This window comes from Robertkochia flava, assembly GCF_020166515.1.
GTDB classification, from domain to species: domain Bacteria; phylum Bacteroidota; class Bacteroidia; order Flavobacteriales; family Flavobacteriaceae; genus Robertkochia; species Robertkochia flava.
Map to the genome: position 1 here is coordinate 57,672 of NZ_JAINZT010000001.1, position 57,671 is coordinate 115,342.

The window sequence follows — 57,671 nt, forward strand, 5'->3', positions numbered from 1 at the left end:
CCGGCAACATGGCCATCGGGAGGTAAAGTTCGGCCTGCATCAGTTTATCGGCTTCGGCCTCCGTTTCCACTTCCTCCAGTTTCATACGAAGAAGTGTCCCCTTATGAAGCGAAGACTGTTCAATAAAAAAAGGAACCAGGTTATTGCCCATGGCAATAAACACTGATTCCAGATCTTTGTAGAGTTCGGGTTCGTCTGTATCCAGCTTGGCTAAGACTTCCCCTTTAAAGCTGTATTTTCTAACGATTTTACCGAGATAGAAGCAATCTTCTTTTCTCATAAAACAGATTATGCTTCAGCTTCTTTGGTCTCTTCACCACCTTCTGCAGCTGGTTCTTCAGCTTCAGCAGTAGTTTCCTCGGCAGCAGTTTCAGCAGCATGCAGTTCGGCCTCAGCCTCAGCAGCAGCAGCTTTACGCTTCTCATTCACTTCCTTCTCTGCTTCAAGAGCTTTTGCTTTAGCTTCTTCTTCAGCTTTAGCAAGATCCTCTTTCTTAGAAGACACCTTAGCGTCCTTCTCTTCTAACCAGGCTTCAAATTTCTTGATGGCCTCATCTTCAGAAAGAGCTCCTTTATCAACACCTTTAAGCAGGTGATGCTTCAGCATAGCTCCTTTGTAAGAAAGAATTCTTTTAGCAGTTTCAGTAGGCTGAGCCCCGTTTCTTAACCACTTTACAGATCCATCTACATCAAGGTCGATCTGTGCAGGGTTAGCAGTAGGATTGTAAGTTCCCAGTTTTTCAAGGAATTTACCATCTCTTTTTGAACGGCTGTCAGCCGCGACGATCCAGTAAAAAGGCTTCCCTTTTCTACCGTGTCTTTGTAATCTGATTCTAACAGGCATAATTACATTAATTAGTTGGGGTTCACGACCCCTATTATTAATTTTTTGAGGGTGCAAATATAAACTAAAATCTTATTATTCTTATACTTTACAGCATTAAAAACAAGGTAGAGCGATTTATTCTCAGTTATGAGTTTGAGTTGGAGTTGGAGTTGGAGTTTTTAATTCACAGAACAGAAAAACTATATCCTCCGAATCTCCATTTAAGAAATTACTACGTCAGACCTAACCCCCCCCGCCTTTGATGCATCCGTCTCCCTGTCTCCCCATCTTCCTCTCTCCCCGTCTCCCTGCTTCCCTACCTCCCTAAAACATTTTAACAAGAAAATCCCTTAACAACTCTTAACACTTTCCGTTAAACTAATGATAAACCCTCTTAAATATTTGATAATAAGGTAATTATGTGTTAAGTTATAGTTGCGTTACTGAAAAACAGTAACCTTGAATTTGAACCAATTAAAAGCAGAATACCAATGAAGTTTAGCAAAATGATGTCAGACCGTTTAAATGTTCTGCTCGAAAAAGCGTACGACGCCGAAAAAGGATATTTAAACGCAATGCAACGAATAGATCAACCTGAAATAAAAATGTTTTTTAAGCGAACCGCCCAGCAGCGAGGCGATTTTGCCAGAGACCTGAGAAGAGAGATTCTGAGCTATGGAGAAATCCCCGAAGACAGTGGAACTCTTAAAGCAGACACCCACAGATTCTGGACGAATTTAAAAGCGTTGCTATCTGAAAATAAGGTAGAGGTCGTTCTTGAAGAATGCCTGAGAGGAGAGAAAGAGATTATCAAGGAATACAATGAGATCCTCGAAGAACAACGCACCCTGCCGCCAAGTACGGTAGAGTTGCTTAAAAAGCATAAGGATGCAATTCAAAACTCCATCAACAAAGTGAAACTGTACGATGAGATGGCATCCTGATCCTAAATAGATAACCTCGAGAGCCCGGGAAATATCCCGGGTTTTTTTATGTTTTTTCGTAACTTCCTTCCGCTATGAAAAGACCCTTACTGGCCTTTGACGAAAAAGGCATTTTTTGTGAACCGGCCGGGGTATATCTCGACCCCTGGAGGCCCGTCGACAAGGCGCTGATCACTCATGGCCATTCCGATCATGCCCGATGGGGTCACCGCCAATACATCACCCATCATCACAATAAGCCCATTATCACCTCCCGCCTGGGAACTATTTCTGCCAAAGGTATTTCCTGGGGAGAGCCCCTGCTGGTGAACAATGTGAAATTCAGTTTTCACCCTGCGGGTCATATCCCGGGATCATCTCAGATCCGGGTAGAACACAAGGGCGAAGTATGGGTTTTTACCGGCGACTATAAACTGGAAGATGACGGGATCTCCCAGCCCTTTGAACCTATAAGATGTCATGGGTTTATCACAGAATGCACTTTCGGGATCCCGGCCTTTAACTGGCGTCCCCAGGAAGAGGTATTTCACGACATTAACACCTGGTGGCGGGAAAATAAGGAAGAAGGAAATACTTCTGTCTTATTTGCCTATTCCCTGGGAAAAGCCCAGCGCCTGTTAAAACACCTCGATCAGAGCATAGGAAAGGTTTATACCCACGGGGCCATCGAAAATATGACCTCGGTATTAAGAACCTTCATGGAACTGCCTCCCACCATACCCATAAACAAAGACACTCCGAAAGCGGAAATCCGGGGCAACCTCATCCTGGCACCGCCAAGTGCCCATGGAAGTGTCTGGTTGCGCAAATTCGCTCCTTTTGTTACGGCTTCTGCAAGCGGATGGATGGCATTTCGAGGGGCGCGAAGAAGAAGGGCAGTAGACCGGGGTTTTGTACTGTCTGATCACGCCGACTGGAGCGGCTTACTGAAGGCGGTTAAGGCTACAGAATGTGAAACGGTGGTCACCACCCATGGGTATACGGAGATCTTCTCCAGGTACCTGAGGGAAGAGTTGGGGTACAACGCTTATACGCAGCATACGGAATTCGAAGGAGACCAGGAGGAGAATGCTTCTGCTGAAGATAAAGAAACGGCCTGATGAGAGACTTTGCGCAACTCATAAAAAATCTAGACAGCACCAACAGTACCAACAGGAAGGTAGCCCTGTTAAGTACATATTTCCGGGAAGCGGAAGACCCTGATAAGCTCTGGACCATTGCGCTCTTGTCTCACCGCAGGCCAAAACGCCCGGTAAACACTACCCGGTTGCGGGAATGGGCTTCTGCCATCGCTTCGATACCCCTTTGGCTTTTCGAGGAATCATACCATATTGTCGGGGACCTGGCCGAGACCATTGCCCTGGTGATCCCACAGGAGAAGAGCTCCAATAAGAAGTCGTTGCATCAGCGCATGCAGGACCTGGTGGCCCTGAGAGGAAAACCGGAACGAGAGCAACGCAGCTACCTGGAAACCGCATGGCTGGAATTCGACCATTACGAACGATTCGCCTTCACCAAATTACTTACCGGAGGTTTCCGGATCGGGATCAGTCAGAAACTAATGACCCGTGCCCTGGCCAAAGCCACCGGGCAGGAAGAAGATGTACTCGCTTATCAGCTTATGGGGGGCTGGACTCCGGCAACCACTACTTTTGAAAAACTCATTTATTCCGGACAGGAGGCCGCCGAAAAAAGCAAACCTTACCCGTTTTACCTGGCCTACCCCCTGGAAGATCCCCCGGAGGAGCTTGGCGATCCAAAAGCCTGGTTTGCCGAGTACAAATGGGATGGGATCCGGGCCCAGCTCGTTTGCAGAGACCAACAGGTGTTCGTCTGGAGTCGGGGTGAAGAACTGGTTACCGATAAATTTCCAGAACTGGAACAACTGGCAGCAAGTATCCCGGATGGGACGGTCATCGACGGAGAACTTCTGGTGAGGAAAGGAAAGGAGATCGGCAGTTTTAACGACCTACAGAAGCGTCTGGGTCGTAAAACGGTGAGCAAAAAATTACTGACTGAAAATCCTGTTTTCATTAAGGCCTATGACCTCCTGGAGTGGAAAGGTCAGGATATCCGGGACAGATCCATGGAAGAACGGAGATCCCAACTGGAACACCTCTTCCCGCTTCACCATCAGGATTCGGAACGTCTCGAACTATCTCCGCTCTTACCTTTTAAAACCTGGAAAGAAGTCTCCGAATACAGGGCACATGCCCGGGAAGAACAAAGCGAAGGACTGATGCTGAAAAGGCGAAGCGCCCCTTATGGGGTGGGCCGTAAAAAAGGGGACTGGTGGAAATGGAAGGTAGACCCGCTGACCATCGATGCAGTTCTCACCTACGCCATGCGCGGTCACGGAAGACGCACCAATCTCTTTACCGACTATACCTTTGCCCTTTGGCATGAAGGGGAACTAACCACCTTTGCCAAGGCCTATTCCGGCCTGAGCGATGCTGAATTCAGGGAAGTGGATCGGTTTGTAAAGAAAAACACCACCGACAGGTTCGGCCCGGTACGCCAGGTAAAACCCGAACTGGTTTTTGAGATCGCCTTTGAAGGCATTGCTCCAAGCAGCAGACATAAGAGCGGGGTGGCTGTCCGTTTTCCGCGGATGCTGCGCTGGAGAAAGGATAAAAAACCTGAAGAGGCCAACACCCTTGACGACCTGAAAGCATTTTTATGAACACAGGAGAGATCATAGCTGCGTCGGGCCTTTGGTTTGAAAGAAGGGGATGGAAACCCTTTCCGTTTCAAAAACAAACCTGGGAGGCTTTCCTAAAAGGTAAAAACGGCCTTCTCAATGCCCCTACGGGCAGCGGAAAGACCTATGCTTTATGGGTGCCCATAGCCATGTCTTTGAAACACGACCTGGAAACACCGGGCACTGAGAAAGGCGGGGTTAAAGCCATCTGGATCACTCCCCTGCGTGCCCTCTCCCTGGAGATCGCCCAGGCTGCCAAAGCCTTTGCCGACCACCTCGACATTGGCCTGGAGGTTGGAATAAGAACGGGAGACACCAGCCAGAAGGAGCGGGCTGCTCAGCGAAAAAAAATGCCCGACCTGCTCATCACCACTCCGGAAAGCCTGCATTTACTTCTCGCTTCAAAGAATCACGCCAAATATTTCAAAAATTGCAGGGCTATCGTAGCCGACGAATGGCATGAGTTAATGGGCAGTAAAAGAGGGGTGCAAACCGAACTCGCAATCTCAAGATTAAAGACACTTTGTCCGCAGATGCGCATATGGGGCATTTCTGCCACCATTGGCAACCTCGAGCAGGCAAGAGCAGTGCTCCTGGGGCCCGATTCCGGCCATCTGAAAAACTCGGTCCTGATCATGGCAAGGCTGAACAAACGTATCCAGGTAAAATCTGTCCTTCCCGAAAAAATGGAAAAGTTCCCCTGGCGCGGCCACCTGGGGATTCACCTGCTGGACGAGGTCATTCCCATTCTCAGGGAAAGCAGATCGACCCTGCTCTTTACCAACACCCGGTCGCAGTGTGAGATCTGGTTCCAGGCCATTCTTTCCAAATACCCTGAATTTGCCGGGGAGATCGCCATGCACCATGGCAGTATCGACAAAAAAACCAGGTTATGGGTAGAAAATGCCATCCGGAATGACAGCCTCAAAGCTGTGGTCTGTACCTCAAGCCTTGACCTGGGTGTGGATTTCGCCCCTGTAGAGACCATCATCCAGATCGGAGGACCTAAGGGAGTGGCGCGCTTTCTGCAACGTGCCGGGCGAAGCGGACACCAGCCGGGAAAAGAAAGTAAGATCTGGTTTCTGCCCACCCATGCTATGGAGCTTATTGAGGCCTCTGCCCTGAAAAAAGCCGTAAAGGAAAAAGCCGTGGAAGACCGCATCCCCTACCTGCTCTGTTACGATGTACTGATACAATACCTGACCTCCCTTGCCGTCTCTGATGGGTTTTATCCGGAAACCCTCTATCCCGAAATCACATCGACCTTTTGTTTCCAGGGACTCACCCCTGAAGCATGGCAGTGGGTACTGAACTTTATTACTATGGGCAGTCAGACGCTCCGGGAATACGATGAATACCGGAAGGTGGAGATCATGGATGATGGGTTGTTCAAGGTAAACAGCAGGGGTGTAGCCATGCGCCACAGACTTTCCATTGGTACCATTGTAAGTGATGCCATGCTTACGGTAAAATACCTCAAAGGGGGCTATCTCGGACACATTGAAGAGTGGTTCATCTCCAAACTTCAACCGGGGGATACATTTACTTTCGCAGGAAGAAACCTCGAACTTTTCCGGATCAAACAGATGCAGGTACTGGTTAAACGCTCTAAAAAGAAAACGGCCAAGGTACCCAGCTGGATGGGAGGACGGATGAGCTTTTCCTCCCAGATGAGCGCCTTGCTAAGGGAAGAGCTTTACGGGATTAATGCACCGGAACAGCCTTCACTTTCAGAAGAACTAAAGGCGCTGCACCCGGTATTTGAGCGTCAGCGAAAGGAATCGGTAGTGCCCGGCCCACAGGAATTCCTGATCGAAACCTTTAAGACCAGGGAGGGCTATCACACCATTTTTTATCCGTTCGAAGGTCGCTTTGTACATGAGGCTATGGCCAGCCTGCTTGCCTACCGTATCAGCCTGCTTCACCCCATAAGTTTTTCGCTTGCTTTTAATGACTATGGATTCGAATTGCTGTCTGACCAGGCCATGGATATAGAGCAAGTACTTGACAACAACCTTTTCAGCACCTCCTATGTGCATGAAGACCTGCAAAAAAGCCTGAATTCCACAGAAATGGCAAGACGAAAATTCAGGGATATTGCGGTGATCTCCGGGTTGGTGTTCCAGGGCTACCCCGACAAACAACTTAAAAGCAAACACCTGCAGAGTAGTTCCCAGTTGTTCTTTAATGTGTTTCGGGATTTCGAACCAGACAACCTGTTATACCTGCAGGCCTTCAGGGAAACCTTCGAACACTCCCTGGAAGAGGGAAGGCTCATACAGGCCCTGGAACGCATCGGCAAACAGGAAATCGTGTGGCGAAATTGCGAAAGACCTACCCCTTTCTCCTTTCCTATCATTACCGACAGGCTTCGGGAAAAACTCTCTTCAGAAAAGCTCGCCGACAGGATCCGAAAAATGAAACTACAACTTGAAAAATAAGAAGGCTTCCGGGGAATTGTCTAATTTTAACTCCTTTTCGATCCCTCTTTTCCCGAAAAGAAACCACATAATACCAAAGCGAGCAGATCATAGAAATGCACATCAGGGAAATTAACATACATGGCCAGGAATTCCAGCTCCACCCTTATGGGGCAGCGTATTGGAAGGAACGTTCCACACTGCTTATTGCCGATGTGCATTTGGGTAAAGCCACCCATTTCCGAAAGAACGGGATGGCCGTCCCCGAAGAGACCATGTTTGAACCCTATAAAAAACTGGAAGCGGTGTGCGAACGCTTTAAACCGGAAACCCTCTGTTTCCTCGGGGACCTTTTTCACAGCTATATCAACAACGAATGGTTACTTTTTGAGACATGGGTCCGGAATGCAACTCCTGAACTGATACTGGTAACCGGGAACCACGATATCATTCCGGAGCACAAGCTGGAAGCTGTTGGAGTGAGCATCAAAGACGAATGGTGTATCGGTTCCTTTCTGCTCACCCATGAACCCTGTGAGAAAACTGCTTATTTTAACATTTGCGGCCATATCCATCCCGGTATCCGACTGAAGGGCCCTGGCAGGCAAACCCTGAAACTCCCCTGCTTCTTCCAGAAAGAAAAACAACTGATCCTGCCCGCATTCGGGGAATTCACCGGGAAATACATTATGAGCCCGGATAAGACCGATAGGGTTTTTGCGGTAACCCCGGAGGAAGTGGTGTTGGTTAGTGGTGAGTAGTTAGTAGTTAGGCGGGCCTGCCTGCCATACCGCCAGGTAGGCAGGAGTCGGGAATGGGTGATCCCGCAAGCGGGATCGATTATGAATTATGAATGGTTAATTATGGATGATCGTCTTTGCGAGCTCCGCCATAGCGGAGCGTGGCGATCTCCCGGTAGCAGGAACGAGTTGCAGGGACGAGGGACGGGTTTTATAAAGTCGTCTTCGCGAGCGAGCCCGATACTTCGGGAGAGCGTGGCGATCTCCCTGATTTGACCTAGATTTCCAAAAGAACTATAAGTCCTTCAAAGACATCTCCCCCCTACTCCCGACTCACCACTCACCATTCACTAAACCAATCTTCGTACCTTCGTAACCTTGTAACCTCGTAACTCCCGTATGGCCGGAATCTATATCCATATCCCTTTTTGCAGGCAGGCATGTCACTACTGCGACTTTCATTTCTCCACTTCGATGAAACACAAGGAGGAGATGATCGCCGCTTTGCTCACGGAACTGGAATTGCGAAAGGAAGAGCTCGGGGGAGAAACGGTAGAAACGATCTACTTTGGAGGCGGCACACCCAGCAGACTTCAGCCGAAAGAACTGCATCGACTGATCACGGGAGTTTACGAGCATTTCCCGGTAGCTGAAAGCATAGAGCTCACCATCGAAGTAAACCCGGATGACCTGGTAGAGACAGATACTGAAAATTTGTTACAGGAATACAAGAACATCGGTGTTAACCGACTCAGCATTGGTATACAGTCATTTCGGGAGGAGGACCTCAGGCTTATGAACCGGGCCCATAACGCCAAAGAAGCATTAAAATGCCTGAAAGTGGCTACAAAACATTTCGACAACATCTCCATAGATCTGATCTATGGCATTCCCGGGCTCAGCGATGCCGCCTGGAAAGAAAACATTGAAACCGCCCTTTCCTTCAATATACCCCATATTTCGAGTTACGCCCTAACGGTTGAGCCCAAAACTGCCCTGGAACATTTTATCAAAAAAGGAGTGATCGAAGACCCGAGCGATGAGCAAGCTGCCGCACAATTTGCACTGCTGACCGCAGCTTTAAAGGATCATGGGTTTGTTCATTACGAACTTTCCAACTTTGGCAAACCGGGGTACTTCAGTCTCAATAACTCCGCCTACTGGCAGGGCAAAAAATACCTTGGGATCGGTCCCTCTGCCCATAGTTACGATGGGGTTACCCGATCCTGGAATATCGCCAGCAACCCAAAATACATCAAAAGCCTGGCCTCGAGGCAGCTGCCTTTAGAACGTGAAACCCTGACCTCAAAAGACCGGTATAACGAATATCTGATGACCGGATTGCGCACCATATGGGGCGTTTCTCTGGATCGTATCTCCCGTGACTTTGGCCCGTCTTTTATGGATTACCTCCTGGAACAAAGTACTGCCCACAGGCGGGACGGGTTCCTGATCATTACCGATGAGGATGGCGAACAGATCCTGAAGACCACCCCGAAGGGAAAGTTCCTGGCCGACGGCCTGGCATCTGACCTTTTTCTTATAAATTTACAGGAACCTTAATACACCATCCCTTGAAAATCCAGATCGAACATCCAAAAGGAACCTTCAGAGCCGACCTATCAAAGCCTGTAGATATTTCGCTTTCTTTAATAAACGGCCCTGATAATGTAAATGCATGGTATGTTCCCCCACCTTCAATAATTCCCGTAAAGGATGGGGATTTTACCGGAAGCGTTGCCGAGGGAGCTTCCACCAACTTTAATAACATTTTTTTTAATCCTCACGCCCACGGTACCCATACCGAATGTGTAGGTCATATCAGCAAGGAATTCCGCTCTGTAAACCGGGAGCTGAAAACCTTTTTTTTCCTGGCCCGCCTGGTAACTGTGGCTCCTGAAACGAAAGGAGACGACCGGGTGATCACCATGGAAATGCTGTCATCTGCTTTAAACGAGGATATCCCGGAGGCCCTTGTGATCCGAACCCTCCCCAATGACCATTCCAAACGCTCCCGACAATATTCGCATTCCAATCCGCCCTACCTGGAAGAAAAGGCTGCGAAATGGATAGCCGAAAAAGGCATTGAGCACCTTCTTGTGGATTTACCTTCTGTGGATAAGGAAAAGGACGATGGGAAACTATTGGCTCACAAGGCCTTTTGGAACTATCCCGACGATCCACGACCGGGAACCACCATCACCGAATTCATTTTCGTACCCGATGCAACTGAAGACGGACTATACCTGTTAAACCTTCAGATCGCATCGTTCGAGAATGATGCAGCACCCTCAAAACCGGTACTTTACAAGTTAGCGTTCGAGTGACGAGCCTGCCTGTCGGCAGACAGGTTTGAATTGGCAAAAGGTACGGAGTTACGCGGGTACGAAGGTACGAAGGGCTGAATTTTGGGACTTGGGATATGGAATTTCAGAACAATGCTGCTCCTTCGGTCCTTTACATACTACTTTGCTCCATAGCCCCTTAACATCTCCGCTTTTTTTCGTAGGTTTATAGGTAAGATCTTTATCTGTTTTTAACTCCTATGAATGATCTGGCAGAAATACTTATAGGCTTTTTACTCGGCGGGCTGGGTATGTACTGGATGTTCACCATCTGGCGTTCCAGAAAATCCCGGGAGATCACCCATTCCCAATCTGTGGTGCTGCTGGAAAAAATTCGCCATGTCTGCAAACTGGTTACGGTGGAAGGTGAATTTGCCGAAATCTATCAATACGAAAACGTTAAAGAGTTGTTTTTACGCCTGGTGAGCAGTAAGAAAAAAGCCTTGCTGGTGATCAATGCCCGGGTACAGGTGGGATTCGATCTGAAAAAGATCAAATTGGCAGCCGACGAGCATTCCAAAAAGATCATCATGAAGGAGTTCCCACAGCCCGAAGTTTTAAGTATAGAGCCCGACGTTAAGTATTACGATATCAAGGAAGGATTGTTTAACTGGTTTAAAACAGACGATCTTTCGGCAGTACACCAGGAAGCCCGGCAGCACATCCTGAGCAAGGTTCCGGAAAGCGGACTTCTGGAAAGTGCCAAAAAAGAAGCGATGGACGCCGTTTTGATGATAGAAAGCATGGTACAGGCCATCGGCTGGAAACTCGACTACAGCGCCCTGGAGATCGAAAGTTCAACAGAAGACCTGAAACTCTCCGGGAGGAAAAGCAAAAAACAGTCTGTAGAATCCTGATATGTACATCGATCAACTCCGGGAATACTGCATTGAGAAAAAAGGGGTCACAGAATCCTTCCCTTTTGACAAACACACCCTGGTCTTTAAGGTCATGGGCAAGATGTTTGCCCTTATCCCCCTGGAAAAATGGGAAGCCGGATACCCCAGTATTAACCTGAAATGTGATCCGGAACGCAGCGCTTTGCTACGGGAAGAATACGCAGGTATTACCCCTGGATTCCATATGGATAAGCTGCACTGGAATACCGTTCGTGCAGATATGGATGTTCCTCCACAACTCCTCCTGGAATTGGTGGACCACTCCTATGAACGGATTGTTGCCGGACTCACCAAAAAGTTACGCGCAGAACTGGACGCCCTAGATAAGAAATGAATTCCAGAGGGGATCAGGCTGTAGAACTGTTGCCCCCGGTCTCGAATACCTCCCTTCATTTTTTTCTTACGCTCCCCGGGCAAACTCCCGTGTAAAAGTTAAAATTATTGCCGCTTCCAAAAATATTTACGGTTTTTAGACCACTAAGGTAGTTGTTTACCAACCCTTTAGACCTTCCCCCTGACCGCATTCGGAGACCGTTTGAATTTAGAATTAAAGGCAATCCACCTCACCAGTTCCCGTTTGTTTTCCCCCGGTAGTTTCCCCCACCCTGTAAACTTTAAGCATCAGGCTGAATGCGATTTGAAATTGCCTGCCTTAATAAAAACATATGGTGAGATGAAAAGAATCCTGTGCATACTTATCCTGTTGACAACAGTTTGTTCCTGCGAAGATGCGTCTTTCGAGTACAGCGCCAACCGCTTAAGGCTTTCAGATCAAAGGCCCCCCAGAACCAACCCGGACATCCCGCCGGCTATCAAACCGGAAATTAACCGGGTTGGGGAAGCTGAAATTAAACTTAGTCCCTTTGAAGCAGAAATGGCCCTGCTGGACAGCCTCTTCTATACCCGGGCTTACAATCAAAAAGACACTGCCCTGGCCCGCAAAATGATCCATGAAGATTTTGAGTTGTACCACGATCGCATCGGGGCCCTCACCGACAAGGACAGCCTTCAGGCCTCGGAGGTTATGATCAGAAGATTTTTTGATATTGGCAAAAAGTATAAAAGGACGCTCAAGCCCGGAACGCTCAGATCTTTTCCCATGTATAACGGCAAGTCGCTTTACGGGGCTTTACAAAACGGGGTCAACCAATACCACAACGTAAAAACCGGCGACCTGGAAGGCACCGGGCATTTTATCCATCTTTGGATCAAAGAGGGCGATCAGTGGAAATTGAAGAGGGTTATCAGTTACGACCATAAAGCGATCGTTGAGTAAATCGCCTGCTTCATCATAAACCTAAGGGTTATCATTACTGACTTAAACTCAGACCTGGCCTGTGGCTATGCTACCTCCCTCCAAACTAGATTTATGTAGGTTAATTCTTATGGTATTCCGAAATAAAGTGCTTATATTAAAGCTCTGAATGCCAATAAAAAACAACCTGACATGACGCTTTTCAGCAAACTGAGAACCTCCCCCCAGTTCGCTACCGAAATCGTGACACATCCTTTTCTCTCTTCGGAAAAAACACCTGTTCATCCCTTTAAAACCCCGGAATACATCCTTTCAAATACTATTCGGGCAGACTACTTTAACATAAGTTTTGATCGTGTTCGGCTTATAAGTCCAGGATAGGTCAGAGCCGGAACCCAATTCACCAAAACAACTAACCTTCATATAAATAACCTTCTTTCACAAATGAACCATACCAACATGAAAACGCTTATCAAATGCATCGCATTCGCCGGCATTATCCTGTTATCATGCTATGCCTGCAAAGAAAACACCTCCGGGAATACTATGGCCGAGTTGGATCTTCCGGAAACCTCGGAACTCGAACGCACGGCCGATTCCCTTTTTCAAACCGCAATAGACAGCTCTATGCTGGCCGGTGGCGAAGTCCTTGTTTACAAAGACGGGGATACCTTGTTAAGGAAAACCTATGGAAAGGCCAGTATCGAACTCGATGTTCCTATGCCAAAAAATGCGGTTTACGAGATCGCTTCAGTCACCAAGCAGTTCACCGCGGCAGCAATCTTAAAATTGGCCGAGGAAGGAAAGCTCTCCCTGGACGACCCCATGACCAAGTATATCGATTTTGATACTCAAGGCTATGATGTGCGCATTCATCACCTATTAAACCACACTTCAGGGATCTTCCAGGTGAAAATGTTACCGGATTTTTGGAATATCGTCCAGCGCCCGTTTACCCAGGATTCGATCATTGCAATGATCGAAAAGCAAGGCATGATGTTTCCGTCCGGAGAGGCCCAATTTTACAACGATTCAGCCTATCAGATCTTAGGTCTTATCATCGAAAAGATCAGTGGAAAATCGTACGAAGACTATCTCGATGATACCTTCTTCACTCCCCTTGGCATGGATAACACCAACTATTGTTCAAACGATCGTATTGAACCCAATAAAGTCTATGGTTACGACTACAAAGACAGCAAACTCATCAAGCATATGAGAGTCGACCATTCCTGGCCCTATTCCGCCGGTTCTCTTTGCAGTACTGCAGAAGACCTGCTTTTATGGATGAAGGCCCTGCACAACGGAAAAGTATTTTCACCAGCCATGTATCAAAAAATGATCAGCCCTAAAGAAATCCAGGGCTGGAGACAACTAAGATATGCATATGGACTCCATGTATCAAAGGACGGAGGCATCTCCCTTATTGGTCATGGTGGAGGAATTCCCGGATATTCTACTGAAGCATACTTTTTTCCCGACCACCAGCTCTATGTTATTGTCCTTCTCAATAGCATTGGAGCAGATGAACTCAATTTGATATATAAGAAGCTTGCCTTTTCAGCTCTTGATCCTTCAGTTGTTGAAGAACCAAGACACAAGCCTCTCTCAAAAAAATTTGAAGGCATGTATACGGGTAGCCTGGACGCAGGCCCAAAAAAAATACAGTTAAAATCAATTGATGAAGGTCTTAGACTAACCTACCCTAAAAATGACTTCACCATTTCACTTACTGATTATCGCGGGAATGATACGTGGGAGAATACGGAATGGCGAGAAAGGGTCAGGTTTCGTGGTGACACCCTGGAGATCGATTATGGAGCGGGTAATTATATCCTTATCAAGGACAAAACAGCTAACGAAGAATCAAAAACCAAGTAAAAATGAATGTACTTAAATATGGTACTCTTGCGGTCTCGATCCTAGCTCTTATTTCCGGCTGCAAGGAAAGTGAAACTACTAAAAAACTGGCCCAACTCGATCCACCGGAAACCTCAAAACTCGAACGCACGGCCGATTCCCTCTTTCAAACTGCCATTGACAGCTCTTTGCTGGCCGGGGGAGAAGTATTGGTATACAAGGCCGGCGACACCCTCTTACGAAAGACCTATGGAAAAGCCAGTATCGAACTTGGTGTACCCATGCCGGAAAATGCCATGTACGAGATCGCTTCTGTCACCAAACAATTCACCGCGGCAGCCATCTTAAAATTAGTGGAAGAAGGGAAGTTATCCCTCTATGATCCCATGACTGATTATATCGACTTTGATACCCAAGGCTATGATGTACGCATTCATCATCTGCTAAATCATACCTCAGGAATCTTTCAACAAAAATTATTGCCTGATTTCTGGAATATCGTACAACGCCCGTTCAGCAAGGATTCCATTCTTACCATGACTGAAGCTGCAGGCATGATGTTTCCTCCCGGGGAGGCTCAATTCTACAATGATTCGGCTTATTTCATATTGGGTATGATCATCGAAAAGTTAAGCGGTCAATCGTATGAAGATTACCTCGATGATACCTTCTTCTCACCTTTGGGAATGCACAACACGAATTATTGTTCGAACGATCGCATAGAACCCAATAAGGCTTATGGTTATGATTATAAAGACGGCAAACTTCAAAAGCATGAGTTGTTAGATCATTCATGGCCTTATGCTGCCGGTTCGCTCTGCAGTACTGCGGAAGACCTGCTGATCTGGATGGAAGCACTTCATAATGGAAAAGTACTTTCAAAAGCAGCTTATGAAATCATGATTACTCCCACCATGCTTCACGGTTGGAGAAATATCCAATACAATGCAGGACTGGATTTGACTGAAGTAAATGGCTACCAAACTATCGGACATCTTGGAGGGATACCAGGGTACAGTAGCAGTGTGCGGTACTTGCCAACCGAAGATCTTTATATCATCATACTGCTTAATACGCGTGGTAGTCTACATACCGGAGAATTGGTTACACAATTGCAGGGATCTGTACTCCCTACCGCTAAACACCTAAGCGTTGACCTCGACGTAAACCCTAAAGATCTTAATGGCACCTATTGCAACGCTCATGAGAACGGACCTGAATGCATAAAAATAACAGTCTCTGAGAATGGCCTTGTTTACGAAACTGCAGGCGGAAAAAACGAAGACTTCAGTATGTTTTTGGGGGAAAATACCTGGAAGCATGAAGACAAACCCTTTCTTATTCAGATCCACCATGACAGTTTAGCTTTGGATTATATCTCCCATAATTATTTATTGATAAAAGATCAGCATAAGCATCAAACAAATTCGAAATAAAATGAGGTGCTATAGCATATCCATTTTAGCTCTTTTTCTTGTCTTTTTAGTTTCTTCCTGTAAGGAAAAATCTCCCTCCCAAGAGGTGGGCAAACTCCCGTGTAAAAGTTAAAATTATTGCCGCTTCCAAAAATATTTACGATTTTTAGACCACTAAGGTAGTTGTTTACCAACCCTTTAGACCTTCCCCCTGACCGCATTCGGAGACCGTTTGAATTTAGAATTAAAGGCAATCCACCTCACCGGTTCCCGTTTGTTTTCCCCCGGTAGTTTCCCCCACCCTGTAAACTTTAAGCATCAGGCTGAATGCGATTTGAAATTGCCTGCCTTAATAAAAACATATGGTGAGATGAAAAGAATCCTGTGCATACTTATCCTGTTGACAACAGTTTGTTCCTGCGAAGATGCGTCTTCCGAGTACAGCGCCAACCGCTTAAGGCTTTCCGGTCAAAGGCCTCCCAGAACCAACCCGGACATCCCGCCGGCTATCAAACCGGAGATTAAACGGGTTGGAGAAGCTGAAATTAAACTTAGTCCCTTTGAAGCAGAAATGGCCCTGCTGGACAGCCTCTTCTATACCCGGGCTTACAATCAAAAAGACACTGCCCTGGCACGGAAAATGATCCACCAGGATTTTGAATTCTACCATGATCGTACCGGAATACTTGATGACCGGAATTCAAGAGCTGCCTCAGAAATGATGATCCAAAGATTTCAAACCATAGGAGATCACTATAGACGAAAACTCAAACCCGGGACCCTTCAGTCATTTCCGCTTTACGACGGAAAAAAACTCTACGGAGCCCTGCAGCGAGGCATCAATCAATATCACCAGGCCGAAAGTGGAGACCTCGAAGGTAATGGGAAATTCATTCACCTTTGGGTCAAGGAAGGTGAGGACTGGAAATTAAAAAGGGTGATCAGCTACGACCATGAGGCGATTTCTCAATAAGATTTCAGAATGCCCAGGCTCAAAATTATGACCTCAGATGCTGTAATTACCCTGATAAGCCTTCGGGGTTATCCCAGTGAGCTCCCTGAATTTACGATTAAAATTAGAAAGCGTCCTGAAGCCACAGGCATAGGCCACATCGGCAACCGACAGCTCCTTTCGGGTAATGAGGAGTTCACAGGCGTGTTCGATACGCACAGCGATGAGATACTCAAAAAAGGTCTTATTGGTCCTTGTTTTAAAGTACCTGCAAAAGGCGTTCGGGGTCATATGCACCATCCCGGCAATATCATTAAGGGCGATAGGGTCCCTGAAATTCCGGATCACCTGGTCAAACACCACCTGTAAGCGTTCCCCATCGGCATCAGAAATACCTTTGTTATACCGAAACCGGCTCAGGGCCTCCCCTTCGACCTCAGCAAGACTATTCATGATCTGTAGTACGGTAAGGAACTGCCGGAACTGACCCAGCTCCGGAAGCGCCAGAAAGGCATTTGAAAGGCTGTGCTGATCTGCCCTTAATACCACGCCCAGGTCACTTTTAGCAAAAAACGGCCGAAGCCCCACTACTTCCTTTTTCCTGAAGAAATCAGGCCCGAAAGCCTCTTCGGTAAGGAAAAATGAGATCATATGCGACTCCTCCTGCCCTCTGGGCTCTGAACGAAACAGGTGAGGCATCTCTCCTCCAATAACGAACAAATCGCCGGGGCGATAGCTGAATACATTATCGTTCACAAGCAACTTTCCATACCCTTCCACCAGGTAACTCACCTGTATCTCCTGATGCTGATGCAGCTTATCATAAAAGATCCGTTCCCGGTCTACCTGGATCACCAGGTTTTCATTCGCAGGTTTCGGAATTTTAAATGGAAATACTTTCACGCTTAAAAACCCTTATATTATACCAATTATTGGCTAAATTAATTTAAACAGGGTAATATACAGTCAAAATAAGCTAAAATGATAGCACTGTATCCTTAAGACACCGTCTAACTTTGTAATACCAAAAACACTATCATTATGAATTTTCAATGGAAGGGGGTCATGCCCGCTGTTACCACCAAATTTACGCCCGACGACCAACTGGATATGGACCTGTTCGCAGTAAATATCAAAGCGCAACTCGAGGCCGGAGTTCACGGCATCATTCTGGGCGGCACCCTTGGGGAGGCCAGTACATTAACCCCGCAGGAAAAAGATGCACTATTAAAAGAAACCATAGCGCTTTGCAACAACCGGGTTCCGGTGATCATCAATATTGCTGAGCAAAGTACGGCCGGAGCCATAGAAAGTGCACAAAAAGCAGAAAAGCTGGGTGCTTCGGGCCTTATGATGCTCCCGCCGATGCGCTACAAGGCCACTTCCAGGGAAACCATGGTTTATTTCAAAGCGGTTGCGCAGAGCACCTCCCTTCCCATCATGGTTTATAACAACCCGGTAGATTACCAGATCGAAGTGACCCTGGATATGTTCGAGGAGCTTCTCAAACACGAAAATATCCAGGCGGTAAAGGAATCGACCCGGGACATCTCCAATATCACACGTATCAAAAACCGCTTCGGAGACCGCCTTAAGATCCTTTCCGGGGTCGATACCCTGGCCCTGGAGAGCATGCTCATGGGAGCCGAAGGATGGGTTGCGGGACTGGTCTGTGCCTTCCCGGCAGAAACGGTTGCCATCTACGAGCTGGTACAGGAAGGTCGTATAGCAGAGGCTATTGAGATCTACCGGTGGTTCCTTCCTCTGCTGGAACTTGATATTAACCCGCAACTGGTGCAAAACATCAAGATGGCGGAAAAAGCCACCGGAATCGGAAGCGAATTTGTTCGTCCACCCCGTCTTCCCCTGGAGGGCGAAGAACGGAAAAGAGTTGAAAACATAATAAGGGAAGGATTAAAAAACCGACCTGACCTAACCCGGTACCATCTAAATACAGCTGCCTTATGATGCATGGAAAGAACCTGATTAACGGACAATGGACCGCGGAAAGCAAAACAGTTTTTAAGACCTTTAATCCCGGTATGAATAGTGCCAATGAGTGGATCTTTTATGAAGCAAGCCCGGAAGAGATTGACCAGGCAGTGAATGCGGCAACCCATGCATTTGCTACCTACAAAAATTTTTCAGGTTCAAAAAAAGCCGCTTTTCTGGAGGCTATCTCCGAAGAACTGGAATTCCTGAGAAAAGAGATCGTACATGCCTACTGCCTGGAGACCGGACTTCCTGAAGGCAGGGCAAACGGAGAGTTGGGCAGAACCATCAACCAGCTGCTCATGTTTGCCACCCTGGTAAAGGAGGGATCCTGGGTAGAGGCCAGTATCGACACAGCGCAACCGGAACGAACCCCGGTTCCCAAACCGGATATCCGAAAGATGCTCTTGCCTATCGGGCCTGTGGCCGTTTTCGGAGCGAGCAATTTCCCACTTGCTTTTTCCACTGCGGGGGGCGATACTGCGAGTGCCCTGGCAGCCGGCTGTCCGGTGATCGTTAAGAGTCATCCGCTGCACGCCGGTACCGGCGAATTGGTAGCTACAGCCATAAAAAAAGCCATGGATAAGCTCCATGTTCCAAGGGGAGTCTTTGCCAACCTCAACAGCCGGGATAAAACAGTAGGAGAGCACCTGGTCGGGCACCCCGGCATCAGGGCTGTTGGGTTTACAGGGAGTTTCGCCGGAGGAACCGCCCTTGCACAGCTGGCACAACAACGCCCGGAGCCTATTCCGGTTTTTGCGGAAATGGGTAGTGTAAACCCGGTGATCCTGCTGCCTTCTGCACTTCGGGAAAATGCCGAATACTGGGCCGGGCAACTCGCCGGTTCCATTAATCTGGGAGCGGGTCAGTTCTGCACGAATCCGGGGGTAATCATCGCCACTGAAGGTCCTGAACTGGATGCCTTTTGTGATCATCTCTCTAAAGCGGCTGCGCAACAACCTGCGCAATGCATGCTGCATCCCGATATTTTTGAACGGTTTCGGGTGGGCTACCAGCGCTTGCTTTCGAAACCCACGGTAGAAATGGCCGCCGGCAATGATACCACCGTAACGGCCAATCATGGAAATCTTATTCTCGCCTCCGTGCAGGCAAAGGATCTCCTGGCTGATGAAGAACTTATGGAAGAAGTTTTCGGGCCCTTCTCCATTTTGGTAAGATGCGCTGACGAGAACGAAAAAAACCAGGTCATTAGCAACATGAAGGGACAGCTTACCATTAGTATATTAGGCAACGAGAAGGAGCTGTCTGAACATAAAGACCTCATCGACCAGGCCAGGGAACGCACGGGCAGAGTCATCATCAACGGGGTACCTACAGGCGTCGAAGTATGTCCCAGTATGCAACACGGAGGACCCTATCCCAGCACTACAGACAGTCGCTTTACCTCTGTTGGTACCGGAGCCATAAGAAGATGGGTTCGCCCGGTAGCCTTCCAGAGTTTCCCTGAGGCCCTGTTACCCGGTGAAATTCAAAACAGCAATCCTTTCGGGATCTTCAGAACCGTTAATGGAACGATCACCAACAAAAGTATTTCCTCATGAAAGTTTACCTGAACGCTATACTTATACTAACTGTCTTAAGCATTTTATCCTGCGGGCCGGAAAAGCAGCCCTCTTCTTCGGGGCAGCTTAAAGCTGTAATTCAACAGGTGGATTCTTTTAAACCCTTTGACCGGGGACGTTATCCCCTCGGGTTGCATACCGACTCCGTTTTTCGTGCAGAAGCCGAATTTGCGGAGAAAAAACTGGAGGAACTTGCCGGTCTGGAACGGAGCACTCTTTCTGAGACTGAAAAAATATCTCTTGATCTGCTGAAATTTGTTTTGCAGGACCAATCGGATTATTACAGGCAAAACATGCACTGGAACCCCATCACCTCTGACGGGGGATTCCACCTGAATCTGAATTACCGCATACGTCCGTTGACGAACATAAAGGAAGCACAGGCTTACCTGGAGATGCTTGGCGCTATTCCCGAATTCACCCGCCAGCATATTTCACTGTTGAGGAAGAGCCTGGAGTCTGGCACTTCCCAGCCCAGGATCATCTTTAAGAATTATGCATCCACTTACAATCAGCATATTGTGGAGGATGTTGATTCCAGTTTATTTTTTGGTCCGTTAAGCAAACTCCCTGAGATCATCCCGGACTTAAAGAGGGACTCTATGGCAATTGCCGGACGTCAACTGATTCGCGACAGCGTGATTCCTTCCTTCCTGAAGATCAGGGAATTTTTTGAAGGGGAATACATCCCGAATACCAGGGAAGCCATCGGGGTTTCCACCACCCCGGAGGGGGCAGAATTCTACCAGAACCGAATCAACTATTACACCACTACCGACAGCTATACGGCAAAGGATATACATGAAAAAGGACTGAAGGAGGTTGCGCGTATAAGGAAGGAGATGCTGGCCATTTTAGAGGAAACAGGCTTCCGCGGCTCCCTTGACGAATTCATGGATTACCTGCGAAAGGAACCTCAATTTTACGCTACCTCAGGGGAGGAGCTTCTAAAACAGGCCCGGGACATTGCCAAACGCATTGATGCCCAGCTGCCGGCATTTTTCAAAACCCTGCCCCGCCGGCCTTACGGAGTTAAAAAGGTTCCCGATGCCCTTGCCCCCATTTACACCGGGGGAAGGTATAGTCCGCCGGGGGCACCCACACAGCCCGGATACTATCTCGTGAACACTTATAAACTGGACAGTCGGCCTTTATACGTATTGCCCTCATTAACCGCTCACGAAGCCGTTCCGGGTCACCATTTACAAGGCGCGCTGAACAACGAATTAGGCGACAGCATTCCCGGATTCAGGAAAAATCTTTACCTGTCTGCCTACGGCGAAGGCTGGGCACTCTACACCGAAACCCTGGCAGGAGAGATGGGCATTTACACCACGCCATATGAACGTTTTGGAAAACTCACCTATGAGATGTGGCGGGCCTGCAGACTCGTTGTGGATACCGGCATCCATGCTTTTGGATGGACGCGGGAAGAAGTGGTGGAATATATGGCGAAGAACACTGCCCTTTCCATCCACGAGATCAACACCGAAACCGACCGATATATTGCATGGCCGGGTCAGGCCATCTCCTACAAGATCGGAGAATTAAAGATCAGGGAACTTCGGGCCCTGGCAGAAAAAGAACTGGGCAAAGATTTTGACATCCGGGAATTCCATGAGGTGATCCTGGAACAGGGCACCGTTACCCTTCCCATCCTTGAAGAACGCATTAACGCATATATAACCAAAAACAAGGCAGATCGAGCTGCCATTTAAAGGTGATCACAAAAAAGAAATTCTTTTGTATAGATGCCCATACCTGCGGGAATCCGGTAAGGGTGGTAGCTTCAGGAGCCCCTGTTCTGCACGGGGATACCATGAGTGAAAAGCGACAACATTTTATTAGAGAATACGACTGGATTCGAAAAGGATTAATGTATGAACCCCGGGGCCATGACCAAATGAGCGGGAGCATCATCTACCCGCCCATCGATCCTGAAAATGATTTCAGCATTCTCTTTATTGAAACCAGCGGTTGTTTGCCTATGTGCGGTCACGGTACTATCGGGACCATTACGGTGGCTATTGAAGAGGGGCTGGTCACCCCTAAAACCCCCGGAAAGATCAGGATGGAGGCTCCTGCCGGTCTTGTGGAGATCGAGTACGGCTTCAACAATGGAAAGGTGGAGTGGGTGGCATTAAAGAATGTCCCCTCTTTTCTTGCAGCAAGTAACCTCAGGGTTACCTCTGATGAACTGGGTGAAATAGCTTTCGATGTGGCTTATGGAGGTAATTACTACGCCATTATCGACCCCCAGGAAAATTTCACAGGCATCGAACATTATTCGGCCTCGCAACTCGTGCGCTACAGCCAGGAGATCCGCGCGCTGATCAATGAAAAATACGCGGATCAATTTGTACACCCACAAAACCCGACCATTAACAAGGTCTCCCATATCTTGTGGACAGGAAAAACCATCTCGCCTGAGGCTACCGCAAGAAATGCCGTTTTTTACGGAGACAAGGCCATAGATCGTTCTCCCTGCGGCACAGGCACCTCTGCACGAATGGCGCAATGGTTTGCAAAGGATCTTCTCAAAAAAGGCAATATCTTTATACACGAAAGTTTTATAGGTTCTCTTTTTGAGGGGCAGATCGAAGGAACCGCAAAAGTGGGATCTTTTGACGCGATCACCCCGGTTATCAAAGGGTGGGCCAGAGTTTATGGTTACAATCATTTAATATTAGACCCCGAAGACCCTTATGTAGAAGGGTTCCAGGTAATTTAACTTATGGGAAAAAAGGTTATTGTTATTGGAGGTGGAATCGTAGGCCTTAGTACTGCCTATTACCTTCTGAAGGACGGTCATGAGGTTACCGTTATCGATAAAGGAAATATAGACCAGGGGGCATCCTTTGTGAATGCCGGTTACCTCACCCCCAGCCATGTAATTCCCCTGGCTGCTCCGGGCGTAATGGCCAAAGGTCTGAAATGGATGTTTAACAGCTCCAGTCCACTCTACATGAAACCCCGTCTGGATCCGGATTTCTTGAAATGGGCCTGGTACTTTCATCGCTCCAGCACTCCTGAAAAGGTCAACAGGGCCATCCCGGTGATCAAGGATATCAATCTCCTGAGCAAGGAGTTGTACACCGACATCCACGAAAGTGGTATCCTGGGAGATTTCCAGCTGGACAAACGCGGCCTGCTCATGCTTTATAAAACGGAACAGGCGGCTGCGCATGAAATTGAAGTGGCAGAAATTGCCCGTAAAGAAGGCCTGGAGGTAGCCGTTTTAAACAAAGCGGAACTGCAAGACATCGAGCCCGGAGTAGACCCGTCGGTACTGGGGGCCGTGCATTTTGAATGCGATGCCCACACCACTCCCGGGGAGTTCATGAAAAAGCTGCTGACCTATCTACAGGAAAATGGGGTGACTATAAGATCCAACACCACCGCAGACCGGGTACATTATAAAAATAACAGGGTAGAAGGCATACAATGCGGGGAAGAGATCATCAAAGGGGATTTCTTTGTGGTGAGTTCCGGAGCCTGGAGTGCAGGAATTGCCCGCGAACTCAATATTAACCTCCCGCTGCAGGCCGGAAAAGGATATCGCATCAATGTAGCGCGCCATACAGGTATCAACTATCCCGCAGTACTCTGTGAAGGCAAGGTGGCGGTGACCCCCATGCGGGGCTTCACCCGGTTTGCGGGTACCATGGAATTTTCAGGGATCAACCATCACATCCGAAAAGAACGGGTGGAAGCCATTGCAAACAGAGCGGAAGAATATTACAGTAACCTGAAGATCGAAGCGGACGAAAAATCGCAGGCTGCCTGTGGACTTAGACCGGTAACCCCGGACGGACTTCCCTATATCGGGCTTGCCGGCAACTTTAACAACCTGGCGGTAGCCACGGGTCATGCCATGATGGGATGGAGCCTCGGGCCGGCTACCGGAAAATTGATCTCTGAGATCGTAGAAGGGAAGAAACCAAGCCTGGATCTGTCGCCCTTTCGGCCGGACAGGAAATTTTAACACCCCTGGGAGGGCATGTCTTAATATTCCGTATCTTTAAGAGTATATCCCGACATCTTCCTCCCGGGTACAACCTATTTAACTTTTCCACTTTATTCTTTGGAACCCCATCTTATTGCGGATTCCCTGCTGTTTTACTAACCAAAACCACAGCAAAATGAAGCGTTTTATTTCTGCGCCGGGAATTCTGATGATGTTACTCGCATGGATCCCGGGCATCCTGACTGCCCAGATGGACAACCAACCCTACATTACCGTTACCACCATGCATTGGGATTTAAGTGACGAAAACAATACCTACGACACCTGGAAGGCTGCAGAAAAAGAATTCCGGGAAAAGGTGATCAACAAGAACGATTTTATCAAAGCCACAGCAGTATACACCCACCTGTATACTTCCGACAGCAGGGAGCTGGTTTTTGTGCAGATGTACGACAACTGGGGAGATATTGAAAAGGCCCAGGATCGAAACAACGAGCTTATCCGGGAAGCCTGGCCCGATGAGGCCGACCGGGATGCCTTTTTCAACCATCTTGACTCCCATTATTCCGCCTGGCACTCAGACGAGATCTACCGGATGCTCCCGGGAGCAAAATACCTGCCACAAGCGGCAGATAAGGATATGATACTCTATGTGCGCATCAACTACATGGATTATCCCGAAAACGGAAGTGAAAAAGAGTTTATGGAGGGGTACACCTGGTTCATCGAAAACATGGTGAACAAGAATGAGTTTGCAAAAGCATACTACCCCCACATTCACGCCTGGGGCTCGGATCGACGGGAAATGGTAGACGCCTGGTTGTATGACTCCATGGAAGATGTAGACAAAGCTGCAATCCGTATGGAGGAGCTCTGGAAGGAAGGCTTACCCGATGAAGCCGAAAGAAAGGCAATGGGCGAAAAAATGGGCAAGTACTTCCTGGGGCATCACAAGGACCTGCTATACACCTATGTACACGACCTCTCTAAACGTGTGACCAACTAAACTTTATGCGTTTAACACCCCATAAAAGACCGGAACTTCCGGTCTTTTTCACTTTTTTAACATGCTGTTTCAATATTTTTTTTATAATAAAAGAGATTAACTTTAAAACTATTCTATGTTAAAAACCGTGGTAAAAGAAGGGGAAAGCATTGAAAGAGCCCTTAAAAGATTTAAGAGAAAATACAAAAAAACCAAAGTTCTTCAGCAACTCAGGGATCGTAAACAATACACCAAGCCTTCTGCAGAGAGAAGACAAACCCGACAAAAAGCTGCTTACCGGGCCGAATACCTGAGAAACCTGGAGGAATAGCATATAAGCATCAACCCACCTGATGACACGCAATAATTCTTTAGTTTTACGCTAAAGTATTAGCGCATGCATCAACCTGAAACATATTACCGGAAGCGGTTAACTAACTTCCGGGAAAAACATAAAGCAGTCAGGGGGAAACTGGCCTGGGTCAGTGTGCTCAGGCTGCTTGTTTTTTTGACCGCCTGTATCCTTTTATACATTTACCACGATACCTCCCGACAGATCACACTTATTTGCATACCCGGGCTCCTGCTTTTTCTCATCCTGGTTAACTATTCTGTCCGAATGAAATACCTCCGCAACACATTCCGCGAACTGATCCGGATCAATCAAACCGAGATCGACGTTCTGAAGGGTTCTCCAAAAGACCTCGACAAAGGTGAAGATCTGAAAGACCGCACACATGCGTTCAGCCACGATATCGACCTTTTCGGGGAAGGGTCTTTTTTTCAATACTGCAACCGCACCGTTACCTCCATGGGCAGAAGGTATTTTGCCGCAGAGTTATCCGGAAATGATATAGAGAGGATCGGTGAAAAACAAGAGGCTACAGCAGAACTGTCGGCTCTTCCGGATTGGCGGCAGGAATTTATGGCCAACGCAGCACTTATCGCCACAGAAACCCCGGAAGAAGAGATCCTGAAGTGGATCAGAAATTTTCAACCCACCCTTCCACATCGTCTGAAATGGCTCCCGCTGGCATGGACCCTCTGCAGTCTGGCTATTACAACCCTTGCAGTTGCAGGAGTGATCAGTACAGGCATTTTTATTTACTGGTTCGTCTCCGGGTTGATCCTAAGCGGGATCTTTCTTTCCAGGATAAGCAGGTTAAGTATCTTTATCAGTAAATCCCAGGACACTTTTAAGCAATACCAGAAACTCATAGCATTTATCGAATCTCGGGATTTTAAGTCGAATTATCTCAGAGAACAAAAACAAAAAGGCGCTGAAGGGGAGGTTACAGCCTCTGTCAGCCTGAAAAAACTGGCCCGAATGATAGACGCCCTGGATCAGCGCAATAACCTGCTGGTGGCCGTTCTTATCAATCCTTTGGGACTTGCCGATCTTTATAACGGACTGAGAATAGAAAAATGGGTAATGGAACACCGGGAAGAAGTTCCAAAATGGTTCGAAATGATCGCCTTTTTTGATGCTGCCATTACAAAAGCCAATTTTCACTTCAACCATCCTGCATATTGTTTCCCGGAGATCAATTCCGGTTCAGACTCCGGCGTTATCCAGGCAGAAGATCTCGGCCATCCCCTCATTCCAGAGGAAAAACTGGTGCGAAATACAGTGCATATGGGGCCACATGAATTTATGGTGGTTACCGGAGCAAATATGGCAGGCAAGAGCACCTTCCTGAGAACAGCCGCATTGTTTATCGTAATGAGTAATTCCGGGTTTCCGGTATGTGCGGGAAAAGCCATTTACAGGCCGATAAGACTTATTACCAGCATGCGTACGGCAGATTCCCTGAATGAAGAATCATCCTATTTTTACGCTGAACTGAAACGGCTTCGTTTTATCGTGGATGCGCTTAAGGAGCGGGAATACTTCATTATCCTTGACGAGATCCTAAAAGGCACCAACAGTAAGGATAAAGCTATGGGCTCGCGAAAATTTGTGGAACGGCTTGCCGGTTCCGGGTCAACCGGGATCATCGCAACCCACGATCTGAGTTTGTGCGAAGTGGCTAAAGAAATAAAAAGCGTCAAAAATTACTTTTTTGACGCTTATATTGAAAACAGTGCATTACGCTTTGATTACCGCCTGCGGCCGGGAATATGCACCAATATGAATGCCTCCTTCCTTTTGGATCAGATGGGTATCGTATAACCCGTTTATACGGCCTTAAGGATAAAATAATTCTTTTTCCCTCTTTGCAGTAAAACGAACTGTCCGTTGATCAGGTCGTTCTTGCTTATGGTGTAATCTTCCTGAACCTTTTCCTGGTTTACCGCAATAGAGTTCTCTTTAAGTGCCCGCCTGGCTTCTCCATTGGACTTTAGGAATCCTGATTTTGCAGAAAGCGCAGCGATCATATCCAATCCCTCTTCTACCTCAGAGCGACTCACCTCCGCCTGGGGAACTCCGTCAAACACCTCCAGGAAAGTGATCTCATCCAGCTCCTTAAGATCTTCAGAAGTACTTCTTCCAAAAAGAATCGAAGAGGCCTTCACAGCCTTTTCATAGGCTTCTTCGGAGTGCACAAAACTGGTCACCTCCTTTGCAAGGGTCTTTTGCAGCATACGCTGATGCGGGGCCTCACGGTGTTCTTCGGTAAGTTTTTCTATGGTTGCCTTATCCAGGAAGGTAAATATCCTGATGTATTTCTCTGCATCCTCATCCGAGGTATTCAACCAGAATTGATAAAATTTATAAACCGAGGTCTTGTCGGCATCAAGCCATACATTTCCCCCTTCACTTTTTCCGAACTTGGAACCATCGGCCTTAGTGATCAGCGGACAGGTCATCGCATAGGCCTTTGCCGTTTCTTCTCCGTCCTGCCCGACATTCATTCTCCTGATAAGCTCAGTACCGGTGGTGATATTACCCCATTGGTCACTACCCCCCATCTGCAGGGTACACCCGAGGGTTTTATGCAGGTGATAAAAGTCGTACCCCTGAATTAACTGGTAGGTGAATTCGGTAAATGACATCCCCACTCCGGAGTCGGCACTAAGCCGCTTTTTCACCGAGTCCTTGGCCATCATATAGTTTACGGTAATCCGCTTTCCAACATCGCGCACGAAGTCGATAAAAGTGAAATCCTTCATCCAGTCATAATTATTCACCATAACCGGGGCATTGGCCTCTGCAGCATCAAAATCCAGGAATCTGGAAAGAACACTCTTTATTCCTTTCACATTTCTTTCCAGGGTAGCCTCATCCAGCAAATTGCGTTCATCTGACTTCCCGCTGGGATCCCCGATCATCCCGGTGGCACCGCCTACCAATGCAACCGGCTTATGTCCTGAGCGATAGAGATGAACCAACAGGATTATCGGTACCAGGCTTCCAATATGAAGGGAATCCGAGGTCGGATCAAACCCAATATAGGCTGTGGTCATTCCTTCCTGCATATGTTCTTCTGTTCCGGGCATGATATCGTGTACCAGGCCTCTCCATCGCAATTCTTCTACTAAGTTCGTGGACATAAATCTCAAATTTTAAACTTCCGCAAAGATATAGTATTCCGTTAATTTGAACAGGGCAGATCCCTTATCAAAATTCGCAGGATAAAATAGCCATATAAATTCGTATTTTTCCACCATGATTCTAATAACCGGCGGAACAGGACTCATTGGATCTCACCTGCTATTACACCTGATAAAGGAGCATAAGACGGTACGGGTATTGTACCGCAGCGAAGATAAAAAAGAGCGAACCCTCGAATTTTTAAAATCCGGGGGCGTATCCGCTGAGGACCTCTCGGCCATTGACTGGCATCTGGGAGACATTCTTGACATCGACCTGCTCAATGCTGCCGTAAAAGGCACTTCCCAGGTGTACCATTGTGCTGCCCTGATCTCTTTTGACCCTGCAAAATACCGCAGGTTGAGAAAGGTTAACATAGAAGGTACCGCCAATGTGGTTAACGCCTGTATATATAAGGGCGTACAAAAGCTTTGCCATCTAAGCAGTATCGCAGCCATTGGAAAATCTTCCGGAAATGACCCTATTACCGAAGAGACGAAATGGAACCCCAATCAACCTCATCACGCCTATGCCATCACCAAATACGGGGCCGAAATGGAGGTGTGGAGAGGCAGCCAGGAAGGGCTGGACTGTGTGATCCTGAATCCGGGAGTGGTTCTGGGCGAAGGTATATGGGATAACAGCACCGGGAAACTGTTCCAAGCTGTGGAAAACGGATTGAGATACTTCCCCACCGGAGGTACCGGATTTACCGATGTCAGGGATGTTGTCAAAGCCATGCACAGGGCTATGGAAACCGATATTGTGAATCAGCGTTTCATCCTGGTCAGTGAAAACCTCTCATACAGAGATCTCTTTGACCTTATCGCAGAGGCCCTTCAAGAGAGGCCTCCCGTTAAGGAAATCAAACCCTGGCAAATGGAAGTACTGTGGAGGTTGGACTGGATAAGGGCCAACCTGTTCGGTGCCTCCAGGCGACTCACAAGGGTCAATGCACGCTCTGCCATGCAAATGGAATATTACAGCAACACAAAAGCCGAAACTATCCTGGGTATGAAATTCCAAAGGGTAAAAGATACGATCGCCAGGATCGCAGCATCCCGTTAGAGGGAATCTCCCGGTTTTAACGGGGTAGACAAAGAATCTGCAGCCGGATTGCGATCTGTTGAATCGGGAACTGCCAGCTTAAGGCTATCGACCGGATTGCCAAGGCTATCGCGGTCTGAAAGTATATTTCGACCTTCTTCTCCCATGGCCCGGATCTCCTCATCAAACACCTTTTTCAGGCTATCCAGCTTCTCTTCCACACGGGTATAGATACGCTCATGGATCACAGGCTTAGCGGTATAATACAACCCACTGTTTGCCAGCTGCGTACTGTCTATCCCGTATTTGGTATAGATATAGCTCCATCGGTCTATATTATGGGCACTAAACTGGTCGTATCCACTGTTTCTTGATGCATTGAAGAGGGCCACGTCAAAGTATATATTCACCATGGTCTCTTCCGGGATCAGCTGTTCAGGCTTTTCCACCACGGGTTCTGTACAACCCAGAAAACAAAGGGCCAGCACGCTGTAGCTCAGAAATTTTACGATCCCTTTCATTAACGGTTAAAAGTTAATCGTTTCACCCTTCTCCCTTCACTAAACTGCCCCTGATTGTAAGCCAGGTTTCCATTCACAAAGGTATGGGTTACGGCACTGCTGAATCGGGTTCCTTCAAATGGCGACCAATTGCACTTGTACAGGAGATTGCTCTTCTCCACTGTCCAGGCATGGTCGGGATCTACCAGAACAAGATCTGCATAGTATCCCTCCCGTATATATCCTCTTTTCTCGATATCGAACAAAATGGCCGGGTTATGGCACATTTTCTGTACCATTTTCTCCAGGCTTATCTTGCCTTCCTTATGCTTTTCTAACATGGCCACCAGGGCATGTTGTACCAGGGGTCCTCCGGAGGGTGCACTGGTATAAACCTGCTGCTTTTCTTCCAGGGTATGGGGGGCGTGGTCTGTGGCTAGTATATCGATCCTGTCGTCGAGCAGGGCCTCCCAGAGGGCATCCCTGTCGGCTGCAGTTTTTACGGCAGGATTCCACTTAATGAGCGTTCCCTTTTCCGCATAATCGGCGTCAGAAAACCACAGGTGATGCGTACACACTTCTGCAGTGATCTTCTTTTCCTCTAAGGGAATAGCATTGGTGAACAGTTCCGTTTCCTTCCCGGTAGACACATGAAAAACGTGAAGGCGTGCTCCGGTACTTTTAGCCAGGGCAATTGCGCGTGACGAAGAAAGGTAACAAGCCTGTTCACTCCGAATCAACGGGTGATTTTCAATTGGAATATCATCCCCGAACTTCTCCTTAAACCTGCTCAGGTTCTCCCGAATCGTAGCCTCATCTTCGCAATGGGCAGAGATCACCATTTCGGTACTGCGAAAGATCTTTTCCAGCACCTCCTCATTATCCACCAGCATATTTCCTGTAGACGAGCCCAGAAAAAGCTTCACCCCGGCGCAGGCCTTCGGATCCAGTCGTTTGAGTTCCTCAAGGTTGTCGTTGGTCCCTCCGAACATGAAGGAATAATTCGCAAAAGAGGTCTTCCGGGCGATCTCCATCTTTTCCTCCAGCTTCTCAATGGTTACGGTTTGCGGGTTGGTATTAGGCTGCTCGATAAAGGTAGTAATACCCCCGGCTATGGCCGCCCTGCTTTCCGAAGCAATATTACCCTTATGGGTTAGTCCGGGCTCACGAAAATGCACCTGGTCATCGATCACCCCGGGCAAAAGATACTTCCCTTCAGCATCCACTACCAGGTTGGCTTTTTCCGCACTGATGGAATCCCCGATTTCTATGATAAACGACTCCTCCAAAAGGACGTCACCTTGCCTGATCGCACCTTCATTTACGATGTTGGCATTCTTGATAAGTATTCTGTTCATAAGACTTTTCTTTTTTATTAAAAAGGCTTTTCCATTTCATGTTTAACACTCCCCATACGGCTTCATGAATAATGGCACCGCTCATCTTTGACTGCCCCAGTTCACGGTCTTTAAAAATGATGGGCACCTCAACCAGTTTAAATCCCAGGTTATAGGCCCTGAATTTCATCTCAATCTGGAAGGCATAACCCACAAACTGGATCGCATCCAGGTTAATGGTTTCAATCACCTTCCGGCTATAGCAGATAAACCCTGCTGTCGGGTCATGAATGCGCATCCCGGTAACCATCTTCACGTAAAAAGAGGCTCCGTAAGAAAGCAGCACTCGTTTTAACGGCCAGTTTACTACATTAACCCCCTGAACATACCGTGAACCTATAGCTACATCGACGCCGGGCTTTCTGCAGGCTTTATACAGTCGCACCAGGTCCTTGGGATCATGGGAGAAATCGGCATCCATTTCAAAGATATAGGTATACTCCCTTTCCAGGGCCCACTTAAAGCCGCTGATATAGGCCTTCCCCAGTCCCTGCTTTTCCTGTCGCACCAGAAGATGCAACCTCCCTGCATGCGCTTCCTGAAGGGTTCTGACCTCATCGGCAGTACCATCAGGAGAATTGTCGTCAACGATAAGCACATCGAAGGTTTCCCTGAGATTGAAGACTGCTGTCACTATAGCCGCCACATTCTCAATTTCGTTATATGTAGGAATAATTACAAGACCGTTTGCGCGCATCCGATTTTAGGAATTGTTGGAACAAAAATAACATTTATGTAAGGTAAATGGACTAATATTTAGGATTTTCAACCAAAGAAATACCCCGGGGCCCTGCAGGATTGACTAAATTTGCCGAAAGCATCCTTCGCATGAGAGCCATCAGACAGCGCTCTGAAATCCTTGTATACCTACTCCTTGCCATAACGGGCATCAACCTGTTACAGATCGCTTTTACCGAGCTTATCATGGATGAGGCTTACTACTGGTACTTCTCCCGGGAACTGGCCTGGGGGTATTTCGACCATCCACCCATGGTGGCTTTCCTGATTCATTTAGGCACTGAAATCCTCCCCGGAGAAGCGGGAGTGCGGTTCTTCACTCCCTTCATGTATTCAGCAAGCCTGCTCCTGCTATGGGACATTACAGACCATCCCATGAAAAAAGACCATCCGTGGTTGTTCTTCTGGTTTACCGGAAGCCTTGGCCTATTGGCTGCATTCGGATTCTTTATCCTGCCGGATGCCCCGCTCTTCTTCTTTTCAGTACTGATGCTCTGGGTATATAAGAAACACCTGCATGCTCCCGGAATTGCAACCACTCTGGGGCTGGGAATTTGTATGGCAGCAATTATGTACAGCAAATACCACGGGGCCCTATTCATCCTTTTTGTGATATTGTCCCGTCCTGCCAACCTTAGATCCGGAAAGATCTGGGCGGCCATACTCACAGGGTTCCTGCTCTACCTGCCACATCTCTACTGGTTGTACCGAAATGATTTTGTCTCCATTTCCTACCATCTGGTAGAAAGGGCTAACAGCGCCTACCAGTTAAAATTCACCCTTCATTTCCTGCTCAACGCCCTGGCCATTGGCGGACTTGTATTTCCCCTGGTATATTACGCAGTTTTCAAAGCACCTGTCCGGTCTTCGTTTGACAGGGCACTAAAGGTAATATTCTACGGATTCCTGATCTTCTTTCTGTTTTCCAGCTTTACGAGGAAAACCCAGATCCAGTGGATCAACCTAATCAACATTCCTTTCATCATATTATCCTTCAGGTATGCCCTGGATCACCTCCAGTACCGAAAATGGCTCTATCGGCTGAGCGTGGTCTCCGTAATATTATTGTGTTATGTGCGACTCGCCCTGGTATTTCCCGTGCTGTCACCTATTCCTTATGAAACCCACGGCAACAAAAAGTGGGCTGAATCCCTGTACACCCAAAGCAATGGTTTGCCTGTTGTCTTCCATAATTCCTACCGGGATGCAGCTATTTATTCGTACTACAGCGGAGCCAGGGTGTATTCGCTGAATGATGTTGGATTTCGAAGGAACCAATTTGATATCGACCATTCAGAAAAACCCCTCCGGGGCAAACCGGTTGTGCTGCTAAGTCAACGCCCCCTGGAAAACGCCACCATCTCTTATACCCGGCCATTTAAGCACAAGGACTGGAGCGGCGTTGTGATCGATTCATTCGAAAACTACAGCAAGCTCCGGTTTAAAATTGACCAGGAAGAATTTACAAACGGGGTCCCTGCGGAAATTACCGCAATGCTTCATAATCCTTACAGCGAACAGGTTCCATTAAATAAATTAAGGATTGAAGGGGTAACCTATGATGACAACAGAAAAATTATAGATACATTTGCGTTGAAAGCGAGAGACCCTGATTTGGTGTTGCCCGCAGGCAAAAGTATCCAACTCCGGCTGAAAACCGGAGAAGTGAAGAAAGGAGAAAAAGTCTCGTACTTTCACATCGGGCTCGGCCATTACGGTTTCAGGCCCGGCTTCGAAGGAAATATGGTAACGGTACATCCACTTGAACGAGATCCTTAGAAATACCCATTATCTTACTGCAGAGACGCTCATGCTTCTCGTGAGCCTTATTTGTATTACCCTGGCCAAGGTAATGGACGAACAGCGATTTCAATCGTACCTGGCACTCTTATTCAACTACCGTTATCTCAAGGTCTACAGCAAGGAAAAAAATCAAACACAGCATTGGTTCAATGTGCTTCTGTTTATTCCACAGCTCATCACATTCTCCCTTATCATTAAAGAAGCTATAGGGTATTTCCAACTGGCAACAGGATCCAATATTCTTGTTATTATTAGCTTTCTAACCCTTTTTATCCTCTTTAAATACTACCTGGAGAAGATCATCTCCACCATTTTCGACATCACCGAATTCACCGAGAGCTTCCAGTTTCACAAGCTCACCTACAGGAATTACAGCGCCATGCTGCTTATTCCCTTTTTAACCTATTATACCTTTTCGAATCTCCCGAAAAATATTTTGATTATCACCATACTAGGGCTTTTTATTTCACTGAATGTCATTTCATTGGTGCTTACATTGACGAATCATCAAAAATCAATCAGCCGGCATTTGTTTTATTTTATTTTGTATCTTTGCGCGCTAGAAATAGCCCCTTATTTAATGCTGATTAACCTGTTGATCCTAGATAAGGCTTAAACTAATAACAACCTATGAAAGTTAAGACGATCTTAGTTTCCCAGCCCGAACCTAAAGTAGAGAATTCACCTTACTCAAGGTTAGTTGAAAAACAAAAAATCAAAGTTGATTTCAGGCCGTTTATACATGTAGAAGGGGTTGATGCCAAAGAGGTAAGACAACAAAAGATTGATCTGAAGGACTACACAGCCATTATTCTGACCAGCAGAAATGCGGTGGATCATTTTTTCAGAATTGCTGAAGAGATGCGATTCAAGGTGCCGGACACCATGAAATACTTTTGCCAGTCGGAAGCCGTAGCTTACTACCTGCAGAAATATGTGGTGTACAGAAAGCGTAAAATCTATGTAGGTCAGCGAACCTTTCAGGACCTGGCTCCGATCATCAAGAAGTACAAGGACGAAAAGTTTCTTTTACCTTCGTCTGATGTATTGAAACCTATTGTTCCCGAAACCCTCGACGAGCTAAAAGTGAATTGGAAAAGGGCTATTCTTTACAAAACCGTGATCAGTGACCTTTCAGACCTTCGTAATGTATATTACGACATCCTGGTGTTCTTCAGTCCTTCCGGAATTGAGTCACTCCTGAAAAATTTCCCTGATTTCGAACAAAACAATACCAGAATCGCAGTTTTTGGAAATACAACTCAAAAGGCTGCCAATGAAGCCGGCTTAAGGATCGATATTGAAGCTCCCACCCCGGAATCTCCATCCATGACCATGGCGCTCGAAAAATATATTGAAAAGGTGAACAAGAAATAACACCTCAACATATACAAAAAGAAAAACCTCCGGAACTCCGGAGGTTTTTTTATCTAACTAACTGAAAAAATATAAGAGGGGACCTTCGCAGATCCCCATCGATTGGTTGGTTAATAGTTACACCAATGGGCCTCCGGCCTTAATCTCGTCATTGGCATAGTCTTCAAACTTTTTAAAGTTTGCCTTAAAGGCATTGGCCAGCTCATGAGCCTTGGCATAATACGCCTCATCGTTATTCCATGTTTGTCGCGAACTCAATACTTCTGTTGGCACTCCGGGACAGGTTCTTGGCTGGGCCACCCCGAATACAGAGTGAATATGATAGTCTTCTTTAGTGATCTCCTTACCGAGCTCTCCATTCATCGCTGCGGTAATCATAGCCCTGGTATATTTTAGTTTCATTCGGCTGCCAACCCCGTAAGGACCACCGGTCCACCCGGTATTGATAAGCCAAACATTAACTCCGGCCGCTCTCATCTTATCACTAAGCATTTCTGCGTATCGCGTTGGATGCAAAGGCATAAAGGGCGCTCCGAAACAGGCAGAAAAAGAAGGCACAGGCTCATCCACTCCAGCCTCTGTACCGGCTACTTTGGCGGTATATCCGCTGATAAAATGATAGGCTGCCTGACCAGGAGTCAGTTTTGAAATGGGAGGCAAAACACCAAAGGCATCTGCCGTCAGGAAAAATATATTCTTTGGATCCTTACCAATAGAAGGCTGCTGTATATTATCGATATGATAAATCGGGTAACTCACCCTGGTATTCTGGGTGATGGAGGTGTCTGAAAAGTCCACATGACCTTCATCGTCCATGATCACATTCTCCAGAATGGCCCCTTTCTTTATCGCATTGAAAATCTCAGGCTCACTTTCTGCACTCAAGTTGATCACTTTAGCATAACACCCACCTTCAAAATTAAAGACGGTATTCTCACTGGTCCATCCGTGCTCGTCATCCCCTATGAGCTTTCGCTGAGGATCGGCAGAGAGCGTCGTTTTCCCTGTACCCGAAAGGCCAAAGAAGATGGAAGTATCTCCCTTATCCCCTACATTGGCACTGCAGTGCATCGGCAGGGTATCCTTAAACACAGGAAGCTCGAAATTGAGCGCAGAGAAAATCCCTTTCTTAATTTCCCCGGTATACCCGGTACCTCCGATAAGAGCAACCTTACGTTTAAAGTTCAGTATCGCAAAGTTGTGCTGTCTCGTTCCGTCCACCTCAGGGTCTGCCATAAAACCCGGTGCATTGATCACGGTCCAGTCCGGTGCAAAATCCTTAAGGTCCTCCGCCTCCGGACGCAGGAACATGTTATAGGCAAACAGGTTACTCCAGGGATACTCATTTACCACCCTGATATTGGTCTTGTAATTCTCATCTGCGCAAGCATAACAATCTCTTACGTACAGCTCCTTTTTGTCCAGATAGGCTACCACCTTATCATAGAGCGCATCGAATTTTGCAGGTTCGAACGGGATATTGATATTCCCCCACCAAACCCGGTCTGCAGTGATCTCATCCTTTACAATGAAGCGATCCTGGGGCGACCTACCGGTAAACTCCCCGGTATTAACAGCAAGGGCCCCCGAAGAGGCCTCTTTACCCATATTTTTCTCCAATGTGATCGCATGCAATTCTTCCGGATCCAACTGGTAATTCACTTTTGCATTTTCAATGCCGTATTCCTTCAATGAAATCTTTTTCGTTACTAAGGCCTTTTCACCCATAGTACTATCAGTTTATTGGATTAATTTATGGCCCAAATGTAGTAAAATATACAGTACTACAACGTTTGCGAAAGCTATTTTTTCCAACTAAAAAAGTTATAAATCAGTATCCCCCAGGCTATAATTAGCAGAGTTCCCCCGATAGGAGTGATAAATCCAATCTTCCTGAAGTCAAAAGAGGTCAAGTTATTGGTTGCCAGGAAGTAAACAGACCCCGAAAAAAGAATCACTCCGAACAGCACAAGATAAAATACACTTGTTTTAGCCAGATCGGTTAAATGAGGGAGATTGGCTACCCCGATGAGCAACAAGGCATGGTACATCTGGTATTTCACCCCGGTCTCAAAAGTCTTTACCGCCTCGGCATCGATCAGGTTTTTTAAGGCATGAGCCCCGAAAGCTCCGAGGATTACAGCGAGTCCGCCTAAAACAGCCCCGGTTAAAAGCATCGTTCTGGTCATAATTGTTGATATTTAGAATTGTTATAGACTTAACATTTTAATACATTCGTGTTAAATTAACCATTAGCCATGAATAAAATTTTAATCTTCGGAGCTGGAAAATCCACCTCCTACCTCATACCCTACCTACTTGAAAAAAGCAGTGAAGCAGAGCTGCGCATCACCATCGCAGACCTGAACCTCAGTCAGGCAGAACGGGCATGCGACGGCCACACCAAATGCAGTGCCGTAAAATTAGATATTTTTAATGAGGAAGACCGCTATAATGCCATTGCTGCCCACGACCTGATCATTTCGATGCTCCCCGCACGGCTACATATCAATATTGCAAGGGATTGCCTCACCTTAGGAAAGAACATGGTAACCGCTTCCTACGTGAGCAACGAAATGGAAGCCCTTCATAAGGATGTGCAATCCAAAGGCCTGCTCTTTCTCAACGAGATCGGAGTAGACCCGGGCATAGACCACATGAGCGCCATGCAGGTCATTGACGAGATCAGAGCAGAGGGCGGTAAGATGCTCATGTTCGAATCTTTTACCGGAGGCCTTGTTGCCCCGGAAAGCGACAATAACCTCTGGAACTATAAATTCACCTGGAACCCTCGAAACGTAGTTGTTGCCGGCCAGGGAGGGGTCGCCAAATTTATCCAGGAGGGTAAGTATAAATACATCCCCTATCATAAATTGTTCCGGAGGACAGAATTCTTTGAGATCGAAGGATTCGGTCGCTTTGAAGGCTACGCCAACAGAGACTCCCTGAAATACCGCGAGGCCTACGGCCTTCAGGATGCCCTAACCCTCTACAGGGGAACCATGAGAAGGGTAGGCTTTTCCAAGGCATGGAACATGTTTGTACAACTGGGCATGACCGATGACAGTTTTGAACTCGAAGGATCGGAAGACATGACCTATCGGGAGTTTGTAAACGCTTTCCTGCCCTATTCCCCAACAGACACCATCGAGTTAAAGTTACGCCACTACCTGAAGATCGACCAGGACGATATTATGTGGGAGAAGCTCATGGATCTCGACCTGTTCAGCAAACACAAGAAGATCGGTATCGCAAACGCCACCCCGGCCCAGGCCCTGCAGAAGATCCTGGAAGAGCGATGGAGCCTGGATCCTGAGGATAAGGATATGATCGTGATGTATCATAAATTCGGGTACGAACTCTATGGCGAAAAGAAACAACTGGACGCACATATGGTGGTCACCGGAAAGGACCAGCGGTATACCGCCATGTCTAAAACGGTTGGCCTGCCCGTTGGAATGGCAGCGATAAACATACTCAAAGGGAATTTTGACCTTACCGGGGTTCGTATCCCGATCCACAAAGAGATCTACGATCCGATTCTCAGGGAATTGAAAGAATACGGCATTCAGTTTACGGAAGTCAGAAAACCTTACCTGGGATACAATCCTGATAATGTGGCCGGATAAATTCAAAAAAGTATAAGCATATACTCCGGTTTAGGTTCCTGATTGATGTTTTATCCGTACTTTTAATTTAAATCCATAACCCTTATGAAAGTTAAAGAAGAGCGGATAGAAATTGACGGTATTGATAAGGAGATCCTGAGAAACCTGATGGAAGATGCCCGAAAACCCATCCTGGAGATCGGTCGGAAACTCGGCATCTCAGGAGCGGCAATACACCAGAGACTCCGCAAGCTGGAAGCCTCAGGCCTGATCACCGGCTCCAAGTTTATGATCAATCCCAGGCTCCTTGGCTACACCACCATGGCATTTATCGGGATCTACCTCGACAAGGCCATGCGCAACCCGGAGGCTGTAAAACAACTTAAGAAAATTCCCGAGGTACTGGAATGCCACTATACCACGGGAAACTGGTCCATCCTGATCAAATTGTTATGCCGGGACAACGAACACCTTATGCAACTGCTTAATCAGCAGATACAGGCCATTGAGGGGGTAAGCAGAACAGAAACCTTTATATCATTAAACCAACAGATCGACAGACAGATCAGCCTATAAAAAAAGCCCGGTAAACCCGGGCTTCACTTTTATATCGTGTTTTTTTGATTTCTAGTCTCTTCCGCCAAAAACCTGCAGTCCAAAATAAAGCAGGGTGGCCAGGGAACCTACGGCAGCTACCACATAGGTACGTGCTGCCCATTTAAGGGAGTCTTCCGCCCCCTTTAATTCGCCCTGGGTGATCACATTTCTGTTTTTCAACCAGGCCAGAGCCCTGTTACTGGCGTCGTATTCCACCGGCAGGGTAATAAAACTAAATAGTGTTCCCATAGCGAACATCGCCAGGCCGATCACGGCAATGGTATATCCAAAGCCGGTTGATGCCGCCAGCACCAATCCGCCAAAGATCACCCAAACCGACATTCCGGAGGCCACACTCACCACAGGCACCAGTTTTGACCGCATTTGCAACCATTCATAACCTTTGGCGTGTTGCACGGCATGCCCGCACTCGTGGGCAGCCACTGCGGCAGCCGCGGCGTTTCTCTGATTGTACACCCCTTCACTGAGGTTTACCGTTTTCTTCGCCGGATTGTAATGGTCAGTAAGCATCCCGGGGGTTGAGATCACCTGAACATCGGTAATCCCATGATCATGAAGCATCTTACGTGCTATTTCGGCCCCGCTCATCCCGTTTTGAAGGTGTACCTTGGAATAATGGCGAAATTTATTTTTCAGGGTAGAACTCACTATCATACTCACCAGAGAGATCAGCCCTATCAATATCCAATATGTCATAATCTGTAATTTTTATCTGTAAAATTACCACTACAACAGCAAATATCCAGCCAAATTAACACAAAAGGTCGCTTTGACAGTTTTTGGTTATGCCAGGGCGCCATTCCAGCCAAAAGCCTGACCAATGCCCTCATAGGTGAGCTGACCGTTTACAATATTCAATCCTTTTGACAGGCCGGGATCGGAAGCACAGGCGGCCTCCCAGCCCCTGTTGGCAAGCTTCAAAACGTAGGGAAGGGTTACATTGGTAAGGGCCACGGTAGAAGTATAAGGCACAGCTCCCGGCATATTAGCCACACAGTAATGCACCACGTCATCAATAATAAAGGTAGGATCTTCATGAGTCGTAGGCCGTGAAGTCTCTACGCACCCCCCCTGGTCTACGGCCACATCCACGATTACCGTCCCGGCATGCATTTCCTTTAACATGTCGCGGGTAATCAGATTTGGCGCCTTACCCCCGCGGATCAATACCCCTCCCACGATCAGGTCGTGGGATTTAATATGTTTTCTGATATTGTATTCACTGGAGAATTCGGTCACCACGTGAGGTGGCATAATGTCATTCACATACCGTAATCTTTTCATATTTACATCCAGAATGGTTACGTGAGCGCCCAATCCGGCCGCCATTTTTGCAGCCTGAATTCCAACCACTCCGGCCCCCAGCACCAGCACCTTGCCCGGTGCCACTCCGGGAACACCGCCTAACAGCACCCCCCGGCCCTTAATGGGTTTTTCAAGATACTTGGCACCTTGCTGAATGGCCATACGTCCGGCCACTTCCGACATGGGGGTAAGCAAAGGCAAACTACCCTCCTCATCTTCCACGGTTTCATACGCAATACAAACTGCCCCGCTATCGAGCATCGCCCGGGTGAGCACCTCACTGGAAGCAAAGTGAAAATAGGTGAAAACCACCTGGTCTTTCTGAACCAACCCGTATTCTGCAGCAATAGGCTCCTTTACCTTTACGATCATATTCGCCTTGTGGTACACATCCTCAATAGTGGGCTCCAGGCTGGCTACGGCCTTCAGGTAATCCTTATCCGAAAATCCACTGCCCAGACCTGCAGATTCCTGAACCAGGACCTGGTGTCCGTTCTTAACGAGTTCGTAAACCCCTGCAGGAGTCATCCCGACACGGCTTTCATTGGTTTTAATTTCCTTAGGTACTCCAATAATCATGGTGGCTGCATTTAAAAGGTTTTATTAAAGATGCCCCATTCCGTAAAAAGAAAAAATAAAACTCGACCAAACGATAAAAAATTATCATTTTAAAAGAAAAGACCCCTTAAAAATAAGGGGTCTTTATTCTATTTTGATCTGTATTTTAATTTTAACCCTAAAATTATTGCCACTAGAACCGCTGTAACCAAATTTGCGAGGGTAACGGCCAGGCTTTCTATGAGCAGGCCATAGATCAGCCAGAAGATTACCCCGGTAAAGAAGATGAGGTACATGGACAGGGATATATCATCCACTTTTCTCGTTTTCCAGATCCGCCAGCATTGAGGCACAAAAGATACGGTGGTCAGGCAAGCTGCCACAAGCCCCAGGCCTTCGATCAGATTAAGTTCCATCTATCCCACAATATTTACAATTTTACCGGGCACTACGATAACCTTCTTAGGGGTGCGACCCTCCAGCTGTTTTTGCGTCCGGTCATCGGCAAGCACCGCTTTTTCGATCTCCTCCCTGCTTAGGTCCAGGGAAAGTTCAAGCGTAAAACGCATCTTCCCGTTAAAGGAAACCGGATACTCCTTGGTACTTTCCACGAGGTATTTCTCTTCGAATACAGGGAAAGGCGCATATGCCACAGAACTTTCATGCCCAAGTAAACCCCATAACTCTTCCGCAATATGGGGAGCATAAGGCGCAATTAAAACGACCAGTGGCTCCAGAACTTCCCTGCTGTGACATTTCTGAGCACTGAGCTCATTAACACAGATCATAAAGGTAGAAACCGAGGTGTTGAACGAGAAATTCTCAATATCCTCCTCAACCTTTTTGATGGTCTTATGCAGGGATTTCAGGTTATCTGCGGTGGCTTTATCGTGGGTCACGCATAAGCCGTCCTGTGCCACATAGAGTTTCCAAAGCTTCTTAAGGAAATTGTGCACCCCGGTAATCCCGGCGGTGTTCCAGGGTTTGGCCTGCTCCAGGGGTCCGAGGAACATTTCATACATTCTCAGGGTATCAGCACCGTATTCCCTGCAGATATCATCCGGGCTCACCACATTATACTTTGACTTTGACATCTTCTCCACTTCCCGGCCTACAATATACCTGCCATCTTCCAATTCAAATTCGGCCTCTGCAAATTCCGGCCTCCAGCTCCGGAAAGCTTCCATATCGAGCTCATCAGAAGCATTTACCATACTCACATCGGCGTGAATAGGCTGAACCGCCCTTTCGCCAACCAGGTTTTTAGACACAAAAACATTACTGTTCTCGAGCCTGTACACAAAGGCACTGGTACCCAGTATCATTCCCTGATTGATAAGTTTTCTGGCGTATTCCTGCACCGGAACCAGTCCGAAGTCAAACAGGAACTTTTGCCAAAAGCGGCTGTATAACAGGTGCCCGGTGGCATGCTCGCTACCCCCGATATAAAGATCGACGTCCTGCCAGTAATTCAGGGCGTCCTGGGCGGCAAAATCCGCCGTATTTCCGGCATCCATATAGCGGTTAAAATACCAGGAACTCCCTGCCCATCCGGGCATGGTGTTCAGTTCCAGCGGGAAAATCGTTTTATGGTCTGTCTTCGCCTTATCCACCACTGTATGGTTTACAGTATCCCAGGCCCAACGGGTGGCATTGCCCAGTGGTGGCTCCCCGGTTTCAGTAGGAAGGTACTTTTCCACTTCGGGAAGTTCCACAGGCAGGTGTGCCGCATCAATCATCTTTGGCAAGCCGTTCACATAATAGACCGGGAAAGGCTCTCCCCAATAGCGTTGTCTTGAGAACACCGCATCCCTAAGGCGATAATTGATCTTCCCTTGCCCTTGTCCGATCTTCTCGAGCTCGGCGATCACCTTAGCACTGGCCTCCTTATATCCCATCCCGGAAATAAAACCTGAATTGGCGATAACGGTATGCTCCTTATCGGCAAAAGCCTCTTCAGAGGTGTCCACCCCTTCGAAAATATTTGGCACAGGCAATCCGAAATGCCCGGCAAAATCGTGGTCCCGCTGATCTCCGCAAGGCACCGCCATAACAGCACCTGTACCGTAACCGGCCAGTACATAGTCTCCGATCCATACCGGGATTTCCTCTCCGGTAAATGGATGCAGCACATAGGCCCCGGTAAAGACCCCGGTAATATTTTTAACATCAGCCATTCGCTCGCGCTCACTGCGTCTGGAAGTAGCCTCAATATAAGCTTCCACCTCAGCCTTCTGAGCTTCTGTAGTAATCTTTTTTACCAACTCGTGTTCGGGGGCCAGGGTCATGAATGATACCCCGAAGATGGTATCAGGCCGGGTGGTAAAAACAGAGATCTCCTCCTCGTGTCCTTTAAGTTTGAAACTTACCTGTGCCCCTACCGATTTCCCGATCCAGTTACGCTGAATATCCTTTAAAGGCTCCGGCCAGTCCAGCTCATCGAGTCCCTGCAGCAATCTTTCTGCAAAAGCAGAAATACGCATACTCCATTGGGTCATTTTTTTACGTACCACAGGATGGCCACCTCTTTCAGACACTCCGTTTACGATCTCATCATTGGCGAGAACCGTACCCAGGGCAGGACACCAGTTCACTTCGGTATCTGCAAGATAGGTCAGGCGATAGTGAAGCAACATCCGCTCCTTATCGTCCTCAGACATCTCCTTCCAGGCTTGGGCACCGAATGCCGGAGTATCATCATCACATGCTGCATTGAGCGTCTGATTTCCTTCCTTTTCAAAAATTGCGACCAGCTCCACGATAGGCCGGCTTTTTTCGGCATCGTGATCGTACCAGGCATTAAAGAGCTGAATAAAGATCCACTGGGTCCATTTATAAAAGGAAGGGTCTGAGGTTCGCACCTCCCGACTCCAGTCAAAGGAAAACCCGATCTTATCCAGTTGCTCCCTGTACCTGCTGATATTCGCCTCTGTAGTCACAGCGGGATGCTGACCGGTCTGGATGGCGTATTGTTCGGCAGGCAATCCGAAACTGTCGTAGCCCATAGGGTGCAACACATTGTACCCTTTATGCCGTTTATAACGCGCATAAATATCTGACGCTATATACCCAAGGGGATGACCCACATGCAAACCTGCTCCGGAGGGATAAGGAAACATATCCAAAGCATAAAACTTAGGTTTTTCCGACAGGTTTTCTGCCTTGAATGTTTGATTCTCTGCCCAATACTTTTGCCATTTGGCCTCGATCTCGTTGAAATTGTATTTCATTACTGTGCTTACTATTTCTGTTGCAGGATAGTACACCCGCCTTCATTCTTTAAACTAAGGGGCAAAAATACGGTTATTGAAGCAAAGGTGAAAGTAAAATACCGCTTGTAAGAAGCGCAGGAAGGTGTAGTAGGGAAAAGCCATAAAAAAACCCTTCCGGCCGTTGTCTTTAAAAACAAATACCGGAAGGGATTGCACACTTTTATTCAGTAAAATCAGAGCGACCAGGCCTTACCTCCGGTGAGCTCCTGCAGGGAGCCACAACCGTTGTAACCACCGGGAACAGGGTCGTATACCAACACCTGCTCTCCTACCTTTTCGCTGTTTTTGTAGGCAAAAACTGCCATTTCTCTAATATTCTTAAGGGCTTCATAGTTTACCGCTTTTGCATCTCCGGTAATCTCTTCACCCTTTGCCATTGCCTCTGCATAACTCGAAACCTTTTCAGAGAGCATCCTTCCGTCTTTGGATGCCTCACGCAGGTTGGCATTTAAAAATTCCACATAATTCTCGGTAGAGATATCGGACACATCATCACCATAGGCTTCCTTAAGATTGCCTACAAGACCATCCATGGTCCATTGCATAAACTTCATCTCCGACTCCTCCAGGGCATTGCCAATATACTTATCCATAAATTCAGGCACATTAACTTCTGTAGCAGAAGGGGTGTCTGATTTTGGTAAGATCACATCAACCAAAGCCCGCAATACCGTTCCCTGATCGGCGGTAAGATGTTCCGGGACCCAGGAAGCCTGTTCAGAGGTACAGCTTTGCAGTAAGCTCAGGAGCCCGGGAGAGGCTGCCATAAACCCTGCGGATAAACCAATATTTCTTAAAGCTTTTCTTCTGTTCATCGATTTATTTTTAGAGGTTCATCTTTTTGAGTTCTTCCACGGCGTGATTCGCTGCACGTGCCGTAAAGGCCATATAACTTAAGGATGGATTCTGACAAGCCGAAGAGGTCATGAACGAACCATCTGTTACATAAACGTTCTTCACGGCATGCAACTGGTTGTATTTGTTCAGCACCGATGTCTTGGCATCTCTTCCCATTCGGGCAGTACCCATTTCATGGATACCCAGCCCCATACCTCCGATATCATCATAGGTATGCACATCTCTTAATCCCGCTGCCTCGAGCATTTCTGCGGCCTGGTTTTTCATATCCTTCCGCATGGCGAGTTCATTCGCTCCAAAATCCGCATCAAAAGTTACGGTAGGCAGCCCCCACTCGTCGGTTTTTTCGTAATCGAGATACAAGCGGTTGGAATGGTCGGGAAGGGTTTCTCCAAAGCCGAGAAGTCCCATGGTCCAAGGACCAGGTTTCAGCATGGCATCTTTGAATTCTCTTCCGAAAGAAAGCTCCTGAACATTTTCTGTCCAGTTACTTCCCCTGCTTCCTCCTCCCTGGTATCCATAACCACGGATAAAATCTTTACTGTCGGTAGCACCTCCAAGGTTACGGAATCGCGGTACATAAATACCATTGGCTCTTCGCCCTTTGTAATACATATCCTCAAATCCGTCATAGGTACCTGAAGCCCCCACGCGGAAGTGGTGATCCATCAGGTTATGACCCAATTCTCCGCTATCGTTCCCCATTCCGTCCGGAAAACGATCTGATTTTGATTGAAGCAGGATAGAGGTTGAGGCGATGGCTGAGGCACAAAGGAAGATCACCTTAGCCTTGAATTCTATTGTTTCTTTGGTTTCGGCATCGATCACCCTTACTCCCGTTGCCCTTTGGGTCTCCTCGTCATAGATCACTTCGTGAACAATGGAGTTTGGCCTCAGGGTCATGTTTCCGGTAGCCTCGGCAACCGGAAGGGTCGAGGAGTTACTGCTGAAGTATGCCCCAAAAGGACAACCTCTGGCACAACGGTTCCTGTACTGGCAATTGCTTCGGCCTGCCCCGGGTTTGGTACCCTGGGTAATGTGGGCAACACGTCCTATAGACAATACTCTGTCTGTATATTTTTCGGCTATGGCACTTTGCACGTGTTTTTCCACACAATTAAGCTCCATCGGTGGCAGGAAATTCCCGTCAGGCAACTGAGGCAACCCTAAGTTGGTCCCGCTCACCCCGATAAAATCCTCTACATAATCATACCAGGGTTTTAATTCTGCATAGCGAACCGGCCAGTCCACTGCAATACCATCCTTGGCATTCGCTTCAAAGTCGACATCCCCCATACGGTAACTCTGCCGCCCCCACATCAGGGAACGTCCTCCTACATGATAACCGCGCATCCAGTCAAAACGGCGGTCTTCATTATACGGGTGTTTAACATCGTCAACAAAGAAGTGCTGGGTATCCATATTGGTGGTATATCCCGTACGCATCTGCTTATACTTGCGTTCCCGCACTTCTTTTGTTGGACGTCCTGCATTAGGCAGGTCCCATGGATCAAGATTTGCGGTGGGGTAATCTTCAATATGCTTTACCATTCTCCCTCTCTCGAGCACCAGGGTTTTCAGTCCCTTTTCGCATAGTTCCTTGGCAGCCCATCCTCCTGAGATTCCGGTACCAACCACTATTGCATCGTACTCTTCCTGTGGTTTATTGTAATAAAATGTACTCATCTAATGTTTTTGGTTTGAATCGCAATTCTTCAAATATAGAAATTAATTTTCTACATTAGGGGGGCAAAAAACCTGACATTAATTTATTTAACAGGTATTAATTTTACGAATTAATCAAAACCCATATTAAAACTACCCTCATGAACAGAAGACGCTTTGTAAGGAACAGTAGTCAGGCAGGCCTCGCTCTCGCACTGCTTGGACTGGCTTCCTGTAAGAACAAATCAGGAGACACCTCCCAGGACACATCACAAGCAATGGCTGCAGCCGCGGACCCCTTCTTTAAGCTCTCCCTGGCACAGTGGTCAGTACACCGCATGATCTGGGAAGGCCAGATGGACCCTTATGACTTTGCAGCAAAAGCCAAAGCCTGGGGATTCAGCGGACTCGAATATGTAAACCACCTCTATGCAAAATCCATGGAAGCCTATGACACGGAACTCGCCGGAATCGAGGCTATGGTAAAAGAGCTCAGCAAGAGAAGTCAGGACCAGGAGATGGAGAACCTCATTATGATGATCGACCTGCAGGAAGATGCAGGTGCCTTGTGCCATCCCGAAAGCTCGGTCAGAGCGGCCGCAGTTACCAATCACCACAAGTGGATCGACGCCGCCTCGGGACTGGGATGTCACTCCGCCAGGGTAAACCTGTTTGGAACCCGGGACCAGGAACTCTGGACATCGGCCGCAGTAGAATCTCTAAGCAATCTTTGTGAATACGCCAAAAACCAGAACGTAAACGTGATCGTAGAGAACCACGGCTGGCTTTCTTCTGATGCCGCCCTGCTTACCGATGTCATGGAAAAGGTTAATATGGACAATTGCGGAACCCTACCCGATTTCGGAAACTTCTGCACCAAAAGAGACGGAGAAGGCAACTGGGGTGGAGCATGTGTTGAAGAGTACGACCGTTACCAGGGCACCATGGAGCTTATGCCATACGCCAAGGGAGTAAGCGCCAAGTCGTACGCCTTTAATGAGAAAGGAGAAGAAACCACCATTGATTACGCTAAAATGCTTGGCATTGTGAAAGATGCAGGGTACACAGGTTTTATTGGCGTGGAATACGAAGGCAATGACCTTTCTGAGGAAGAAGGCATTCTCGCCACCAAGAACTTACTTATCAACACCGCTGAACAGCTTTAAACCCTGAACTTGCTAAACTAACTACACTATGAATAAAAAGATACAGTTTCAACTTTCCCTGATGATGTTCCTTGAATTCTTTATCTGGGGAGGATGGTTCGTAACCCTGGGAACCTATTTGGGTGATAACCTGAAGGCCACCGGGGCAGAAACGGCCATGGCTTTTTCCACCCAATCCTGGGGAGCTATTATTGCTCCCTTTATTATTGGTCTGATTGCCGACCGCTATTTTAATGCCGAACGCATCCTGGGATTCCTGCACCTCACCGGAGCCGTTTTAATGTATATGATGTACCAGAGTACCGATTTTACAAATTTCTACCCGCTGGTGCTGGGATATATGATCGCCTATATGCCAACCCTGGCCCTGGTAAATTCGGTTTCCTTCAACCAGATGAAAGACCCCGCCAAGGAATTTTCCTTTGTCCGGGTATTCGGAACCATCGGATGGATCGTGGCCGGGCTTACCATCAGCTATGTTTTTTACTGGGATTCTCCGGAGTCGAGGGCAGAAGGCATGTTAAAGAACACCTTTATGATGGTAGCCATAGCTTCAGCAATTCTGGGGCTGTTCAGCTTTACCCTGCCGAAAACCCCACCAAAGGTAGATAAGGGAGAGAAGATCAGTATCTCTGATATTTTAGGACTGGAAGCCTTAAAACTTCTTAAGAACAGGAATTTCCTGATCTTCTTTATCGCTTCCATCCTGATCTGTATCCCGCTGGCCTTCTATTACCAGTATACCAATCCGTTCCTGGCAGAGATCGGCATGGAAAACCCAACCGGAATCATGACCATCGGCCAGGCTTCGGAAGTTCTGTTCATGCTGCTGCTTCCATTTTTCTTTAAGCGGTTCGGGTTTAAAAAGACCATCCTGGCCGGAATGCTGGCCTGGACAGTTCGCTACCTGCTTTTTGCCTATGGCTATGCCGGAGAACTGGCCTTTATGCTTATCCTGGGGATCGCCCTTCACGGAATTTGCTATGACTTCTTCTTTGTTTCGGGCCAGATCTACACCGATTCCAAAGCAGGAGAAAAACACAAAAGTGCTGCCCAGGGATTAATTACGCTGGCAACTTATGGGGTGGGTATGCTTATCGGGTTCTGGGTTGCCGGAAAGATCGCCGATGAATTTACCAGGCCCGACGGGAACCATGTCTGGGAAACCATCTGGATCTACCCTGCAGGTTTCGCATTGGTGGTGCTGATCTTATTTGCTATATTATTTAAAAATGAAGAGGTAGAATACAAAGAATAGAATATGAGAAAACTTAGAATGGGAATGATTGGCGGTGGAAAAGGATCTTTTATAGGGGACGTTCACCGCAAGGCAGCCGCCATAGACGGGATGATCGAGTTGGTCTGTGGAGCCTTCAGTAGTAGTGCCGAACGTTCTGCCGCATCGGGAAAAGCCCTGTACCTTCCTGAAGACAGGTGTTACGGAAGCTTTGCCGAAATGATAGCGAAGGAAAAGGAACTTCCCGAAGGGGAACGCATGGATTTTGTATCTATTGTAACCCCCAACCACATGCACTTTGAGCCGGCCAAACTGGCTTTGGAAAATGGGTTTCATGTGGTGTGCGACAAGCCAATGACCCTGACTATAGAGGAATCTGAGATCCTGGTGGAGCTGGTAAAAAAGACCGGACTGCTTTTCGCCCTCACCCATAATTACACCGGTTATCCCATGGTGAAGCAGGCCAGAGACATGATCGCAAATGGCGACCTGGGCAAGATCCGAAAGGTACAGGTACAGTACCTCCAGGGGTGGCTGGCCACTGAGGTGGAAAAAACAGACAACAAACAGGCTTCCTGGAGAGTAGACCCCAGTAAATCGGGAGTAGGTGGTGCATTGGGGGACATAGGAACCCATGCCGAAAACCTCCTGGAGTTTATTACCGGACTACAGATCAGTGAAATGGCTGCCGACCTGGGACGTTTCGGTGCGGGCAGAACCCTCGACGACGATGGCAATATGCTGGTCCGGCTTAGCAATGGAGCCAAAGGCAGTATCTCCTTTTCCCAGATCGCCACAGGAGAAGAAAACAACCTCGGCATCAGAGTATACGGGGAAAAAGGAAGCCTGGAATGGTACCAGGAAAATCCGAACAAGCTTTACACCCGCTGGCTCGACCAGCCACTGAAAATATTCACCCCGGGAGGTAATGACCTTTATGATGCTGCAGCCATGACCTCGCGCATCCCTTCCGGACACCCGGAAGGCTACCTGGAGGCCTTTGCCACGGTTTATCGTAACTTTGGAAAAGAATTAACCGGCCGGATTGAAGGCACCTCTGTTCCTGCACAGGATTACCCGGGGGTAGAGGATGGACTGCGGGGGGTAAGGTTCATACATGCCGCCGTGGAAAGCGATCGAAACAATGCCGCCTGGACATCATTATAATTATTTGAATCATGAAAACGATAAAAGGACCCGCCATATTCCTGGCACAATTTGTAGACGACAAAGCTCCATTTAACAGCCTTGACGGGATGTGTAAATGGGCTGCCGATCTTGGATATAAAGGCATACAGATCCCCACCTGGGAAAACTTTCTGATCGACCTGGACAAGGCAGCAGAGAGCAAGACCTATTGCGACGAGCTCAAGGGCAGGATCAACAGCTACGGCCTGGAGATCACCGAACTCTCCACCCACTTACAGGGCCAGTTGGTGGCCGTGCATCCTGCGTACGACATAATGTTCGACAATTTTGCACCGGACCATTTAAAGAATAATCCCAAAGCCAGGACAGAATGGGCGATAGATACGGTAAAAAAAGCAGCCCTGGCCAGTCGTAATTTAGGCCTGGATGTTCACGCCACATTCTCCGGAGCCCTATTATGGCACACCTGGCACCCCTGGCCACAGCGGCCGCCGGGACTGGTGGAAATGGGTTTTGAAGAACTGGCCAAACGCTGGATGCCCATCCTGAACACCTTTGACGAACAAGGGGTGGACGTTTGCTATGAAGTGCACCCCGGAGAAGATATCCATGACGGCGACACTTTTGAGCGCTTCCTGGAGGCCACCGGAAACCACAAACGCGTAAATATCCTCTACGATCCATCGCATTTCGTGCTTCAGCAACTGGATTATATCGAGTACATTGACCATTACCATGAATTCATCAAGGCCTTTCATGTAAAAGATTCCGAATTTAACCCCACAGGAAAAAAAGGTGCCTTCGGAGGATACAACAACTGGGGCGATCGTGCCGGAAGGTACAGGTCTCCGGGAGATGGCCAGATCGATTTTAAGACCATTTTCTCCAAGCTTACCCAGTACGGCTGTGATGTCTGGGCAGTCATGGAATGGGAATGCTGCATCAAGAGCCCGGAACAGGGTGCCAGGGAAGGAGCGCCATTTATCCAGAGTCATATCATTGAAGCCACCGAAAAGGCTTTCGATGATTTTGCAGGGGCCGATATTGATAAGGAACAACTTAAACGAATTCTCAACCTGAAATGAAAAAATTAAGCGTTTTTGCCCTGTGTCTTTCTTTGCTGATATCCTGCAAACAGGCCGGGGAAAAGCAGGACACTGCCATAGCCACTGAAACCACCTCCGAACCGGCTCAAAAGGGAACGCAGGAAGACGAATGGACCGTACTTTTTGACGGCTCCTCTACAGCAGCCTGGCATGAATACGGAAAGGATACGGACAGTTTCCCGGAAAGCTGGAAAATCGAGGGCGATGCCCTGGTATTTTATCCCGCTGAAGACGAGACCCACAACATTGTTACCGATGATACCTTCGAATCGTTCGAGCTTCATATCGAGTGGAAGATCTCTGAAGCCGGGAACAGCGGGATCATGTGGGGGGTTCAGGAAATGGAAAAATACAACGAACCGTATTTCACGGGGCCCGAAATCCAGGTACTCGACAACGAAAAACATCCCGATGCCAGGGTTAAAGGCAAAACCCACCAGGCCGGGGCATTATACGATATGGTTGAACCCGCGAAGGACGTAACCAGCCCTGTTGGTGAATGGAACACCTTCCTGATTCGCATTGACCGGGAGAACAACCTGGGCAGCGTAACCCATAACGGGGAGCTGGTAACCGAATTCCCCCTGCATGGAGAAGCCTGGGATACCATGGTGGCAGATTCCAAGTTTAGTGACTGGGAAGATTTCGGGAAATACGCCGGGGGCAAGATCGCCCTTCAGGACCATTCTAACGTAGTAGCCTACAGAAACATTAAAATTAAAAAATTATAAGCATTTTGAAAAAACCAATTTTAGCAGGATTCTGCATATTCCTTTTCCTCTCCTGTAAAGAGAAGAATAATTCTGATATGCAGGCTGAAAAAGATCTTGTAAAGAGTGAAACCAGTACCCAGGAGGAACCAAAAAACCCTGAGGCCACGGAAATTTGGGAGCCGATACCGGAAAAGGTAGAAACAGGCATTTACCCTGAAGCTCCCGGAGACGCCTTCATCCTACTAAAGGATGGCGACATGGATGCCTGGGAAAGCGTTAAGGATCCCGGAAACCCCGCTCCGTGGACCGTAAACCCGGATGGAAGCATAACGGTTAAGGACGGAAGCGGAAATATCAGAACCAAACAGGAGTATGGCGACATCCAACTTCATATTGAGTGGAAAAACCCTGAAACTCCAAGAGCCGATGGTCAGAACAGGGGTAACAGCGGAATCTTTTTGCAAGGACGGTATGAAATCCAGGTTCTGGACAGCTATGACAACAGTACTTATGTGAACGGACAGGCCGGTGCGGTGTATAAACAGCATATACCCCTGGTCAATGCGAGCAAACCCTCCGGGGAGTGGCAGTATTACGACATTATCTACCGTGCACCTCAATGGGACGCAGAAGGCAATAAGACCCGATCTGCAACCGTAACCGTTCTGCACAATGGCGTCCTGATACAGGACCATGTCACTATAGAAGGAACCACAGAATACATTGGTTGGCCCAAAAATGACCCCCACGAAAAAGGTCCTCTTGTACTTCAGGACCACAACGACAACAGCGGGGTGAGTTACAGGAATATCTGGATAAGAGAACTAAAACCCTAAACAAAAAAAGATCGGCATTTGGCCGATCTTTTTTTATTCAGAATACTGCAACGGTCTTCCCGAGATCAGATCTCTGTTACGCGCAGTGTATTTACCATTCCTTTCGCCTTGATCGGCATGGCCGCAAGACTCACAATCATATCACCTTTTTCCAGGAATCCCTTATCCCGCGACATCTGGTTCACATCTTCTATGGTCTGGTCTGTACTCACGAATTTATCGTAATAATAAGCATTAACCCCCCAAAGCAAACTAAGCTGGGTCAGGATACGCTTGTTGGACGTAAACACAAGAATATGCGACTGCGGACGCCAGGCAGAGATCTGGAAAGCAGTATACCCACTATTGGTAAGTGTGGATATGGCCTTGGCATTGATCTCATTGGCCATGAGGGCCGCGTGATAACATATGGATTTGGTGATGTATCGTTTGGTTTTGATATGCGGAGGCTCCTGAGGCACACGGATCAAAGGAGAGTGCTCTACGCTTGATATAATGCTTGACATTTTCTGGATCACCTGCACCGGGTAGGCCCCAACGGAGGTCTCACCAGACAGCATCACGGCATCTGCACCATCCATAACCGAGTTGGCCACGTCATTAACCTCTGCCCGGGTAGGCGTGAGGCTATTGATCATAGTTTCCATCATCTGGGTGGCAATAATTACCGGGATACGGGCTTTTTTGGCCCTAAGCACCAGCTGCTTTTGCACCAAAGGCACCTCATGAGCAGGAATTTCAACTCCGATATCTCCCCGTGCAACCATAAGCCCATCGCAATAAGCCACGATCTTGTCAATATTTTCCACCGCTTCAGGCTTTTCTATCTTAGCCACGATCGGGATCTTGTGCACAGAATGCTCTTCAATGAGTTTCTGAAGATCCATAAGATCTGTGGAGTGGCGCACAAAAGAAAGGGCAATCCAATCTACCTCCTGCTCTACGGCGAAAATGGCATCCTGGATATCCTTTTTGGTAAGTGCCGGAAGGGAAATACTGGTGTTAGGCAGGTTTACTCCCTTTTTAGACCGAAGGGGTCCGCCCTGGATCACCTTGGCATTTACCTTTTTATTCTTATCGGTTGACGTTACCTCAAAGATGAGTTTCCCGTCGTCCAGCAGGATACGTTCCCCGGGATTCACATCACGCGGAAACTCCTGGTAATTCATATAAACCCGGTCTGCGGTTCCCTCAAAGGGCTCTCCGGTTTCAAAAGTAATTTCATCTCCGGGATTAACGATCACATCCTCCTTCATGACCCCGACACGTAATTTGGGGCCCTGCAGGTCGGCGAGGATGGCTGTATTGTAACCGTACTCTTCATTGAGTTGACGGATAAGACCGATACGCTCTTTGACATCGTTATAATCTGCATGAGAAAAGTTAATGCGAAATACATTAACTCCAGCTTCAATCATATCTTTCAACACCGCTTTGGTACTTGTTGAAGGTCCCAGTGTTGCAACAATCTTCGTTTTCTTCCTATTAGGCATTCGCTAGAAAAATTAAATTACTTTTAGACTTTAGTTGATCGGTTTCCAGTTCGTAAGCGGTGATCACCTGGGGCATTCTCTTGATCAGTTTCAGCACATCCAGCACCTTACTGAAGCTCCCTTCCCCGTCATCAATTTTAAGGAGGTGATCTACCTTGGGATATTCAGGCAGCACATAATGCGCCTCCACCCCTACGGGAGCGGCAAACATATCCAGAGCTATATCTTGCTTCTGGACCGCTACATTGGTTTTATTAGCAACGAGATTCCACAGGAGATCTGTGGTTTCATCATAGCTTTCATACACAGCAAAGGCAGCTCCTTCACCAAGCAGCAGGTCTTTAGGGAGACGGGAAAGCTTTATTTTCAATACCCCATTCAAAAAATAGGCTAATCGATAAGAATCCAGGGAACTGTGGATGGCGATTAGCGTATAGGTATCCTCGTAAAAATCCTCCGTTAACTTGTGGACCGTCATATTTTGATAATACAATCATCTATAAAGATACTGCTCATTACACGACTTCACAACTTTTAAGACTCCGGTAATCCGAAAAAGTTACGCAAACGTTAGAGTCAGATCACATCATCAATCTTGGATTGCAAGGCATAATACGCCCTTCTAGCCGCATTTTCTTCGGCTTTTTTCTTTGAAGTTGCCCTGCCTTTGGCTACAAGTTTATTGTCGATATAGAGTTTAACGGCGAAATATTTCACATCTTCCTTGCCTTCATCTTCATAGACATCAAACAAAAATGTCTTTTTCTCTTTCTGGCAATATTCTATGATCAGGCTTTTATAGCTAATGATCTTTCCTTCCAGCTGTTCTATATCCACATAAGGCGTGATCACCCGGCTTTGGATAAACCGCTCACAGAACTCATATCCCCTGTCCAGAAATATGGCTCCTACCAGGGCTTCAAATACGTTGCCATGGATGTTTTCCCCAAAGTTCTCTTTATTGATCTTGCTTTCCACGAAATTAAGCAGTCCAAGATCTTTCCCCAGTTCATTGAGGTGCTCCCTGCTTACTACCTTGGAACGCATTTTGGTCAGGTACCCTTCATCCCCGGCAGGGGCTTCGTCAAAGAGAAAGTGGGATATTATCGAGCTCAGCATGGCATCCCCCAGAAACTCCAGCCGTTCGTAGTTTACAGGATTGCCTTTTTCATCTTTGATATTCATGGACCGGTGCGTAAATGCCTTTTTGTAATAGCGAATAGAACGCGGCTTAAACCCAAGAATATTAGTGAGCTCTAAAAAAAAATCCCCGCCTTGAGAAGACCGGGAATTTAATATTTTACGAATGAATTTCATTCAGTTGCTTGAAACTAGTCCATTTTTTTAAACAGGACACAGGCATTGTGCCCTCCAAACCCAAAGGTGTTGCTCATTACGACTTTCACATCGCGCTTCTGAGCTTCATTAAGGGTTAAGTTGAGTTCCGGATTAATGTTCTCATCCACCGTTTCGTGATTGATGGTAGGAGGAACAATTCCGTGCTCTAAAGAAAGGATGGAGGCAATAGCTTCAACTGCACCAGCTGCACCCAAGAGGTGCCCGGTCATGGATTTGGTAGAGTTGATGTTCAACGTTTTGGCGTGCTCGCCAAAAACCTTACCTATCGCTTTCAATTCAGCAACATCTCCCAGGGGAGTAGAGGTACCATGGGTATTGATGGCATCCACATCCTCGGGTTTCATTCCGGCATTTCTCAAACAGTTCTCCATTACGGCAACCACCCCGATTCCTTCCGGGTGCGGTGCTGTCATATGGTAGGCATCAGAAGAGAGACCGCCACCAACAACTTCGGCATAGATCTTAGCGCCTCTGGCTTTAGCGTGCTCATATTCTTCCAACACAAGTGCTCCTGACCCTTCTCCCAAAACAAATCCGTCGCGATTTGCATCGAAAGGTCTGGATGCGGTTTTAGGGTCGTCGTTCCGGGTACTCATGGCATGCATGGCGTTAAAGCCACCCATACCCGCTTCGGTAACGGCAGCCTCCGAACCTCCGGTAATCACCACATCGGTATGACCGAGCCTGATAGAGTTCAGCGCATCGATAATGGCATTGGCCGATGAGGCACAGGCAGAGACCGTTGTATAATTAGGTCCCATAAAACCGTATTTAATAGAAATTAATCCCGGTGCGATATCGGCAATCATTTTCGGGATAAAGAACGGATTAAACCTTGGGGTTCCGTCGCCTTTGGCATATGCCATTACTTCATCCTGAAAGGTCTCTAATCCTCCGATTCCGGCACCCCAGATCACCCCTACGCGTTGTTTATCGATCTTTTCCAGATCCAGTTTTGAATCGTCCATAGCCTCCTTAGCAGTGGCCATGGCATATTGAGCAAAGCGGTCCATTCGCCTCACCTCCTTGCGATCAATAAAATCTGTAGGGTCAAAATTCTTTATCTCACAAGCGAATTGTGTTTTAAATTTTGAGGCATCAAAGTGGGTGACAGGGGCAGCTCCACTCTGTCCACTAATAAGCCCATTCCAATATTCTTCAATATTATTACCAATGGGGGTCAATGCTCCTAATCCAGTTACAACAACTCGCTTAAGTTCCATTTAGTACGTTTTTGTATTGCAATAAAACAAATAATAAACTACCAAAAAAATTTATCCATGCAGTGGCATGAATAAATTTTTTGGTAGTATGCCTTATAGGTAATTCTTATTTCGCTTCTTCGATATATTTGATCGCTTGACCAACAGTAGCGATATTTTCCGCCTGATCATCAGGAATTTGAATGTCGAATTCTTTCTCGAATTCCATGATAAGCTCAACAGTAT

Annotated in this window: 53 protein-coding genes (2 of these 53 cut by a window edge); 33 read left to right on the forward strand and 20 right to left on the reverse strand. The window is 47.4% G+C overall.

All coding sequences use genetic code 11. The features are described from left to right. A protein-coding gene (gene rimM, locus K7R11_RS00255) for a ribosome maturation factor RimM (protein WP_224487735.1) crosses the window boundary here: on the reverse strand, positions 1–280 show its 5' portion. It extends 245 nt beyond the left edge of the window; 280 of the gene's 525 nt are visible here — the first part of the coding sequence; the start codon lies at positions 278–280; its stop codon lies off the left edge, out of view. 8 nt (positions 281–288) lie between these two features. After that, a complete protein-coding gene (locus K7R11_RS00260) occupies positions 289–843 on the reverse strand; it encodes a 30S ribosomal protein S16 (protein WP_224487736.1) in 555 nt (184 codons plus the stop codon). Between the two features lie 473 nt (positions 844–1,316). Here K7R11_RS00260 and K7R11_RS00265 point away from each other — a divergent pair, with 473 nt between their 5' ends. The 13 genes from K7R11_RS00265 (at position 1,317) to K7R11_RS00325 (ending at position 16,377) form a co-directional block, all read left to right on the forward strand. Then, positions 1,317–1,769: a ferritin-like domain-containing protein gene (locus tag K7R11_RS00265; protein WP_224487737.1), complete on the forward strand. Its 453-nt coding sequence runs from the start codon at positions 1,317–1,319 to the stop codon at positions 1,767–1,769. A 74-nt stretch (positions 1,770–1,843) separates the two neighbouring features. Further along, positions 1,844–2,869, forward strand: a complete 1,026-nt coding sequence (locus K7R11_RS00270) for a ligase-associated DNA damage response exonuclease (protein ID WP_224487738.1) — start codon at positions 1,844–1,846, stop codon at positions 2,867–2,869. Next, positions 2,869–4,452, forward strand: a complete 1,584-nt coding sequence (locus K7R11_RS00275) for an ATP-dependent DNA ligase (protein WP_224487739.1) — start codon at positions 2,869–2,871, stop codon at positions 4,450–4,452. The genes K7R11_RS00270 and K7R11_RS00275 overlap by 1 nt, the downstream gene beginning before the upstream one ends. After that, complete coding sequence (locus K7R11_RS00280; protein WP_224487740.1) at positions 4,449–6,911, forward strand: ligase-associated DNA damage response DEXH box helicase; 2,463 nt, start codon at positions 4,449–4,451, stop codon at positions 6,909–6,911. Before K7R11_RS00275 ends, K7R11_RS00280 begins: the two co-directional genes overlap by 4 nt. A gap of 95 nt (positions 6,912–7,006) precedes the next feature. Continuing rightward, positions 7,007–7,651 (forward strand): ligase-associated DNA damage response endonuclease PdeM, encoded by a 645-nt coding sequence (gene pdeM, locus K7R11_RS00285; RefSeq protein WP_224487742.1) that lies wholly within the window; start codon positions 7,007–7,009, stop codon positions 7,649–7,651. A gap of 378 nt (positions 7,652–8,029) precedes the next feature. Next, a complete protein-coding gene (hemW, locus tag K7R11_RS00290) occupies positions 8,030–9,193 on the forward strand; it encodes a radical SAM family heme chaperone HemW (protein ID WP_224487745.1) in 1,164 nt (387 codons plus the stop codon). An 11-nt stretch (positions 9,194–9,204) separates the two neighbouring features. Further along, positions 9,205–9,957 carry a cyclase family protein gene (locus K7R11_RS00295; RefSeq protein WP_224487747.1) on the forward strand — a complete coding sequence of 251 codons (753 nt, stop codon included), beginning with the start codon at positions 9,205–9,207 and terminating at the stop codon, positions 9,955–9,957. Between the two features lie 218 nt (positions 9,958–10,175). Further along, positions 10,176–10,832 (forward strand): DUF4230 domain-containing protein, encoded by a 657-nt coding sequence (locus K7R11_RS00300; protein ID WP_224487749.1) that lies wholly within the window; start codon positions 10,176–10,178, stop codon positions 10,830–10,832. A 1-nt stretch (position 10,833) separates the two neighbouring features. Further along, positions 10,834–11,208 (forward strand): MmcQ/YjbR family DNA-binding protein, encoded by a 375-nt coding sequence (locus tag K7R11_RS00305; RefSeq protein WP_224487750.1) that lies wholly within the window; start codon positions 10,834–10,836, stop codon positions 11,206–11,208. Between the two features lie 339 nt (positions 11,209–11,547). Next, positions 11,548–12,150, forward strand: coding sequence for a nuclear transport factor 2 family protein (locus tag K7R11_RS00310; protein ID WP_224487751.1), 603 nt, complete (start codon positions 11,548–11,550; stop codon positions 12,148–12,150). A gap of 438 nt (positions 12,151–12,588) precedes the next feature. Beyond that, positions 12,589–14,010 carry a serine hydrolase domain-containing protein gene (locus tag K7R11_RS00315; RefSeq protein WP_224487752.1) on the forward strand — a complete coding sequence of 474 codons (1,422 nt, stop codon included), beginning with the start codon at positions 12,589–12,591 and terminating at the stop codon, positions 14,008–14,010. A gap of 2 nt (positions 14,011–14,012) precedes the next feature. Continuing rightward, on the forward strand, positions 14,013–15,425 hold the full coding sequence (locus K7R11_RS00320) for a serine hydrolase domain-containing protein (RefSeq protein WP_224487753.1): 1,413 nt from the start codon (positions 14,013–14,015) through the stop codon (positions 15,423–15,425). 349 nt (positions 15,426–15,774) lie between these two features. After that, entirely contained in the window at positions 15,775–16,377 is a 603-nt protein-coding gene (locus K7R11_RS00325; RefSeq protein WP_224487754.1) for a nuclear transport factor 2 family protein, read from the forward strand. A gap of 33 nt (positions 16,378–16,410) precedes the next feature. On the opposite strand, the gene K7R11_RS00330 is transcribed toward K7R11_RS00325, so the two are convergent. Continuing rightward, positions 16,411–17,259 carry a helix-turn-helix transcriptional regulator gene (locus tag K7R11_RS00330; RefSeq protein ID WP_224487756.1) on the reverse strand — a complete coding sequence of 283 codons (849 nt, stop codon included), beginning with the start codon at positions 17,257–17,259 and terminating at the stop codon, positions 16,411–16,413. A 138-nt stretch (positions 17,260–17,397) separates the two neighbouring features. Here K7R11_RS00330 and K7R11_RS00335 point away from each other — a divergent pair, with 138 nt between their 5' ends. From K7R11_RS00335 to K7R11_RS00370, 8 genes are all read left to right on the forward strand, one after another. Continuing rightward, a complete protein-coding gene (locus K7R11_RS00335; RefSeq protein ID WP_224487758.1) occupies positions 17,398–18,324 on the forward strand; it encodes a dihydrodipicolinate synthase family protein in 927 nt (308 codons plus the stop codon). After that, complete coding sequence (locus K7R11_RS00340) at positions 18,321–19,910, forward strand: aldehyde dehydrogenase (NADP(+)) (protein WP_224487760.1); 1,590 nt, start codon at positions 18,321–18,323, stop codon at positions 19,908–19,910. The genes K7R11_RS00335 and K7R11_RS00340 overlap by 4 nt, the downstream gene beginning before the upstream one ends. Then, positions 19,907–21,649, forward strand: coding sequence for a DUF885 domain-containing protein (locus tag K7R11_RS00345; RefSeq protein WP_224487761.1), 1,743 nt, complete (start codon positions 19,907–19,909; stop codon positions 21,647–21,649). Before K7R11_RS00340 ends, K7R11_RS00345 begins: the two co-directional genes overlap by 4 nt. Positions 21,650–21,654: 5 nt before the next feature. Further along, positions 21,655–22,662, forward strand: coding sequence for a 4-hydroxyproline epimerase (locus tag K7R11_RS00350; protein WP_224487819.1), 1,008 nt, complete (start codon positions 21,655–21,657; stop codon positions 22,660–22,662). A 3-nt stretch (positions 22,663–22,665) separates the two neighbouring features. Then, positions 22,666–23,916, forward strand: a complete 1,251-nt coding sequence (locus K7R11_RS00355) for an NAD(P)/FAD-dependent oxidoreductase (protein WP_224487762.1) — start codon at positions 22,666–22,668, stop codon at positions 23,914–23,916. A 157-nt stretch (positions 23,917–24,073) separates the two neighbouring features. Continuing rightward, positions 24,074–24,904, forward strand: a complete 831-nt coding sequence (locus tag K7R11_RS00360; protein WP_224487763.1) for a hypothetical protein — start codon at positions 24,074–24,076, stop codon at positions 24,902–24,904. Positions 24,905–25,019: 115 nt separating this feature from the next. After that, a complete protein-coding gene (gene rpsU, locus K7R11_RS00365) occupies positions 25,020–25,214 on the forward strand; it encodes a 30S ribosomal protein S21 (RefSeq protein ID WP_224487764.1) in 195 nt (64 codons plus the stop codon). A 66-nt stretch (positions 25,215–25,280) separates the two neighbouring features. Next, entirely contained in the window at positions 25,281–27,056 is a 1,776-nt protein-coding gene (locus tag K7R11_RS00370) for a MutS-related protein (protein WP_224487765.1), read from the forward strand. Between the two features lie 5 nt (positions 27,057–27,061). Here the strand turns inward: K7R11_RS00370 and tyrS are convergent, their stop codons facing one another. Next, positions 27,062–28,378, reverse strand: coding sequence for a tyrosine--tRNA ligase (tyrS, locus tag K7R11_RS00375; protein WP_224487766.1), 1,317 nt, complete (start codon positions 28,376–28,378; stop codon positions 27,062–27,064). Between the two features lie 115 nt (positions 28,379–28,493). On the opposite strand from tyrS, the gene K7R11_RS00380 reads away from it, so the two are divergent. Then, a complete protein-coding gene (locus K7R11_RS00380; protein WP_224487768.1) occupies positions 28,494–29,486 on the forward strand; it encodes an NAD-dependent epimerase/dehydratase family protein in 993 nt (330 codons plus the stop codon). Here the strand turns inward: K7R11_RS00380 and K7R11_RS00385 are convergent. From K7R11_RS00385 to K7R11_RS00395, 3 genes are read right to left on the reverse strand one after another with little or no spacing between them, the layout of a single operon-like run. After that, complete coding sequence (locus K7R11_RS00385) at positions 29,483–29,986, reverse strand: DUF4296 domain-containing protein (protein ID WP_224487770.1); 504 nt, start codon at positions 29,984–29,986, stop codon at positions 29,483–29,485. The two genes, K7R11_RS00380 and K7R11_RS00385, sit on opposite strands and share 4 nt — an antisense overlap. Further along, positions 29,986–31,323, reverse strand: coding sequence for a dihydroorotase (locus K7R11_RS00390; RefSeq protein ID WP_224487772.1), 1,338 nt, complete (start codon positions 31,321–31,323; stop codon positions 29,986–29,988). The genes K7R11_RS00385 and K7R11_RS00390 overlap by 1 nt, the downstream gene beginning before the upstream one ends. Further along, the gene (locus tag K7R11_RS00395; RefSeq protein WP_224487774.1) at positions 31,283–32,059 is read right to left on the reverse strand and encodes a polyprenol monophosphomannose synthase; all 777 of its coding nucleotides are present in this window, start codon (positions 32,057–32,059) and stop codon (positions 31,283–31,285) included. The genes K7R11_RS00390 and K7R11_RS00395 overlap by 41 nt, the downstream gene beginning before the upstream one ends. Positions 32,060–32,190: 131 nt before the next feature. On the opposite strand from K7R11_RS00395, the gene K7R11_RS00400 reads away from it, so the two are divergent. From K7R11_RS00400 to K7R11_RS00410, 3 genes are read left to right on the forward strand one after another with little or no spacing between them, the layout of a single operon-like run. Beyond that, entirely contained in the window at positions 32,191–33,879 is a 1,689-nt protein-coding gene (locus K7R11_RS00400) for an ArnT family glycosyltransferase (RefSeq protein WP_224487776.1), read from the forward strand. Then, complete coding sequence (locus K7R11_RS00405; protein ID WP_224487777.1) at positions 33,863–34,519, forward strand: DUF4271 domain-containing protein; 657 nt, start codon at positions 33,863–33,865, stop codon at positions 34,517–34,519. Before K7R11_RS00400 ends, K7R11_RS00405 begins: the two co-directional genes overlap by 17 nt. 14 nt (positions 34,520–34,533) lie before the next feature. Beyond that, a complete protein-coding gene (locus K7R11_RS00410) occupies positions 34,534–35,280 on the forward strand; it encodes a uroporphyrinogen-III synthase (RefSeq protein WP_224487778.1) in 747 nt (248 codons plus the stop codon). 117 nt (positions 35,281–35,397) lie between these two features. Here K7R11_RS00410 and pckA read toward each other — a convergent pair whose 3' ends face one another. Beyond that, positions 35,398–37,008: a phosphoenolpyruvate carboxykinase (ATP) gene (gene pckA, locus K7R11_RS00415; protein WP_224487779.1), complete on the reverse strand. Its 1,611-nt coding sequence runs from the start codon at positions 37,006–37,008 to the stop codon at positions 35,398–35,400. 74 nt (positions 37,009–37,082) lie between these two features. Then, positions 37,083–37,469, reverse strand: coding sequence for a DUF423 domain-containing protein (locus K7R11_RS00420; protein ID WP_224487780.1), 387 nt, complete (start codon positions 37,467–37,469; stop codon positions 37,083–37,085). Positions 37,470–37,538: 69 nt separating this feature from the next. Between K7R11_RS00420 and K7R11_RS00425 the strand changes: the two genes are divergently transcribed. Next, on the forward strand, positions 37,539–38,909 hold the full coding sequence (locus K7R11_RS00425; RefSeq protein ID WP_224487781.1) for a saccharopine dehydrogenase family protein: 1,371 nt from the start codon (positions 37,539–37,541) through the stop codon (positions 38,907–38,909). Between the two features lie 84 nt (positions 38,910–38,993). After that, positions 38,994–39,464, forward strand: coding sequence for an Lrp/AsnC ligand binding domain-containing protein (locus K7R11_RS00430; RefSeq protein WP_224487782.1), 471 nt, complete (start codon positions 38,994–38,996; stop codon positions 39,462–39,464). A 51-nt stretch (positions 39,465–39,515) separates the two neighbouring features. Here K7R11_RS00430 and K7R11_RS00435 read toward each other — a convergent pair whose 3' ends face one another. From K7R11_RS00435 to K7R11_RS00460, 6 genes are all read right to left on the reverse strand, one after another. Then, the gene (locus tag K7R11_RS00435; RefSeq protein WP_224487783.1) at positions 39,516–40,202 is read right to left on the reverse strand and encodes a zinc metallopeptidase; all 687 of its coding nucleotides are present in this window, start codon (positions 40,200–40,202) and stop codon (positions 39,516–39,518) included. 87 nt (positions 40,203–40,289) lie between these two features. After that, positions 40,290–41,390 carry an alanine dehydrogenase gene (ald, locus tag K7R11_RS00440; protein ID WP_224487785.1) on the reverse strand — a complete coding sequence of 367 codons (1,101 nt, stop codon included), beginning with the start codon at positions 41,388–41,390 and terminating at the stop codon, positions 40,290–40,292. A gap of 128 nt (positions 41,391–41,518) precedes the next feature. After that, positions 41,519–41,785: a SemiSWEET family sugar transporter gene (locus K7R11_RS00445; RefSeq protein WP_224487787.1), complete on the reverse strand. Its 267-nt coding sequence runs from the start codon at positions 41,783–41,785 to the stop codon at positions 41,519–41,521. Continuing rightward, the gene (gene leuS / locus K7R11_RS00450; RefSeq protein WP_224487789.1) at positions 41,786–44,599 is read right to left on the reverse strand and encodes a leucine--tRNA ligase; all 2,814 of its coding nucleotides are present in this window, start codon (positions 44,597–44,599) and stop codon (positions 41,786–41,788) included. A 215-nt stretch (positions 44,600–44,814) separates the two neighbouring features. Beyond that, positions 44,815–45,456 (reverse strand): gluconate 2-dehydrogenase subunit 3 family protein, encoded by a 642-nt coding sequence (locus K7R11_RS00455; RefSeq protein ID WP_224487791.1) that lies wholly within the window; start codon positions 45,454–45,456, stop codon positions 44,815–44,817. 10 nt (positions 45,457–45,466) lie between these two features. Continuing rightward, positions 45,467–47,185 (reverse strand): GMC oxidoreductase, encoded by a 1,719-nt coding sequence (locus tag K7R11_RS00460; RefSeq protein WP_224487793.1) that lies wholly within the window; start codon positions 47,183–47,185, stop codon positions 45,467–45,469. Between the two features lie 140 nt (positions 47,186–47,325). On the opposite strand from K7R11_RS00460, the gene K7R11_RS00465 reads away from it, so the two are divergent. From K7R11_RS00465 to K7R11_RS00490, 6 genes are read left to right on the forward strand one after another with little or no spacing between them, the layout of a single operon-like run. After that, entirely contained in the window at positions 47,326–48,330 is a 1,005-nt protein-coding gene (locus K7R11_RS00465) for a sugar phosphate isomerase/epimerase family protein (RefSeq protein WP_224487795.1), read from the forward strand. Between the two features lie 28 nt (positions 48,331–48,358). After that, positions 48,359–49,588 carry a nucleoside permease gene (locus K7R11_RS00470; protein ID WP_224487797.1) on the forward strand — a complete coding sequence of 410 codons (1,230 nt, stop codon included), beginning with the start codon at positions 48,359–48,361 and terminating at the stop codon, positions 49,586–49,588. 3 nt (positions 49,589–49,591) lie between these two features. Continuing rightward, positions 49,592–50,734 carry a Gfo/Idh/MocA family protein gene (locus tag K7R11_RS00475; protein WP_224487799.1) on the forward strand — a complete coding sequence of 381 codons (1,143 nt, stop codon included), beginning with the start codon at positions 49,592–49,594 and terminating at the stop codon, positions 50,732–50,734. Positions 50,735–50,745: 11 nt separating this feature from the next. Beyond that, positions 50,746–51,801 (forward strand): sugar phosphate isomerase/epimerase family protein, encoded by a 1,056-nt coding sequence (locus K7R11_RS00480; RefSeq protein WP_224487801.1) that lies wholly within the window; start codon positions 50,746–50,748, stop codon positions 51,799–51,801. After that, a complete protein-coding gene (locus tag K7R11_RS00485) occupies positions 51,798–52,553 on the forward strand; it encodes a 3-keto-disaccharide hydrolase (protein ID WP_224487803.1) in 756 nt (251 codons plus the stop codon). Before K7R11_RS00480 ends, K7R11_RS00485 begins: the two co-directional genes overlap by 4 nt. 5 nt (positions 52,554–52,558) lie before the next feature. Then, entirely contained in the window at positions 52,559–53,371 is an 813-nt protein-coding gene (locus tag K7R11_RS00490) for a 3-keto-disaccharide hydrolase (RefSeq protein ID WP_224487805.1), read from the forward strand. Positions 53,372–53,436: 65 nt separating this feature from the next. On the opposite strand, the gene pyk is transcribed toward K7R11_RS00490, so the two are convergent. The 5 genes from pyk to K7R11_RS00515 form a co-directional block, all read right to left on the reverse strand. Beyond that, positions 53,437–54,864, reverse strand: coding sequence for a pyruvate kinase (gene pyk, locus K7R11_RS00495; RefSeq protein ID WP_224487807.1), 1,428 nt, complete (start codon positions 54,862–54,864; stop codon positions 53,437–53,439). Beyond that, positions 54,857–55,342 carry an IPExxxVDY family protein gene (locus K7R11_RS00500; protein WP_224487809.1) on the reverse strand — a complete coding sequence of 162 codons (486 nt, stop codon included), beginning with the start codon at positions 55,340–55,342 and terminating at the stop codon, positions 54,857–54,859. Before K7R11_RS00500 ends, pyk begins: the two co-directional genes overlap by 8 nt. A 98-nt stretch (positions 55,343–55,440) precedes the next feature. Further along, positions 55,441–56,181 carry a ribonuclease III gene (gene rnc, locus K7R11_RS00505; RefSeq protein ID WP_224487811.1) on the reverse strand — a complete coding sequence of 247 codons (741 nt, stop codon included), beginning with the start codon at positions 56,179–56,181 and terminating at the stop codon, positions 55,441–55,443. Between the two features lie 14 nt (positions 56,182–56,195). Further along, positions 56,196–57,446 (reverse strand): beta-ketoacyl-ACP synthase II, encoded by a 1,251-nt coding sequence (fabF, locus tag K7R11_RS00510; RefSeq protein WP_224487813.1) that lies wholly within the window; start codon positions 57,444–57,446, stop codon positions 56,196–56,198. Positions 57,447–57,552: 106 nt separating this feature from the next. Beyond that, positions 57,553–57,671, reverse strand: partial view of an acyl carrier protein gene (locus tag K7R11_RS00515; protein WP_136334596.1) — the 3' portion only. 115 nt of this gene lie beyond the right edge of the window; only the last 119 of its 234 coding nucleotides appear in the window; the start codon falls outside the window, past its right edge — the gene reads right to left on this strand; it ends in the stop codon at positions 57,553–57,555.

Excerpts from the sequence above, each read along its gene's own strand:
- K7R11_RS00260 (WP_224487736.1), bottom strand. The coding sequence starts at position 843 with ATGCCTGTTAGAATCAGATTACAAAGACACGGTAGAAAAGGGAAGCCT.
- K7R11_RS00265 (WP_224487737.1), top strand. The coding sequence starts at position 1,317 with ATGAAGTTTAGCAAAATGATGTCAGACCGTTTAAATGTTCTGCTCGAA.
- K7R11_RS00270 (WP_224487738.1), top strand. The coding sequence starts at position 1,844 with ATGAAAAGACCCTTACTGGCCTTTGACGAAAAAGGCATTTTTTGTGAA.
- K7R11_RS00275 (WP_224487739.1), top strand. The coding sequence starts at position 2,869 with ATGAGAGACTTTGCGCAACTCATAAAAAATCTAGACAGCACCAACAGT.
- K7R11_RS00280 (WP_224487740.1), top strand. The coding sequence starts at position 4,449 with ATGAACACAGGAGAGATCATAGCTGCGTCGGGCCTTTGGTTTGAAAGA.
- pdeM (WP_224487742.1), top strand. The coding sequence starts at position 7,007 with ATGCACATCAGGGAAATTAACATACATGGCCAGGAATTCCAGCTCCAC.
- hemW (WP_224487745.1), top strand. The coding sequence starts at position 8,030 with ATGGCCGGAATCTATATCCATATCCCTTTTTGCAGGCAGGCATGTCAC.
- K7R11_RS00300 (WP_224487749.1), top strand. The coding sequence starts at position 10,176 with ATGAATGATCTGGCAGAAATACTTATAGGCTTTTTACTCGGCGGGCTG.
- K7R11_RS00305 (WP_224487750.1), top strand. The coding sequence starts at position 10,834 with ATGTACATCGATCAACTCCGGGAATACTGCATTGAGAAAAAAGGGGTC.
- K7R11_RS00310 (WP_224487751.1), top strand. The coding sequence starts at position 11,548 with ATGAAAAGAATCCTGTGCATACTTATCCTGTTGACAACAGTTTGTTCC.
- K7R11_RS00315 (WP_224487752.1), top strand. The coding sequence starts at position 12,589 with ATGAAAACGCTTATCAAATGCATCGCATTCGCCGGCATTATCCTGTTA.
- K7R11_RS00320 (WP_224487753.1), top strand. The coding sequence starts at position 14,013 with ATGAATGTACTTAAATATGGTACTCTTGCGGTCTCGATCCTAGCTCTT.
- K7R11_RS00325 (WP_224487754.1), top strand. The coding sequence starts at position 15,775 with ATGAAAAGAATCCTGTGCATACTTATCCTGTTGACAACAGTTTGTTCC.
- K7R11_RS00335 (WP_224487758.1), top strand. The coding sequence starts at position 17,398 with ATGAATTTTCAATGGAAGGGGGTCATGCCCGCTGTTACCACCAAATTT.
- K7R11_RS00340 (WP_224487760.1), top strand. The coding sequence starts at position 18,321 with ATGATGCATGGAAAGAACCTGATTAACGGACAATGGACCGCGGAAAGC.
- K7R11_RS00345 (WP_224487761.1), top strand. The coding sequence starts at position 19,907 with ATGAAAGTTTACCTGAACGCTATACTTATACTAACTGTCTTAAGCATT.
- K7R11_RS00355 (WP_224487762.1), top strand. The coding sequence starts at position 22,666 with ATGGGAAAAAAGGTTATTGTTATTGGAGGTGGAATCGTAGGCCTTAGT.
- K7R11_RS00360 (WP_224487763.1), top strand. The coding sequence starts at position 24,074 with ATGAAGCGTTTTATTTCTGCGCCGGGAATTCTGATGATGTTACTCGCA.
- rpsU (WP_224487764.1), top strand. The coding sequence starts at position 25,020 with ATGTTAAAAACCGTGGTAAAAGAAGGGGAAAGCATTGAAAGAGCCCTT.
- K7R11_RS00370 (WP_224487765.1), top strand. The coding sequence starts at position 25,281 with ATGCATCAACCTGAAACATATTACCGGAAGCGGTTAACTAACTTCCGG.
- tyrS (WP_224487766.1), bottom strand. The coding sequence starts at position 28,378 with ATGTCCACGAACTTAGTAGAAGAATTGCGATGGAGAGGCCTGGTACAC.
- K7R11_RS00380 (WP_224487768.1), top strand. The coding sequence starts at position 28,494 with ATGATTCTAATAACCGGCGGAACAGGACTCATTGGATCTCACCTGCTA.
- K7R11_RS00385 (WP_224487770.1), bottom strand. The coding sequence starts at position 29,986 with ATGAAAGGGATCGTAAAATTTCTGAGCTACAGCGTGCTGGCCCTTTGT.
- K7R11_RS00390 (WP_224487772.1), bottom strand. The coding sequence starts at position 31,323 with ATGAACAGAATACTTATCAAGAATGCCAACATCGTAAATGAAGGTGCG.
- K7R11_RS00395 (WP_224487774.1), bottom strand. The coding sequence starts at position 32,059 with ATGCGCGCAAACGGTCTTGTAATTATTCCTACATATAACGAAATTGAG.
- K7R11_RS00400 (WP_224487776.1), top strand. The coding sequence starts at position 32,191 with ATGAGAGCCATCAGACAGCGCTCTGAAATCCTTGTATACCTACTCCTT.
- K7R11_RS00410 (WP_224487778.1), top strand. The coding sequence starts at position 34,534 with ATGAAAGTTAAGACGATCTTAGTTTCCCAGCCCGAACCTAAAGTAGAG.
- pckA (WP_224487779.1), bottom strand. The coding sequence starts at position 37,008 with ATGGGTGAAAAGGCCTTAGTAACGAAAAAGATTTCATTGAAGGAATAC.
- K7R11_RS00420 (WP_224487780.1), bottom strand. The coding sequence starts at position 37,469 with ATGACCAGAACGATGCTTTTAACCGGGGCTGTTTTAGGCGGACTCGCT.
- K7R11_RS00425 (WP_224487781.1), top strand. The coding sequence starts at position 37,539 with ATGAATAAAATTTTAATCTTCGGAGCTGGAAAATCCACCTCCTACCTC.
- K7R11_RS00430 (WP_224487782.1), top strand. The coding sequence starts at position 38,994 with ATGAAAGTTAAAGAAGAGCGGATAGAAATTGACGGTATTGATAAGGAG.
- K7R11_RS00435 (WP_224487783.1), bottom strand. The coding sequence starts at position 40,202 with ATGACATATTGGATATTGATAGGGCTGATCTCTCTGGTGAGTATGATA.
- ald (WP_224487785.1), bottom strand. The coding sequence starts at position 41,390 with ATGATTATTGGAGTACCTAAGGAAATTAAAACCAATGAAAGCCGTGTC.
- K7R11_RS00445 (WP_224487787.1), bottom strand. The coding sequence starts at position 41,785 with ATGGAACTTAATCTGATCGAAGGCCTGGGGCTTGTGGCAGCTTGCCTG.
- leuS (WP_224487789.1), bottom strand. The coding sequence starts at position 44,599 with ATGAAATACAATTTCAACGAGATCGAGGCCAAATGGCAAAAGTATTGG.
- K7R11_RS00455 (WP_224487791.1), bottom strand. The coding sequence starts at position 45,456 with ATGAACAGAAGAAAAGCTTTAAGAAATATTGGTTTATCCGCAGGGTTT.
- K7R11_RS00460 (WP_224487793.1), bottom strand. The coding sequence starts at position 47,185 with ATGAGTACATTTTATTACAATAAACCACAGGAAGAGTACGATGCAATA.
- K7R11_RS00465 (WP_224487795.1), top strand. The coding sequence starts at position 47,326 with ATGAACAGAAGACGCTTTGTAAGGAACAGTAGTCAGGCAGGCCTCGCT.
- K7R11_RS00470 (WP_224487797.1), top strand. The coding sequence starts at position 48,359 with ATGAATAAAAAGATACAGTTTCAACTTTCCCTGATGATGTTCCTTGAA.
- K7R11_RS00475 (WP_224487799.1), top strand. The coding sequence starts at position 49,592 with ATGAGAAAACTTAGAATGGGAATGATTGGCGGTGGAAAAGGATCTTTT.
- K7R11_RS00480 (WP_224487801.1), top strand. The coding sequence starts at position 50,746 with ATGAAAACGATAAAAGGACCCGCCATATTCCTGGCACAATTTGTAGAC.
- K7R11_RS00485 (WP_224487803.1), top strand. The coding sequence starts at position 51,798 with ATGAAAAAATTAAGCGTTTTTGCCCTGTGTCTTTCTTTGCTGATATCC.
- pyk (WP_224487807.1), bottom strand. The coding sequence starts at position 54,864 with ATGCCTAATAGGAAGAAAACGAAGATTGTTGCAACACTGGGACCTTCA.
- K7R11_RS00500 (WP_224487809.1), bottom strand. The coding sequence starts at position 55,342 with ATGACGGTCCACAAGTTAACGGAGGATTTTTACGAGGATACCTATACG.
- rnc (WP_224487811.1), bottom strand. The coding sequence starts at position 56,181 with ATGAAATTCATTCGTAAAATATTAAATTCCCGGTCTTCTCAAGGCGGG.
- fabF (WP_224487813.1), bottom strand. The coding sequence starts at position 57,446 with ATGGAACTTAAGCGAGTTGTTGTAACTGGATTAGGAGCATTGACCCCC.